This is a genomic window from Corticimicrobacter sp., from assembly GCF_040137905.1.
Taxonomy (GTDB): domain Bacteria; phylum Pseudomonadota; class Gammaproteobacteria; order Burkholderiales; family Burkholderiaceae_B; genus Corticimicrobacter.
Window position 1 is genome coordinate 1 of sequence record NZ_JBEFDG010000033.1, and the last position, 42,185, is coordinate 42,185.

Genomic DNA, 42,185 nt, shown 5'->3' on the forward strand with positions numbered 1-42,185 from the left:
ATGCTTCCATAATCCGCGTATGCGGCGCAGAATTGCCAAGATTGACCAGCAGTTTTCCGATCTTTTAGAGGCGTCCGTTTAATCGGGGTAGAACCCCATACAAAATTTCCAAAAATACGCACTTCACTTCTGATCGGTTGATCACGCAGATCAGTGATTTTCGAGCTGCTCACACAAACCTTTCTGCTCATGCGCGTCAGACGCCATATCGGCCAATCAGCATGTCGCCTCGTAACGGCCATGCAGCATATCATCCGCCACAGCGTCCTTTGTCAGCCGCCCTCGTCCGTCAGGCGGCAACTTCTTGCCGATGAAAAAAACGGCATAGGCAAGAACCCGCCCGCCCCCTTCGATTTGATCCAGATCAAATCCATAACCCATTGAATTTCCTTTTGTTTTTTTCGATCCCAATAATTTTTCTGGCACGCTATTTGCTGGATACAGGGTGGGATCCAAAAGGAGATTCACATGCAATTCTTATCCCCAGCCGAGCCGGCATCCAACAAGAAGTTCGCGATGCTGCTCTTTTCTTTCCTTATCTTCGGCATCATCATGATGCTCCCCACGCCTGCGGGCCTCTCGGGCTCCGGCCAGACGGCACTGGCCGTACTGGCCCTGGTCGTCGTCATCTGGGTCAGCGAGTGTGTCTCACCTGCCGCCAGCGCCGTCATTCTCACGGGCACGGCGGTGTTCGGGCTGATCGGCACCACCATGCCTGGTGCTGAAGCCCCCCTGTCCTCAGCCAAGGCGCTCAACCTGATGCTGTCCGGCTTCTCGTCATCAGCCGTCATCCTGGTGGCGATGGCGCTGTTCCTGGCCGTGGCGCTCAAGCACACCGGCCTGGATCGGCGCATCGCCCTGGTCATCATGAATGCAGTCGGCGTCTCGCCTGCCCGTCTGCTGCTGGGTGCCATCCTGGTCGGGTTCGTGCTGGCCCTGTTCATCCCGTCGGCGACCGCCCGCGTCGGTGCCGTCATTCCAATCATGATCGGCATCGTCACCGCGCTCGGCATGCCGATCAACAGCCGGCTGGGCGCTGCGCTGCTGATCGTCACGGCGCAGATCTGCTCGGTCTTCAACATGGGGATCAAGACAGCGGCGGCGCAAAACCTGATCAGCCTGGATTTCATGCAGCAGGCGTTCGGCCATTCGCTGTCATGGGGCGAATGGTTCATCTTTGCGCTGCCATTCACGCTGATCATGAGCGCGGTGCTGTTCGTGCTGACGCTGGTCATCCTGCGCCCCGAAGTCCCCGACCCCGAAGCCGCCCGCATCCGCATCCGCGAGCAGTTGGCCGAACTGGGACCGCTGTCGGCCGCAGAGACCCGCCTCATCATGACCGCCGTCGGCCTGCTCATCCTGTGGTCAACCGAAGGCTGGCTGCATCCGCTGGATACGGCGACCGCCACGCAGTTCGGTATCGCGCTGTTGCTGATGCCCAAGATCGGCGTCATGAACTGGGCCCAGGCCGAAAAACTCGTCCCCTGGGGCACGGTTGTACTGTTCGCTGCCGGTATTTCACTGGGCCTGCTGCTCTCGCGCAGCGGTGCTGCCGACTGGCTGGCCAGCGTCAGCCTCGGCCAACTGGGGCTGGCCGACAAGCCGATCTGGAGCATCATCCTGCTGCTGTCGATCTTCAGCGCCGTACTGCACCTGGGCTTTGCCTCGGCCACCGGCCTGGCCAGCACCCTGATCCCGATCGTCATCGCCTTTGCGCAAACCCTGCCCTATGAAACGCCCATCCTGTTCGGGATTGTCTTCATCCAGAGCATGGTAGTCTCCTTCGGGTTCATCCTGCCGCCCAATGCGCCGCAGAACATGCTCTGCATCGCCACGGGTGCCTTCAGCACGGCACAATTCGCACGAATCGGCCTGGCCACTACCGTCATCGGCCTGCTGCTCGTTACGCTTCTGTCTCTTACCTACTGGCCACTCATCGGGATACTTTGATCATGAACCACTCCATCGGCATTATCGGTTCCGGGCTGGTCGGCTCGGCCGCAGCCTACCTGTTGACACTGCTGCCGGGCGGCGGCGATGTAATCCTGGTCGACATCGACCAGGAGCGTGCCCAGGCAGAGGCCCAGGATATCGCCCATGCTGCAGCCTTCGGCATCGGCTGGCATATCCGGGCCGGCACTTTCGAGGATCTTGCCGGGGCAGATCTCGTCGTCATCACGGCGGGCGTCAGCCTCAAGCCGGGCCAGACACGCCTGGACCTGGCACGGTCCAACACACACATCGTCACATCGATCACTGAACAAATACTGCGCTACGCACCGGACACGCTGCTCCTGCTGGCGACCAACCCTGTGGATGTCATGCCCGCAGTGCTGGTCGAGCGATTCGGCCTGCCCGTCGGGCGCGTCATCGGCACCGGCTGCGCACTCGACAGCGCACGCTTTCGCGAAAGGCTGGCGCGCTACCTCAACGTGGCCGCACCATCTGTCAGTGCCTATGTGCTGGGCGAACATGGCGACTCCGAAGTGCTGCACTGGAGTGCCGTACACGTCGCCGACATTCCGCTGCTGCATTTCGCGCGGTCGATCGGTCGCCCGGTCGATGCCGAAATACGCGACACGATCACCCGCGAGGTTCGCACCGCTGCCTATCGCATCAAGGAAGGCAAGGGCGTGTCGAACTTCGGCATCGGGGGCTGCATCGCCCGACTGGCGCGAGCAATCATGGCCGACGAGCAGGTCGTATTCAGTGTGTCGACCTATCTCGACAATGTGCTGGACGTGGAACGGACCTGCATTTCCCTGCCACACGTCCTCGGTCGAAATGGTGCCTCGCGCCCCATCCTGCCCGAACTTGATGCGGACGAGCGTGCAGCCCTGCAGAGCAGCGCCCGCATCATGCAGCAGGCCATTGCCGCCAGCCTGGCATCCTGAGCCAATGTTCTCGGCCAGGCGAATACAACCTGGCCGAGAACATCAGCGTTTTATCTCATCATGCTCATCTGCGACTGTGACCTGGATGGTCTTGACGCAGTTGAGCCACGTTCTGGTCGATGCGGCCTTGGATCATGCGCAGGGTATCGCGCGTAATCAGCTGTGGATACATATCATCGGCAATGGCAGCAAACCGAAGGGCAACATCACATATATCGTCAATGACCTGGTTTGCCACATCCAGGGACACCTCGGCCTCTTCGGCCAGCCGAAGCATATGCGGGCGTGAAATCGCCAGTGCCTGCCCCACCACGTCCATCTGATGGTACCCACCTGGCCCTTCGCAAAAGGTCACATCGTAGGCAGGCGCGAGTCTCCACCGCCCCTCCTGGGACATGAGATAGGCAAAGTTCTTGGGGTGATCGTCTCGATTGTTGAAAACGACATTGAAAACGGCTCGCTCAAAGGCGACTGCCATCTCTCGCATATCATTGGTACACATCTGCGTCGCCCGCAGAAAGCTCACATAATCCAGGACGCCCGGAGACCGATAATCGGCCCCCGTAAAAGCAGCCAGACTTTGCATGGGTACGCGCAAGCCGTCCTGTCGGTCAAAGCGTTTGCTGGCAAATGCCGCCAGGCCATTGGGCAGACTGAAGTACTCCGTATCCGGCGTCTCGATGTCACACATGCGCAGGCACTGCGCATAGGCCCCTTCAATGGCACATACTTCAGCATGTTCGCCCTGGGCCGGAAACTTGACCAGCCAGGCCTCAAAGCCCGGTGTGACAGCGGTGGTGAAGGCACCACTTTGAGGATCCCGATAAACAAGCGCCTTGGGTCTGGCACCTTGAGGGGAACCACCAACCTGCAACAGCGTTTGCAGGAACTGGCCGCCTTCGCCATGAAACACTTGCTGTACATCGGCGGCCAGTTGAGCCAGCGAAATATGCACCTCAGGTGCCTGCCCTTCGGATGCGACAGGCTCGAATGTCATGGCCCCCATCGCATTGTTGCCAATATAGGCCAGCCGCTCCAATGGCCCGATGCGCGCGGTCGTAAGCCCCCTGCGCCTGAACATGCGATCCATCAGCAACATGCCCCATCCGTCCGGCAACGAATCGTAGACAGGCCCTGGCAAGTTCAACTGATGGCCTGGGAAACCCTGACGCAGTTGGGGACCCGCGAGTGGCAGCAGGTAAGAGGAGAGCTCCAGGCCGCTTTGCCTGGCATCATGGCTGTACTCGAACACGATCTGTGGGCGACCGCTCAGGGCGGTGGTAGAGACCAGCGTGCCCCAATGCCAGCGCTCGCCCCAGCCCTCGTAGTAAACATTAACCTGTTCAGGCATTGCCGGATTTCCGCGTTGACTTTCGTGCAGTACGGTGGCGATTGGCAATACTGTCGTAGCGACGAATGTCTTCGATGCTGTCCAACTTTGGCAGGAACAGACCTTCGAGTTCCTTGGTTCGCCCCAGAACCATCGCCACACGAACGATGTTTTCGAACCCGACATTGCGCCCCGCCTCCAGGTTGGACACCGTATTGGCACCGATGCCGGCACGCCCGGCCAGGTCTGCCTGGGTCATCTCCAGCGCAAGCCGTTCCATGCGCAGGCGCTCGCACAATCGCTTCACGATTTCGCCAGGTTTGCTGAAATTTAAATCCAACATAAAGGACCCTATGCTGATTTATGGCGCTTAATTCACAAAATTATAGAATTAATAAGCAGTATGAGCAAACGAATTACCTGATCAGGGCCACGCTACAATACCCCATGAGCCAGGAAAAATACGCCGTCTGGTATGCAACCGCGACCCGCCACCAGGACATCGCCAATCATTTCATCATGCGCGACGGTACCTGCCGGTTCGAAAGGGATTTTCACCTGGGAAACAGGTTCGTCGATTACGACCATGCCATCGCCATCTGGTATGGCGACCCCTCTGGCGAGCCAGGTGCCCTGCATCGGGATCAAAACAGCCATCTGGAAGCCGGTTTTGATTTTCTGACCACCCGCGTCGCCCGCTTGCTGGAGGACGAAGGCATCGACAGGATCAGCTACCTGTTTGCCCTGCCGGATTTCGACTACTCAGGCAAGGTCGTGAGCAACGGCATGCTTCACTTCGCGGGCCATGTCAGTTGTGATCGGCCCAACAGCGATTGGCTGGATGACATCCTCAACGACATGTAGCTGCCATCTGCCCCCAGGTATCGGCCAGCGGCCCTGACGAGGCCATGCAGAGTGCGTGCAACGGCCCGCCAGCTCACTTCTTTTTGGGTGCCCAGAAAGAATAGTCCTCGACATAGATTTCATTCAGTCGCGTATCCAGGGGAATGTCTTTCAGCTCATCCGCGATTTCATCATACGGATAGGGCAAGGTAAAAGACAGGCCATAATCCTCGTTCACGATCAGCGTGCAATTCAGGATGCGCTGACTGCTTGTCAGACTCACCAGCTCACCCATGCTGATACCGGGGTACAAAACACCCCGATAGCGCCCCCTGTAGCGCTCGTTGCATCCTATCGCACAGATGACGCCATCTTCCTCTGTCGTGACATACAAACTGTCTCCCAGGGAATAATAGTGGAGCACTCTGCCCGTCATTTGCGGATCGGAGACGGAGCGGGAGCGCACCCATTGCGGGTCTCTGAAAACAGGATAGTCAGCGACATTCCTGCCCATGCACAGATTCCCCATGGACTGCCCACTCAGTATTTCTGCGCTGGTATCAATCATCTAAAAAAGCCCCACTCACTTGTCGCTGCGCTCCGGCACTGCCCCCGAGGGGCCCATCGAATAAATCAGGTTGTACAGCATGATCCTCTCGCGATCCGGCACGATCAATCTATCTGCAAGCCCCATACGATCGAAGAAGCCCTCGTCCACCCCGACGCCCCTGTAGGCCAGTGCGGACAGGATGGACGAGAAAAGCGCATCATCTGCCAGATGCCGTTCAAGCGCCAGAATGCTTCTGCCATTACGGCTCAAAACATAGTGGGCATAATTCATCAGAATCATGTTTGAAACCAGCAGGTTGGCCCCCGACTGATGGCCGTCGAAACAACCCGCCAGTGCATCGAACACCGAGCTTCGCGATTGTCGGTATGCCCGCACGAAAACGGCAGGCGACATGAGGTGGCGATAGGTGTCATCCACATCGAAGCCATCGAATGCATCGCCATCCTCGAACAGGAAATCCATCACGGCCAACTGGAACAGACATGCCTCATGCCGGGCCCGACGCTCGCGCCCTGTCTGTGCCGCCTCATGGAAATCCTGGACGAAGTCACGAAAGTCGATGCAGCCCCGCCCTTCGGTCAGGAACATCAGCCGGTTGCCGGACACCTGGAATTTTTCATATGCCTCGTCATCCATGCCCAGTTCAAAGCACAGCATCCTGAAAAAATGATTGATATGAAGCTCGCTGCGATCGATCCCCCCGTTTTTCAGGAACAACAGTTGAAACACGTAGAAAAAGATATGGATATCCTTGTCCAGCCGTTGCCGGTTATCGATCTGGAACAGATGGCCAAAACGGGACAGCATCAATCTGGCCGCATAGCTGTCCGACTCGCTCAAGCCAAGCCTGCGGATCGTCCGATCCGCCATACCTTGCGGGAACAGCTCGAACCATCTCGCCAGGGACTGGAAACCACCTCGATCCTTCCCCACCGAGATCTGGAAAAGGTCCTTTTCATCTTCCCGGTAGACATAGGGAGGAAAGGACGCTTGCCGGCACCTCGGGTTGGTGAAATGTCTGACCTTGTAAAAAAAAGCATCCGCCACCATCATGTGTTCCCGTATGTCTCGCGCACCAGCTCCAGCCAGGCCTGTGCCGCCCCCGACAGGTAGCCGCCACGCCGCCAGGCCATCCCCATGCACCACTCGGTGCCGGGATCGGCCAGCAGCGGCTGGCGAATGGCCGTGCTGCGACGACGCAGCGCCATGCCTCGCGGCAGGAATGCCACGCCCAGGCCTGCCCCCACCAACTCGAGCATGAAATCGATCTGGCTGCTGCGCGCCACCACGTCCGGCTCGAAACCAGCCTGCCGGCAGCCATCCAGGATCATGCGGTGCAAGGTAAAACCACTTTCGAACAGGATGAAAGGGGTACCTTGCAGATCGGCCAGCCGTACGCTGCGCCGGCCGGCCAGCGGATGCGCCGGGGCCAGCAGGGCCACCAGCGGCTCACGACGTACCGGCGTCCACTCGAATTCCGAGCCGGCAGCCTGCAACAGACCTGCAAAATCGATTTCTCCGGCACGCAGGCTGGTCTCCAGTTCATCACTGCCATGCTCGACCAAGCGTACATCGATGCCCGGATAGCGTTGCCGGTACACGCCAAAGAGCGGCGCGAACAGGGTACTGCTGCCTACCGGCGGCAGGCCCAGCCGCAGCACGCCGCGTCGCAGCTGCCGCACTTCGTCCAGTTCAGCCTGCAGGTCGTCGCGATCGGCCAGCAACCTGACGCCGCGCCGGTACACCACCTCGCCAGCCGCCGTCAGTGACTGGCGTCGGCTGGTACGCTCCAGCAGCGGCAGGCCGATCTCGTCTTCCAGTTGGCGCACTGCCTTGCTGACCGTGGACTGGGTGGCAAACACGACCTGGGCCGCCTGCGAAAAGCTGCCCTGCCGGACCACTTCGACAAACGCGCGCAGGGTTCTCAATTCCATGGCCTATTCAGTCCAATAAAGAATATTAACTAGTCAATCAATTCACTTTGATCATACTTCAAAGCGACCTATCATGATCGCCTGCTTCCAGCCTGTCGCCACACACCATGCTTCGCCATTCGTTCCGCCTCATCCATCGCAGCGCCCCGCTACAGCTCGGCATCGTGCTGCTGTTCTGGCTGGCAGGAGAAGGCCTGGTGCGACTGGCCGGACTGCCCCTGCCCGGCGGCATCATCGGGCTGGCACTGCTGCTCCTGCTGCTGGTCACGCGCCGCCTGAGCGTCATCAGCATGCGGCGTGGTGCCGAATGGCTGCTGGCCGACATGCTGCTGTTTTTCGTCCCAGCCGTGCTGGCGGTACTCGACCACCGCGAGCTGTTCGGTCTCATCGGCCTCAAGATCCTGTTCGTGATCCTCTGCAGCACCATCATCGTCATGACCGTCACTGCCCTGGCTGTCGATGCCTGCTACCGCTGGAGCCTGCGCCATGTCCGCGCCGAGCACGATCCCGCTTGAACCCGCCCTGCACGCGCTGCTCTGGTCGGTCGTCACCATCGGTTTCTACTGGATCGCCAAGCACATCTACCGGCGCTGGCCGCGCTGGTGGCTGATGCCGCTGGCGATTACACCGATCCTGATCGCCTCGGTGGTCCTGCTGGTGCACGCCGACTATCGCGAGTACATCCAGGGCACGAAATGGCTGGTCCTGCTGTTGGGCCCCGCCACCGTCGCCTTTGCCATTCCGATCTACGAGCAACGCGCGCTGATCCGACGCCACTGGCCCATCCTGCTGGTCGGGATGGTGGCCGGCAGCATCGCCTCCATCGCTTCCAGTTGGGCGCTGGCGGCCTGGGTCGGACTCGACGACACCCTGCAACTGAGCCTGCTGCCGCGCTCGATCAGCACGCCCTTTGCCATGGAGGTATCCGGCGACATCGGCGGCATTCCTGACCTGACAGCCGTGTTCGTGGTCATGACCGGCATCGCCGGCGCAGTGCTGGGGGACCTGATCCTGGCACGCGTCCCCATCATTTCTTCGCTGGCACGCGGTGCGCTGTTCGGTGTTGGCGCGCATGGCGCAGGCACGGCCCGTGCGCACCAGATCGGCTCGACCGAAGGTGCGGTTGCAGGTCTGGTCATGGTGCTGGTGGGTGTGCTGAATGTGCTGGCGGCACCACTGGTAGCGCATCTGTTGCGCTGACGGTAAACGGCAGCAGCGAAAGACAGCACTCAGACAACATCGCCAAGGCAGCGTGCCAGCCACTGGGAAAAAACCTGTACCCGCGCCGACAATTGCCGGTTCTGCGGATACAGCACCGATACCGGCATGTCGGGCGGCGGGCAGGACGCCAGCACCTGCACCAGCCGCCCCTGATCCAGATCCTGCGCAATACGGTAGCGCGGTACCTGGACCAGCCCCAGCCCGGCCAGCGCCGCGCCTGTATACAGATCGGCCCCCGTCACTGACACCCGCGCACGCAACGGCTTGCTCGCCACGCCATCATCGGTGCAGAAATCGAGGAACATCGGCCGGCCCGTGGCGCTGGACACATAATCCACGGCAAAGTGCTGGTCGAGATCCTCCAGACTGACAGGTACGCCATGGCGAGCCAGGTAGCCGGGACTGGCAACCGTCACCTGTTCCAGACGCGCGACCTGCCTGACAATCAGGCTGGAGTCCTGCAACACACCTGCCCGCAGGACGCAATCCACGCCCTCGCGCACCAGATCGACCAGTCGGTCATCCTCATCCACATGCAGGACCACATCCGGATACCGATCCAGAAACTCACCCAGCACCGGCATCACGAAATGCCGGGCCAGCGTCCCCTGCAGATTGACGCGCAACAGCCCCCTGGGGGCAGCTTGCCGGAACGTATTTTCTGTTTCTTCGAGGTCTTCGAGCAGCCTGACACAGCGTCGATAATAGGCCTCCCCTTCATGGGTCAGTCTGACTTGCCGCGTCGTGCGCTCCAGCAGACGCGCACCGATGCGGGCCTCCAGGCGACGGATCAGGTTGGAGACCGTGGCCCTGGGGATGCGCAGGTCATCCGCAGCCTGGGAAAAGCTGCAGCGCTCGGCAACACGCACGAAGACCTGCATTTCCTGGAAGCGATCCATCCGGCTGTTCCACTATTATTAATCCAGATGGAATTGTATTGCCAAAAAATGCCAGATTATCTACACAGGAAAAACATCCAGAATAGGCGATGCTGTTTTCACATCATCCTGTCTCGCGACTACAGAGAGCCTGACCATGACACACCCTCTTTCACGCATTGCCCTGATCACCGGAGCCTCACGCGGCATCGGTGCCGAGCTTGCCCGCCGTCTGTCACGCGACGGCTTTGCCGTTGCCATCAACTATGCTACCCGCTCAACCGACGCACAGGCGCTGGTGGCTGAAATCGAACAGGCAGGCGGCACAGCCATCTCCGTCCAGGCTGATGTATCCCGCGCGGATGAGGTGACCCGACTGTTTGACGAAGTCGAAAAACGCCTGGGCAGGATTGCCATCCTGGTCAACAATGCCGGCATACTTCAGACATCGGCCCTCGCCGATACCAGCGACGCGCTGTTTGCCCGCCACTTTGCCATCAATGTGCAGGGTGTCTTCAATACCCTGCGCGAAGCCGCCCATCGTCTCGAGACAGGTGGCCGCATCATCAATCTGTCCACCACGGCCCTGGCGCTGAACCTGCCGGGCTACGGGATTTACAACGGCACCAAGGCCGCTGTCGAAGCCTTTACCCGCGTGTTCGCCAAGGAACTGCGTGGCCGCGACATCACCGTCAATGCCGTGGCACCGGGCCCGGTCGCCACCGAACTGTTCATGCAGGGCAAGACCGATGAACAGATCCAGGCCTTTGCAAAGATGCCTCCACTGGAACGCCTGGGCCAGCCCGAAGACATTGCCCACATCGTCGCGTTTCTGGCCGGCCCGGAGAGTGCCTGGGTCAATGGCCAGGTATTGCGTGCAAATGGAGGCCTGGCCTGATCGGCGGCGACCGCAACGCCTCCGGTGCCAGCAGATGCTCCAGCACCTGCCCTTCCAGGCCGGCACAGGCCGGATCACCGCGACCACGCGGACGCGCCAGGCCGACGGCCAGGTCAAGCGCAATCGCACCCTGCTCGATCAGCACGATCCGGTCGGCCAGCGCCACCGCCTCGGCGACATCGTGGGTGACCAGCACCGCCGTGAAGCGATGTTCTCGCCACAGGTTTTCGATCAGTTGCTGCATCTCGATGCGCGTCAGCGCATCCAGCGCACCCAGGGGCTCATCCAGCAGCAGCAGGCGTGGCCGATGCGCCAACGCCCGTGCCAGGGCCACGCGCTGGCGCTGCCCTCCTGACAGCACGCGCGGCCATTCGTCGGCCCGATCCGCCAGCCCCACCTGCGCCAGTGCCTCGCGCGCCTGCGCGCGCCGCTGCGTCCGTGAGCCGGGCAAGCCAAGCGCCACGTTGTCGATAACCTTCTGCCAGGGCAGCAGACGCGCATCCTGGTACATGATGCGCACATCAGGTGCCGCCAGTGCCGGAGCATGATCATCCAGCGCAATCCGACCGCCGCTGGCCTGATCCAGGCCGGACAGGAGCCGCAGCAGCGTACTCTTGCCGCAACCGCTACGCCCTACGATCGCCACGAACTGCCCCGGCGCAATGTCCAAGTCGATGCCATGCAGCACCGGGCGCTCGCCAAAACGGCGCGACACGCCTCGTACGCTCACTGCCAGGCCGTCAGAAATCGATGCCGTATCGTCATGCAACGGCACGGCGGCGGTCTGCCGCTGGGCCTCATAATTATTGGATCGTGCCATGATGTTCATCCCTATCAGGTCAGGCAGGCAGGAATCCGGTATTCCAGCGCAGCAGGCGGCGCTCCAGCCAGCGGGCGGCGGTGTCGGCCAGCTTGCCCAGCACGGCATAGAGCAGAATCGCCAGCACCACGATGTCGGTCTGCATGAACTCGCGTGCCGTCATGGCCATGTAGCCAATGCCGCTGGTCGCCGAAATGGTCTCTGCCACGATGAGCGTCAGCCACATGAAACCCAGCGCATAGCGCACTCCCACCAGGATACTCGGCATGGCCCCGGGCAGGATCACCTGCCGGAACAGTTGCCAGTTCGACAGTCCATAGGAACGCCCCATCTCGACCAGGCCCGCATCCACCGAGCGAATGCCGTGAAAAGTATTCAGGTAGATCGGAAACAACGTGCCCAGCGCCACCAGGAACAGCTTGCCGCCCTCGTCGATGCCGAACCAGAGGATCACCAGGGGAATCATCGCCAGGTGCGGCACATTGCGGATCATCTGGATCGAGGTATCGAAAAGCCGTTCAAAAATACCAAAGCCGCCGTTGAGCAGGCCGAAAGCCAGTCCGATAATGCCGCCGATCAGGAACCCGGTCAGCGCACGGACGAAACTGGCCCACAGGTGCCGGAACAATTCACCGGTCTGCACCAGCGTCCAGCCGGCTTCCAGCACGGCCGCCGGGGAGGGTGCCACACGGGTGGACAGCCAGCCCGCCGAGGCCGCGACCTGCCACAGCAGCAACAGGATGATGGGCACCAGCCAGGGCAGCAGCGTCCCCGCCGCCCGTCGCAGGACTGCCGCAGCACGCTGCCACGCGGCAGGGCCGCGACCGACACCGGCGATAACTGGATCACCGTGCCCCGGCACGGCAGTCAGGCTTTGCTCATTGGACATGACGGCTTCCTGACACTCAGGGCCGCCAGACCACGCTGGCAACATCCAGCGGGCGGGGGATCAGCTTCTGCCCGGAAAAGGCATCGGCAATGGCCTGCTGGTTCCGGATCACGGCATCATCCAGGTACTGCACGCCGTAGCCATAGTTCTGCAGGGCCGTGCGCGTGATGTCCTTGCTGAGACCGATCTGTGGTGCCAGGATCTCGGCCGCCTCATCGAAATGTGCCAGCGTCCAGTCATCGGACACCTTGACCTCCTCGATGGCCCACGTGAGCACTTCGGGGTGCGCCTTGGCATATTTGCCGGTCGACAGATAGAAGTTGTAGTTGTGCACCAGCCCCTCGCCACTTTCCAGCACATGGGCATCGACCTGTCCGATGGCGGCCTGGGCAAACGGATCCCAGATGATCCAGGCATCGATCGAACCATTCTCGAAGGCCGCCCGCGCATCGGCAGGCGGCAGGTAGATCACGTTCACATCGCTGTACTGCAGGCCTTCACGCTCCAGCAGGCGCAGCAGCAGATAATGCACGTTCGAGCCCCGGTTGAGTGCAATGCGCTTGCCCTTGAGTTCGGAGAAAGCACGGATGGGAGAATCTTTCTGAACCAGTACTTTTTCGGCCCTGGGTGCGGGCGGCTCGTTGGCCACATACACCAGGTCGGCACCGGCTGCCTGTGCAAATACAGGCGGCGTCTCGCCCACGCAGGCAAAATCGATACTGCCGACATTCAGCCCTTCCAGCATCTGAGGCCCGGCAGTGAACTCGATCCAGCGCACGGTCACACCTTCCCTGGCGAGCCGCTCGTCCAGATTGCCGCGTGCCTTGAGAATGGCCAGGTTGGAACCTTTCTGCCAGCCGACGCGAAATTCCCTGGCCTGAGTCTGCTGCGCCCAGGCCAGGGAGGCGGTGGCCGCCGTACCGCCCCAGGCGGCCAGCGCGCCGATCAGTTGTATGGATTTCCTGCGACCGGGATGAAATGTGCGGGACATGCTCAGGCTCTTTCGTCATGGATGAAGAGAACCATCCTAGCAACCGGCCCCGCACACATGCCAATACCCATTTCTGCATTGCTTATGGATTCTGGCGCTAAGGAGTCCAGATCATGAGGCCCGCACGCGGCGTCATATAGACGCCGGCACGGATGCGAGCATGCCGGCGATCAGAACTGGATCGTTGCCGACAACCAGAAACGGCGGCCTTCCTGGTTGTTGATATAACGGTTGCTGTAGCCGGTGCCGCCAGAGGCCGTGCGATAAGGCTGGTAGTCGATGAAATCCTTGTCGAACAGGTTGTAGATGCCGGCATTGAGCGTCACGTCCTTGTTGACACGATAGGCTCCACCGACATGGAACAGGGCATAGCTCTTGTAATTGCCCAGTTGATCGCGAATGGCATCGTCGGAGCGATAGCGCGAACTGCGGACCTCGGTACGCATCCAGGCGCTCCAGGTATCGTTCGGCACCCAGTCCAGCTTGGCGTTGAACATGTGGCGTGGCGTATTGGTCAATGGCGCGCCCTCGTTCGCACCGCTTTTCTGCTTGCTGCTGGTATAGGTATAGTTGCCTGACACGGCCCAGGCATCGTTCATTTGCCAGCGTGTGCTGAACTCGACACCGCGGGTCACGGCCTTGTCCACGTTGATGCTCTGTCCGTAAGTATCCTGCGCCGGAAAATAGCCGAAGTCCACGCAACCGGGACGATTGGGATCACCGGCAAAGGAGCAGTTGGGCACCCCGGGACCGGAAGCGATCTTGTCCTTGAAATCATTGTTGAACAGCGTCAGCGTGGAGGTGAACCCATCCAGGCTGTCATAGAGCACGCCCACCTCGGTGCTGAGGCTCTTCTCGGGCTTGAGCGTGGGCGTACCGATCAGCGGAAAGCGCCCCTGGCCGCCAAAGCCGATGATGCCGTCGGCCAATTGATCGAGGCGCGGCGTCTTGTAGCCAGCGCTGACCCCGCCCTTGAACGTCCAGTTCGGCGTGCTGGTCCAGACGATATAGCCACGCGGGCTGGTATGGCCGCCGAAGGCATCGTGATGGTCGTAGCGCACCCCGGCAGTCAGGGCCAGGTCATGGATCGGCCGATATTCGTTTTCCACGAACAGCGCCCACTGCTCGTACTTGAAGTCGTTGGTCGCCACGGCATCGGTCATCTTGCCGTCCTGCCACTGTCCGCCCACGGTCAGCAGATGCTCGCCCCACGAGGTATCGATCGGCAGGATCAGCTTGCTGTCGAGAATGGTGGTCTTGATCTCCAGCGTGCGGTCGGAACCGGGTGCCTTGCCCGGTACGCCCCTGGGAATGGTCCGTCCCAGCGTTTCCGTTTCGTTGCGGCTCAGGACCGACTCGATCGTGCCAAAGCCGAGTCGGCCGGTATGGGACAGGCTGTACTGGTGCCGATTGAAGCGCTGCGTATCGGTATAACCGCCATACGTGCCCAGCGCGGGATTGTCGACGGTACCGACATAGCGTGCGCTGTCGCTGTTGTCGTATTTCTGGCGTTGTGAGTCGATATCCAGCACGATGTCGTGATCCGCATTGGGCGTCAGCGAAAACTTGGCACCCACGCTGGTATTGGTATATTTGACCGGATTGGCTCCCATGACCGGAACGGCATCGGCACCCGTCGCCACCGGATAACTGATATCCGAAGCCCCACGGTGGAAAATGCTGCCGCGCAGCGCCACGCCCAATACATCCTGCTTGATGGGGCCGCTGACGTAGACATTGGCATCCTGGTTGTGACCAAAGCGGTTGTCGGTCTGCAGGGTACTGCCCAGTGTCAGGGAGCCGCCCCACTCGGGCGACACTTTCTTGGTGATGATGTTGACCACACCGCCCATGGCGTCCGAGCCATACAGTGTGGACATCGGCCCGCGGATCACTTCGATCCGCTCGATGGCGGAAAGCGGCGGGATGAAGCTGGTCGAGGTTTCGCCAAAGCCGTTCGGCGTGACATTGCCCGCCACATTCTGGCGCCGTCCATCAATCATGATCAACGTGTAATCGGCAGGCATGCCACGAATGCTGATGTTGAGGCCCCCCGTCTTGCCAGCCGAATCGCCGATATCCACCCCTTCGATATCGCCAATGGCCTCGGCAATGCTGGAGAAATCCTTGCTGGCCAGTTCCTCGTGCGTGATCACGGAAATGCTGGCCGGGGCCTGCTTGATATCCTGCTCGAAGCCAGCAGCCGAAATCACGATGGTATCAAGACTGTCTACGGCGGTTCGTGTCTGCGCCTGCGCAGGCAGGCTGCCAATCGCAAAGGCGCCGGACAATGCCAACGCCAGTCTGGTAGGTTGATGCATATGCACTCCAGAATAAGCGCGCCGCATCAGTCCTGCGGCGCTGGGTCCAGAGGCATCCTATCCAGCAAATGAAAATTGTTAGTATTGCTATTGACAAACAATAGGGAAATACAGTTTTATTAAGGATTCTTAAGTTTTGCCGATTGCATCCATGCAACGTCGCTCCATACCCCAATTCCGTACCGGCCTGCCACAAGGTGGCCTGAAGCATCATGAAATCGATTGAAGTTCTCGCCGTTGCCCACAAGGATCTGCTGGGCGAAATCACGCCCGCCATTGCCGCTGCCGGCATCACCACCCTTCACTTGGCTACCGGCATCGATTCGGCGCTGCACAAGAGCACGACCATCCAGCCCGGCCTGGCTCTCATCGATACGTCTTTTTCTGCCGATACGGTCGGGCAGGTACTGCACGTACTGTCACAGGCCTCGTCACGCTGTCCGATCATGCTGCTGGGCACGCCCCATACCGCAGCCGATGCGGCCCGGTACTATGGGCGCTACCTGCGCACCACGCAGTTGCGAGCCGTGCCCGCGCCGATCGATGCCCACTATCTCGGGCTGCAGATCATCCAGATTCTCGAACCGGGCTTGTATGGTCGGCGCCAGATCGCCGGCATGCTCGAATGCGGTGACCTGCGACTGGACATGGATGCCTCGGTGGCCATGCTGGAAGATCGCACCGCCTACCTGACCGCAGCCGAAATGAACCTGCTGGGCATGCTGATGCGCCAGTCCGGCAATCTGGTCAGTCGTGAGCAATTGCGGGCCGGATCGCTGGCAGGCGATGCTGCCCCCAAGGATCGCAGCCTGGATACGCACATGAGCAATCTGCGGCGCAAGCTGGGCCTGCCGAGCGGCCGCCATGCGGGCAAGCCGCAGATCCGGAGCTTCAGGGGCCGGGGTTATGCCCTGGTCGGATATTGCATGGCCATGCTGGGCATGCTGCCCACCTTGGCCAGCGCAATCGAGTAGCGCTGGCCGTGCCCGGGTCCGTCAGCGCATCAGCGCCCACAGCAGCACAGCCAGCCCCAGCGCCAGCACACCGGCCAGCGTGGCTGTCCAGCGGTTGCCCTGCTCCTGGGCGCGGCGCAGCCGGCGCAACTCATCCATCAACTCGGGGCCATAGTCAGGCCGCTTGAGGCGCTCATGCGCCAGACGAGGCAGTTCGGGCAGGAACTGAGCCCATTGCGAAGCCTCCTGCTTGAGCTTGCTGCGCAGGCCCGCCAGACCCATGCGCTGGTGCATCCACTTTTCCAGGAACGGCTTGGCCGTGCGCCACAGGTCCAGGTCGGGGTCGAGTTCGCGCCCCATGCCTTCGACATTGAGCAGCGTTTTTTGCAGCAGCACCAGTTGCGGCTGGATCTCGACATTGAAGCGCCGCGAAGTCTGGAACAGCCGCAACAGTACCTGTCCCAGTGAAATCTCGGACAGTGGCCGGTCGAAGTACGGTTCGCACACGGCGCGTACAGCCCCCTCCAGTTCCTCTTCGCGGGTATCGGCAGGCACCCAGCCCGACTCGATGTGCAACTGGGCCACACGCCGATAGTCACGCCGGAAAAACGCCAGGAAGTTCTGCGCCAGATAGTTCTTGTCGAACTCGGACAGCGAGCCCACGATGCCGAAGTCCAGGGCAATATAGCGCCCCAGCGTGGCGGGTTCATCCGACACATAGATATTGCCTGGGTGCATGTCAGCATGGAAAAAGCCGTCGCTGAACACCTGGGTAAAGAAAATCTCGACACCGGTCTGTGCCAGGCGGGGGATATCCACGCCGGCGGCACGCAGCCGGTCGATCTGGCTGACCTGAATGCCGCGCATGCGCTGCATCGTGAAGACATTACGCGAAGTGAATTCCCACACAACTTCCGGCACCATGAGCAGTTCGCCGCGCGCCGAACCCGGCTCGAAATTGCGCCGCAACTGGCTGCAGTTGGCAGCCTCTTTCTGGAGATCCAGCTCATCGTGCAGGTATTTGTCGAACTCATCGACCACCTCACGCGGACGCAGGCGCTTGCCATCTGGGATCCGCTCGACCAGCCGGGCCATGACGTCCATCAGCCGCAGGTCGTTTTCGATCACGTCCAGCATGCGCGGACGCAATATCTTGACGGCCACCTCGCGACCATCGTGCAACACGGCAAAGTGCACCTGGGCCACGGAGGCCGACGCCACCGGCTCGCGCTCGAAATGGGCGAACAGTACCTCCGGCGGCTGCCCGAAAGAAGCCTCGATGAAAGCCGCAGCCTGTTCTGACGGAAACGGCGGCACACGATCCTGCAGCGAAGCCAGCTCGTGGGCAATATCATGCGGCACGATATCCGGCCGGGTCGAGAGCACCTGGCCGAACTTGACGAATACCGGCCCCAGCTCTTCCAGTGCCTTGCGCAGACGCACGCCACGCGACAGCCTGGGCTTGCGCCCCAATCTGACCAGCCGCAGCAACCGGGTCGCAAGCGGGCTGCGGATACTGGAGAGAACCAACTCATCGAGCTGATAGCGGAAAACGACCAGGGCAATCTTGAGCAGGCGCCCCAGGCTGCTGAATATCCTCATGCCTGCCGCTCCAGCCGGGCAACCCGCGCCTGCGTGCGGCGCAGGTCTTCACCCAGCAGCCGGATATCCTGTTCAAAGCGTGCCTGTACGGCACGACCAGCCACCATGGGCTGCTCCTCGCTGACATATTCGGCAACGTTACTGGCCAGGCGACCGAACAAGGTGCGCAGGCCCTGCGCCGCGCCACGCGCGGTGCGGTAGATCTGCGCACCCGCTGCATCGCCAAAGCGGCGGGCCAGTTCTTCCTCGACATCCCAGCGCAGATGACGCGCCAGTTCGGCTACGACCTGCGCCAGCGCAGCTTCGCCCTCGATGCGCATGGCCTCCATGAGGGCCGCCTCCGGCTCGCCGGCCTTGCGGACATCGATCTTGGCAGGCGTGATCTGCAGCCTGACATCGGCGCTGTCCTGTGTCTCGGCGCGAGCCAGCGTTCCGCCCGCCTCGATGGACAGGGCCAGTACGATACGGCCGACCTCGACCTGCACCGTCTTGCCGTGGTGCGGAGCCAGCCGCTGCGCCGCCCAGGCCTCGCGAGCCAGCAGGGCATTGAGCGTCCTGACGATCAGGGCGGAAGGAGGAGGTGGAATGAGATGGGAAAGCATGACGGCGCCAGCCTATGTGTCTGATTGTCTAGTCAATCGGGGGTCAGACCGCAAGTTTACCGGACTACTGGATGCCAGGACGCTCGCCATCAAGTAAAAGGGCGAACCATACGGCCCGCCCTTGCGATACGACAAACTTTTTCCGGAGCCACCCATGGCAGCATCCGGCCACAGCACGATCAGTTGGACTGTTCGCCGTCCAGTTGCTGGATACCTGCCAGCAGCCAGCCCGTATCGTCACCCTTGTAGAGGTTCCAGACTTCCTCGAAGCGGAAAGCCTCGGCACCCGGTGCATCACGCAGCATGCCGGAATAGCGCACACTGGCCAGGTAGCCGTCGGGCACGTTCTCGATACCCAGCAGCTCGGCATTGAGCAGCACCACTTCGGTATGGTTGCCGCCTTCGCGCTGTTCAAGCTGGTGGCGCATTTCGGCCAGCAGATCCTCGGTCATGTAATCGCCGAGCTGTTCGATATCGCCACGATCCCACAGTGCCTGGATCTGCACGAAATGCGACTTGGCATGCTGCAGGAACTGCGGCACGTCGAAGTCGGCCGGGATATACCAATCATCCTGCCCCTGACCGACGGCAGGTTCGGCCGCCGTGCTCATGAAGGCTGGAGAGGCAGACGTCGTGACAGCCTGTGCGGGCGTTGCTGACGAGAAGGATGCAGGTGCGGACGGCTGCGCTGCCGGCATGGCAGGCTGTGCATCACGCCACATGCCCTGCTGCTGGAACTGCCCCTGGCCGAACGCGCCACCGGATGCACCGGCACCGGCTGCCGCTCCCTGCGCCGCAGGACGCTGAGCCGACGCGCCACGCAGGCGACGCCAGATAAACAGGCCGGCAAAGGCGATCAATGCGATCAGCAAGGCACTGGACAGGAACTCGGCCAACGCCCCCCCCAGCCCCAGACTGGAGAACAGCGCTGCCAACCCCAGGCCAGCGGCAATGCCGGCCAGCGGCCCCAGCCAGCGCGATGCGCCGCTGCGCGCCGCCTGCTGGCTGGCTGCACCTGCAGCGCTATTGGCAGCAGCAGGCTGCTGGCCAGCCTGGCGCTGGGTGTTGGCTGCCGGCGGCGTGGTCGCCTGGCGTTGCTGCATGACGTTGGAAGACTGGCGTCCGGCGCTGCCGCCGCGCCCCATGCGCTGTGCTTCGGCATCGAAGGACACCGACAGCATGGCGGTGCCGCTGAACGCGAGCACGGCCACGGCCAGCATGCGGGAAAAACGGTAGGAAATCTTCAAGGCACACTCCTGCAGGACAATTCTGACATTAAGCTGAATACAAGCTTAACGGAATTATCATGCAAACTGCAAGTCTGATCGCCATTCAACAACGGAAAAGACCAGATGTGCTACAAGCGTACACACTCCCGAGCTGCAAGCCTGGCGATCAAAGCGGCTGCCAAGCACAACGGGGATCTTACAAAAACAACCGCAACCCACCGTAGAACTTACGTGCAGCATGAAAATCTATTTCAAGGATCGAGTTGAATTTCCTGCCGGGATTGGCGTGGTCTATACGGAATTCATAGGAGAGATCGCCACAAGGCAAATCAACATCCTGGATGGAAAACATTTTGCATCTTCTTCATTACATGAAAAAAATGAAACCATAGGATATTTTTTATATGACGGCAAAAAAAGTGATCTGGATCTGTCCCATGCAGCTCTGATTACCCATCAGGAATTTGAGCGCATCTGGCTATTATCCCGAGAAGAAGATGAACCAAGCCACGAAATCATCTACAAGGCAGGTGATGCATCGGAGCCCGTCACTCATCCCGTCATGATTGCCCATATTGTCAACAACATGGGCAAGTGGGGAAAGGGGTTTGTTTTATCGCTCTCGAAAAAATATCCATCATGTAAAACAGGATATATGGAGTTATATGAAAGCGAGAAAAAACCTATTCTTGGACACAGCCAATTCCTCTGCGTGGATCCCAAACAGAGAGTCTATGTTGCCAACCTTTTTGCACAGGATGGTATAAAAAAGAATTCCAAGGATCAAGGAATATATATATCTTACGCCGCGCTATCCGAGTGCCTTGCCAAGGTAGCCGATTATTGCCTGGCAAACAGGATATTGTCCGTCCAGATGCCCATGATCGGCGCAGGTCTGGCGGGCGGCGACTGGAACACGATCAAGGAAATCATCAAGAATGAACTTTGCCACAAACACATTACGTGTTATGTGATTGTTCTTGATTGACTGTATCCGCAGCGCAACCCACACAGGCAGACAATCAGTCCAGGCGCACGCCTTCGTGCAGGGCCACCAATCCGGCCGTGAGATTGAAATACTGCACCCGCTCCAAGCCGGCGGTACGCAGCATCTCGGCCAGGGTATCCTGATCGGGATGCATGCGGATGGACTCGGCCAGATAGCGATAGCTTTCCGCATCACCGGCCACCTTCTCGCCCAGCCACGGCAGAATATTGAAGGAATACCAGTCGTAGGCAGGTGCCAACGGCTTGGCGATGCGCGAAAACTCCAGCACCAGCAGCTTGCCGCCCGGCTTGAGCACACGCCGCATCTCGGCCAGTGCCGCATCCTTGTGGGTCATGTTGCGCAGGCCGAAGGCCACGCTCACCCGGTCGAAATACTGGTCGGGAAACGGCAGGTGCTCGGCATCGCACACGGCCACCGGCAGTACCTGCCCCTTGTCGAGCAGACGGTCACGCCCGACGCCCAGCATGGAGGAGTTGATGTCGGTCAGCCAGACCTCGCCCTGCGGCCCCGCCCGCTTGGCGAAGGCACTGGCCAGGTCGCCCGTGCCCCCGGCGATATCCAGCACCTTCATGCCGGGCCGGATGGCGGCGCGCGTGATGGTGAAGGCTTTCCAGATACGGTGCAGCCCCCCCGACATCAGGTCGTTCATGATGTCGTAGCGGGAAGCCACGGAGTGGAACACACCCGCCACCTTGCCGGCCTTCTCCGACTCGGAGACGGTCTGGAAACCGAAGTGGGTGGTCGGGGTTTCTGTGGCAGCCCGATCCTGCCGGGAAAATTGTTCGTTCATAGGGCTATATCGTACCGTATCCACGTCTTCCCGGCGTGGTCTGGCAGGGTCTAATTTGTGCGCTGTCACATACTCGCAATATTCCGGCCATACTATGCATGCCATTGGTCAATTTCCGGATCCTTTGCCATGTCCAGTACCATTCTTGTCGTCGAAGACGAACCCGCCATCCAGGAACTGATTGCCGTCAATCTGTCCTTTGCGGGCCACAAAGTGCTGCGGGCCTATGATGCCGACCAGGCCGCCACACTCATCAATGCCGAACTGCCCGACCTGATCCTGCTCGACTGGATGCTGCCGGGAGCCTCGGGCCTGACCCTGGCGCGTCGCCTGCGCAGCGACGAGCGGACACGCGACGTGCCCGTCATCATGCTGACGGCCAAGGGTGCGGAACAGGACAAGGTCGATGGCCTGGAAGCCGGGGCCGACGACTACATCACCAAGCCGTTCTCACCCAAGGAGCTGATCGCCCGCATCAAGGCCGTGCTGCGCCGGCGCGCGCCCCAACTCACCGATGACGTGATCGATGTCGGCGGCCTGCGCCTGGACCCGGTAACGCACCGTCTGAACGGTCACGACCAACCTCTCAGCATCGGGCCGACCGAATTCAAGCTGCTGCATTTTTTCATGACGCATCCCGAGCGTGTCTTCTCGCGGGCACAGTTGCTGGACCAGGTCTGGGGTGATCATGTATTCGTGGAAGAGCGCACCGTTGACGTGCACATTCGCCGCCTGCGCAGGGCGCTCGAGCCCAGCGGCCACGATGTGCTGATTGAAACCGTGCGCGGCAGCGGGTATCGTTTCACCGCCCGCCCCAGCGCCCGCTGACTCCCGTCCGTCCCGCCCGCACGCTCATGACCCTCGCCCGTACGCTGTCCTGGATATTGTTCACCGCCATCCTTGCGACGGCACTGGGCTGGCTGCTGTCTCCCTGGGTCGCCGCTGCCACGGCGCTGCTGATCCCCGCCCTGCTGCTGATCCGGCAGGCGCGCATACTGGCGCAATTGCAGAAATGGACATTCACACCCGAGGCCACACCACCGGCGCTGGGTGATTGGGATGCCCTGACCGCCCCGCTCTACCGCTATCTCAAGGCACGCCGGCTGGAAAACGAAACCGCCCAGGACACCATGCAAAGCATGCTGGCAGCGGCACAGGCCCTGCCCGATGGCGTCGTCACCCTGGATCGGGGTTTTCATATCGACTGGTGCAACCGCACGGCACAGCGCCACCTGGGTCTGCGCATGCCCATGGATCAAAGCGCAGACCTGCGCAATCTGCTGCGCTCACCCGGTTTCATCGAATACGCAGCCCAGGATCGCTGGCCTGAACCGGTGGTGGTACGCGTCCATCTGCGCGACCGGGAACGCCGACTGCTGATGCAACTGGCGACGTTCGGACGCGACCAGCGCCTGCTGATCACCCGTGACGTCACCCAACTCGAGCGGCTCGAGACCACCCGCCGCGACTTCGTAGCCAATGTCTCGCACGAGCTGCGCACCCCCCTGACAGTACTGATCGGCTTTCTGGAAACCCTGCGCGACATGCCAGCCGATGCCCTGACACCGGAACAGCGAGCGCACTACATGACACTCATGTACGACCAGGGGCAGGTCATGCAGGCGCTGGTCGCCGACCTGCTGACGCTGTCCACGCTCGAGTCGGCTCCCAGCCAGGAAGGCCAGGCGATCCGCTGCGACAGCCTGCTGGCCACGCCACGCCAGCAGGTCGAAAGCCTGTCGGCCGGCAAGCATGTATTTTCCTGGCATATTGATCCTGACCTGCAGATTCGCGGCAGTGAAACCGAGCTGGCTTCGGCAGTCTCGAACCTGCTCACCAATGCCGTCCGCTACACCCCCGAAGGCGGCACCATCAGCGTCACCTTCGAGGCCACGCCAGACGGTGGCGCACGCTACGCCGTCACCGACACAGGCATCGGCATCGCGGCCCACCACATCGATCGCCTGACTGAACGCTTCTACCGCGTCGACCGCAGCCGGTCACGCGCGGCCGGCGGCACCGGCCTGGGGCTGGCCATCACCAAGCACATTGCCATGCGCCATGACGCAGAACTGGAAATCACCAGTGTGCTGGGCCAGGGCAGCACCTTTGCCCTGGTATTTCCGCCAGAACGCGTCGACGAGCAAAACCCTCACCCCGCCAAGTCGTAGATATCCACAGCCGCCACCTCCATTTCCAGGGTACCCAGCGCACCGAGATCCTGGCTGTAGATCACGTCATTTCCGCGTTCCGTATGGATGAAATAGCCCAGGTCGCCATCCTGGCCGATCATCAGAAAGCCGGGGCTCGCACTCTGGATGTCATAGGTCTGGTTCCTTTCGCCCAGGACATGCGCGCCATAAAAACTGGCGAATTCATCTGCACCTATCCGGACATCGCAAGCGTCCGCTTCTCCGACGTCCTCGACCAGGAACCTTCTATAATTTTCGGGCAGTTTGGCGTGAATTTCAGTTTCAAGATCAGCCACATGCTGCAGAACACTCAGCGTCATCTCCGCTCCCCAAAAGAATCACCAAAACAATGTCCACCGATCCGAAGCTGATCGCACAAACAGCCACAGAATCCATACACCAACTTTTCAAAGACCATGATTTCAGGCTGAAAGCCCCCTATCACTTCGAATCAAACGATCTTCACGGTCATACTTTTCAATACGAAATCTCAATCTCACGGCAGAAAGGGCATTTTTCCTTCAGTCTGCGTCTGAACCTATTGAGCAAAACGCTCATGACAGCCGTAAACCGCGTACTGGAACTGACGCTACGGGATAAGCGCTACATTTACCCGCCTAACTGGCGCGAAAAGGATATCAAAAGCGCCATCAAGACCCGGCTCGGCAACCACACTATTCAAGGTCTGACCGACTGGCGGATTTTCAAGGAAGAACATGAATCACTGGCAAGCTTCAGGAACAGATTCTCAATCTGGCTGTGTGCATTCGATCATATCGACGACATCAGCAATTGGCGGGAACAACTTGTCCAAAGTGTCACATATGCATTGGGCTGGTTCCCAGGGGCAGCCAGCGAATCATCCATCATTGCAAACACCCAGTATCCCGCACTGGTTGTTTTGAAAAAAAATAGTGCGAGCATGCACCAGCTTCTGGAAAAACAAGCGGAAATCCTGAACGTCACCCGGCACAAAAAAGAAGCTGAAATTTTCTTCGAGTATCTGATCGCCCAGGATTAGGCACCGCAGAAAACCCATTCATCCGGAAGCACGAAAAGCACGTCATGGCCTGGCTGCACCATCACCTGTACAGATAGCTTCCGTCTTCTCCTACAGTGATCACATGATCAGGGTAGCCGCTGTCTGCGGGTGCCACAAGAAAATCCCTCAGGTCACCCCCTTCCATGGAGCCTTGCAAAAACTCGACAAGATCCGCGCAGGCAACCTCCACCATCTCGCCCATGAAAACAGCCGTCTTGCCCTTGTACATCACCATATTGTGGGCAACGTAATAGCGTTCATGGTGCAAGGCCACCGTCAACTCCTGAAGGGTCGAAATCGGGGTCGCGCTTGCGCTGTTTTTGACCCGTGCCAGCATCCCGAAGAAAACATCGTTCTTGTCTGGTTCCGTGAAAAACGTCTTGTTTGCAAGCGCATCAAAGCGGAAGCTATTTTTCATCGCTGCACACGCCCGGATCAAACCCCGTTGGGCCAGACCCACAACAGAACGGTCGTCATGATCACATAGCGGGCGAACTTGCCGATGGCCATGTACATCACGCAGGGCCAGAACGACAACCGCAGCCAGCCGGCCACCGCGCACAGCGGGTCGCCCACGCCCGGCAGCCATGACAGCAGCAATGCCGGCGGTCCCATGCGCCGCAGCCACTGGCGAGCCCGCTGTTCCCACTTGCCACGCAAGCGCCGCGTGGGGCGGACATCGACCGTGAGATCACCGGCATCGCCGGCCCGTTCGGCCAGCATTTGCTGCTGCCGTCGACGTTTCCAGCGCAGCACGGCCAGGCGTGCCCAGAGTCCCATCGCATAGCTGATGGCACCGCCAATCGTATTGCCCGCCGTGGCGACCATCACGGCCGGCCAGAACATATCCGGTGCCAGTTTCAGGTAACCGAACACGGCGGGCTCCGACCCCAGCGGCAGCAGGGTCGCCGATACCAGGCTGACGGTAAAGATCGCACTCAACCCGATTTCCGGCAACGACAGGAAAGCCAGCACGTCATTGATGAGATTCGAGAGATAGGCTTCCACGTCGACAGTCCGGCTCAGGTTTGAAATTCAGGATCGAGTGCCGGCATCGGCAGCACAGGCGCTGCCGCCAGCAGGCTGCGGGTATATTCATGCCGCGGCTGGCCGAATACCTCGGCCGTGCGTCCCTGCTCGACCACCCTGCCGCGCCGCAGCACCAGGACGCGATCACAGAGCTGGGCCGCCACGCGCAGATCATGCGTGATGAACACGATCCCCAGGCCGAGCCGCGATTGTAAGTCACGCAGCAAAGCCACGATATGTGCCTGCGTCGTGACATCCAGTGCCGACACGGCCTCGTCGGCGATCAGCACCCTGGGCTGACAGGCCAGCGCCCGCGCAATCGCGAGGCGTTGCCGCTGTCCGCCCGAAAACTGATGCGGATAGCGATTCAGGGCATCGGGCGGCAACTGCGCCTGCTCCAGCAGCCCCCTTGCCAAACGTTGCGCCTCGGCCACTGGCATGCCACGGTTGAGCGCGCCCTCGGCCAGGGTATCACCGATCCGGCGACGCGGATTGAGGCTGCGGCCGGGGTCCTGGGAAATGATCTGCACCAGATGCCGGACATCACGCAACTGTCGTTCCGGCAAGTTTTCAACAGGCCAACCCTGCCATTCGATCTTGCCGGCATCCGGCATTTCCAGGCGCACCAGACAGCGAGCCAGGGTGGACTTGCCGGAACCGGACTCACCGACCACGCCCACGATTTCTCCCGCGCGCACGGACAGATCGACGCTGCGCAGCACCTCCTGCTCGGTCTGCCGCCAGAGGCTGCCATGACGATAGCGCTTGCGCACGCCGCGTCCTGCCAGCATCACCGGTGTCTCGGGTTCGACCCGGCTGTCCGGTGGCACCATGGAGGGTACGGCAGCCAGCAGCCGCCGGGTATAGGGGTGCTCGGGCCGCACCAGCACATCAGCCACCGCCCCCTGCTCGACGACCTGCCCTTCATGCATGACCAGCAGGTCTCCACCCATCCTGGCCGCCACACCCAGATCATGGGTAATCAGCAGTACCGTCGTCCCCTGCTCCTGCTGCAATCGAGAGATCAGCGTCAGGATCTCGGCCTGCGTCGTGACATCCAGCGCCGTCGTTGGCTCGTCGCAGATCAGCAGCGCCGGCCGCAGGATCATTGCCATGGACAGCACCACGCGCTGGCGCTGGCCGCCCGATAGCTGATGGGGGTAGCTCCGGAAAATCCGCTCGGGCGCATCAAGCTGCACGGCATCGAACACTTCCAGGATACGAGCCCGACGGGCCGCGCACGACAACCGGCCATGCAGCCGCAGCGCCTCATCGACCTGACGCCCGCAGGTCATCAGGGGGTTGAGGGCTGTCATCGGCTCCTGGAACACCATGGCCATGCGCGCGCCACGCCACTGGCGCAGTTGTCGCTCGGCGGCATAGCGCCCAGCGGCGAGCACGGTATGGCCCGCCACATCGATCGATCCCTGTTCGGGACGTATCCCCGGCGGCAGCAACCCCATGACAGCCAGGGCGAGGGCCGACTTGCCCGACCCGGACTCGCCTGCCACGCACAATGTGCCGCCTGCCGGGATCGACAGACTCAGCCTCTCGATGGCATAGGGCCTGTCACCCTGCAACGGCAGGCGCAGGCTCAGGTGATCGATTTTCAGGGCCAGGCTCATGATCGTTCCAGGCTGCGCACGCCTGCCTGGGGGTTCAACGCATCGCGCAGGCCATCACCCAGCAGATTGATCCCCAGCACCGCAGGCACCAGGAACAATGCGGGAAACAGGACATTGCCGGGATGCTGCATGAAGACGACCCGGCCATCGGCCATGATACTGCCCCATGTCGGAATGTCGGCAGGCAGACCCAGCCCCAGAAAGCCCAGGATCGCCTCGGTCATCACCGCCGAAGCCGCCACGAAGGTGCCCTGCACCAGCAAGGTGGCCCACGCGTTGGGCAGAATATGCCGGCTCAGGATCAGCGGTGCCGAGGTGCCCAGCACCTGCGCCGCCTCGACATAGGGCTCACCCCGCAGGCGCAGTGTCATTGCCCGGGTCAGTCGCGCCACGCGTGGAATCTCGGGTACGGCAATGGCCACGATCACAGTGTTCAGGCTGGCCCCCAGGGCAGCCACCAGGGCAATCGCGAACAGCACCGGCGGGATGGCCATCAGGCCATCCATGAACCGCATCAGCAACCCATCCAGCCGCCGCACATAACCCGCTGCCATGCCCAGCACGCCGCCCAGAGCCAGAGCCAGCGCAGCCACCCCGGCACCAACCAGCAGCGATACCCTCGTACCGTATACCGTCCGGCTCCATATATCCCTCCCCCAGGTATCGCTGCCCATCAGGAAGGTATGCATCACCTCGCGGCCATCCGGCAGTTGCACCAGGCCCGTCGTGCCTGCAGCCACCGAAATATAGTTGGCATCCATGGTTGCAGGATCGATGGTGCCCAGCCACGATGCAGCCAGCGCAATCAGCAGCAGCGTCAACAGCAGGACCAGCCCGACGCGGGCAGATCCCTCGCGCCAGATGGCGCGCAGCAGCGGCATGCCAGACATGTATTCTCCAGCCATGGTTTCAATAGCGAATGCGCGGATCAAGCAGCATATAGCCGATGTCCACCAGCAGGTTGAGCAGGACATAACCGGCCGCGAAGCACAGCACCAGCCCCTGCAGGACCGGAAAATCGCGGTTGAGCACGGCATCGACCGTCAGCAGCCCCAGGCCGGGAATGGCGAAAATCGTCTCGGTCACCACCACGCCCCCCAGCAGCATCGCAGCACTCACGCCGATGACCGTCAGGATGGGCACGGCCGCATTGCGCAAGGCATGCCCACAGAGCACCCGCATGGCCGACGCCCCCTTGGCACGCGCCGTGCGCACGAAATCCTCGGCCAGCGCCTCGCTGACCGCCACCCGCGTCACCCGCGCCAGCAACGCCACATACGCCACGGACAGCGTCAGGCACGGCAGGATCAGATGGCGCAGCCAGGCACCAATGCCCCCCTCCATGCGCCGGTAGCCCAGCGCAGGCAGCCAGTGCAACTGCAATGCCAGCAGGTAGATCAGGACATAGCCCAGCACGAATACGGGTATTGAAAATCCAGTTACCGAAAAGGCCATCAGGCCACGATCCAGCCAGCCGCCGCGCCAGGCGGCCAGCGCCCCCAGCGGCACGGCCACCAGCACGCTCAGCAACAGCGTGCCGACCGTCAAGGCCAGGGTCGGCTCCAGCCGCTGCAGGATCAATACCGACACGGGCCGGTTCATGAAAAAAGAATGCCCCAGATCGCCCCCCAGCACAGCACCGCCCCATTGCAGGAACTGGACCAGAATCGGCAGATCCAGACCCAGTCCTTCACGGATACGTGCCAGGTCCTCTGCCGTGGCCCCATTGCCACCAATGACGGCTGCCGGATCGCCCGGTGCCAGGCGCACGATCATGAACACGGCCACGGCCACCACCAGCAGCACTGGCAGCATGGCCAACACACGCTTGGCCAGGAATGCAAGCGCGCCTGCCAACCCATCCTGCCTCATCGGGACCACTCCACCGGCATGCTCATTCGCCCTGTGGATCCTTGCGGATATTCCAGTACACCTGGGCTCCCGCAGGCACGATACCCGTCACCCCCTTGCGCACGGCAGGCGGCACGATGTACTGGCCCAGCGGCACATGGCTGGCTGTCTCGAACGCCCGCAACTGGGCACGCTCGGCCCATTGCTTCTTGTCTGCATCAGTCGTGGCGCGGGCAAACTCCCGTTTGATACGCTCAAGCTCAGGATCATCCTGCCAGCCGAACCAGCCCTGGTCGCCCCGGGCATTCATCATCGCCATGGTCAGGGGATTGAGAATATCCTCGGCCACCCAGGCCGTCAGGAACAGGTTCCAGCCTCCCTGGGCAGGCGCGTCCTGGCGAGCCCGGCGCGACACCAGGGTCTGCCAGTCCATCGACTGCAGATCGACCTTGAAACCGGCCCGCTCAAGTTGCTGGCGCGCGACCAGCGGCAACTTGTTGATATGCGAAAGATCCGTCGGCTGCAACAGGACGACCGGTTCCCCCTGGTAGCCAGCCTTCTCCAGCAGGGCCCGTGCTGCTGCCGGATCAGCCCGCCCCGTATAGCCACCGGTCTGCTCGCTGGCAAACGGCGTACCGCAGGGGAACATGCTGGTGCAGAACCGGTAGTAATCGGCAATCCCGACCTGGGTCTTGAGAAACTGCTCCTGGCCCAATGCCAGCATGGCGGCACGCCGGATCTCCGGATTGTCGAAAGGCGGGTGCTTGAAATTGAAACGCATCGAATACTGCAGTCCAGCCGGTTGCGCATTGACGATCTCGATATCGGGATCTGCCGCCAGGACGGGGTACTGCTCGAAAGCCGGCTGTTCGAGGATATCCGCCTCGCCATTGAGCAGGGCATTGAGCTGGGTCTGCGGATCGCGGATGATCAGCCACCTGACCTGGTCCACATAGACCTGCTTGCCACCGGCCGTACCCGAAGGCGGCTCATCGCGCGGCACATAATCTTCGTTGCGGACGAACAGCACGCTTTCGCCAGGGCGGAACTCGCTCTCGACGAATCGATAAGGGCCGGAACCGATGGCCTCCCGGATCTGCTGATCACCCGGCGTGCGCGCCACCCGCTCGGGCATGATGAACGGCACGTTGGAAGAAGGCTTGCCCAGCGCCTCCAGCACCATGCCGAAAGGCTGCGCCAGTACCAGTTGGAAAGTGCGATCATCGAGAATATCGTAATGATCCAGCGATTGCTCCAGCAGCCCGCCCAGCGTATCGCGGCTGGCCCAGCGACGCAGCGACATGATCACATCGGCACTGGTGACGGGTTCGCCATCATGGAATTTCAGCCCTTCGCGCAGCGTGAACGTCCAGGTCAAGCCGTCAGCGGACACGGTCCAGTCCTGCACCATCTGCGGCTGGATGCGCCCTTCGGCATCGGTGCCGAACAGCGTGTCGTAGACCATGTAGCCGAAATTGCGGGTCAGGTAGGCGGTGGTCCAGATCGGATCCAGCATGGTGATGTTCGAGTGGGCGATCACGCGCAGCTCATTGGGCGCATCGGCGGCCCGGACCGGTTCCGCTGCATCCAGCCCCAGCGCCAGCATGCAGGCAGCCGCCAGGCCAGCCAGACGACGCCCGGACAGCCAGGCAGGGCACCTGCGACCGTGCGCTATTGCCACGACCGTCCGTGGTGCTGCAACCTGCCCCTCGACCAGGGTATCCCTCTGCATGCCTGCGTCCTCCTGCTCGGCCCCAGTGCGGGCCGTGTAACTGTCTCGATGGCCGGATTGTAGTGCAAGGGGCGCGCCTCCCCGCCGGTCAGGCCTGCATAGCTGATATAGTATTTGGAACATGCGACGTCCAGCCGGGTGGCGGACGCGCAATTTTTTTATTCTGTCGATCATGCCCACCGATTATCTGAAACGCATACTGACCGCCAAGGTCTACGATGTCGCCGTCGAAACGCCCCTGCAACCTGCCCCGCAGCTCTCTCAGCGAATCGGCAACGACATTCTGTTCAAGCGTGAGGATACCCAGCCGGTTTTCAGCTTCAAGTTGCGCGGTGCCTACAACAAGATGGCGCAGCTCACGCCCGCCGAGCGCAAGCGCGGTGTGCTGGCAGCCTCGGCCGGCAACCATGCCCAGGGCGTGGCGCTGTCGGCGCAGAAGCTGGGCTGTCGCGCCGTGATCGTCATGCCGACCACCACGCCCAGGGTCAAGATCGATGCCGTGCGACGACTGGGCGGCGAGGTCGAACTGGCCGGTGAAAGCTATTCCGATGCCTACCAGCATGCGCTGGAACTGCAGAAAAAACACAAGCTGACCTTCGTCCATCCATTTGACGATCCCGAGGTGATTGCCGGTCAGGGCACTATCGCCATGGAGATCCTGCGCCAGCATACCGGCCCCATCGACGCCATCTTCGTCCCCATCGGCGGCGGCGGCCTGATCTCCGGCATCGCCGCCTACGTCAAGGCACTGCGCCCCGAAATCAAGGTCATCGGCGTTCACACTCAGGACTCCGACGCCATGCTGCGCAGCGTCAAGGCAGGCCGTCGCATCACCCTCAACGATGTCGGGCTGTTTTCAGATGGTACGGCCGTCAAGCAGGTCGGCAGTGAAACCTTTCGCCTGGTACGCCAGTACGTCGATGATTTCGTGACGGTCGATACCGACGCCCTGTGCGCCGCCATCAAGGATGTGTTTCAGGACACGCGCCACGTGGTCGAACCGGCCGGGGCCCTGGCTGTCGCCGGGGCCAAGCGCTATGCCGCCGAGCACAGGCTCAAGGGTAAAACGCTGGTGGCGATCACCAGCGGTGCCAACATGAACTTCGACCGCCTGCGCGTGGTGGCCGATCGCGCCGAGGTGGGCGAGGCACGCGAAGCCCTGTTTGCCGTCAGCCTGCCCGAGCAGCGCGGCAGCTTCCTGCGCTTCTGCAAGCTGGTCGGCACCCGCAACGTTACCGAATTCAACTATCGCATTTCCGATGCGCAACGTGCCCACGTCTTCGTGGGCGTGCAGATCAGCTCGCACGCCGAAGCCGAGAAGATTGCCAACAATTTCCGCAAGCACGGCTTCGAGACGCTGGACCTGACGCAGGACGAAATGGCCAAGACCCACCTGCGCTACATGGTGGGCGGGCACTCGCCGCTGGCGCAGGACGAGCTACTGTACCGTTTCGAGTTTCCAGAGCGCCCGGGCGCGCTGGTGCGCTTCCTGGAAGCCATGCATCCCGACTGGAACATCAGCCTGTTCCACTACCGCAACCAGGGGGCCGATTTCGGCCGCATCCTGGTCGGCATCCAGGTACCGCCGTCGGACAAGAAGGTCTTCAAGGAGTTCCTGTCCACGCTGGGCTATCCATTCTGGAACGAAAGCGACAACCCGGCCTACAAGCTGTTCCTGTAAGCCGGTGGGGCAGGCGAGCCTACCTGCCGGCATCCCGATCAGCCCGCACGAAGCGGCCTTTCAAGGCGTTACACGCCTTGAAAGGGTCCAGCGTTCTATGCTTTCAGTACCCTCGTTCAGAATGCGATAGCGGTATTTCGCCTTGCCCTCGGAGACAACATTGCGCGTCACGACATGGGAACCTTCGCTCATGCTGTCGGATTCCGCAATCCAGGCATGGCCATCCCAAGACTCGATGACGTGTCTGATCACATTTTGCCGAGATACCGAGAAATCCCTGAAAATGAAGGTATAGAGCACGCGCGCGTCCGACGACGAAAACGGCCCGTAGATCACGGCTTCGGCATGAGGTGCCAGCACCGCATCACTTTCACAGGCATCGGCACTCGCGCAGGACGCGTACGCATGGCCCGCGCCCAGCATCCATAGCATCACAAAACAGAGAGATCGCTTCTTCAATTGCAGCCCGCTCTTTAATGAGACCTACCGCTGTACAGCCGATTGCCGCCTCCCGGCAATCAGCCTGCAGTACGTCTGCCGTCAGCCCCGCTCGGATTCCAGGAACTGGCAGATCGTAAACAGCGGGGTGCCCGTATCGCGGATCAGTTTGGAACCGCCCAGTTCGGGCAGGTCGATGATCGCGGCAGCCTCCAGCACGTTGGCGCCAAGGCGCTGCAACAGCTTGATGGCCGCCGTCATGGTGCCCCCCGTGGCGATCAGGTCATCGACCAGCAACACGCGCTGACCGGGCCGGACGGAATCCGTATGCATCTCGACCGTGGCGCTGCCGTATTCCAGCACGAACTCTTCGGAAACGGTATCGAACGGCAGCTTGCCGCGCTTGCGCACCGGCACGAAGCCCAGGTTGAGTTCATAGGCCAGCGCGCTGCCGATGATGAAGCCACGTGCATCCACACAGGCCACCAGATCCAGCCGCTGGCGCATGTAGCGGTAGACGAAGACATCGATCAGGCGACGGAAGGTGTGCGGGTCCTGCAGCACCGGCGTGATGTCCCGAAAGGTCACGCCGGGCTGGGGCCAGTCCGGTACGCTGCGGATCGTGCGCCGGATCAGGTCGGAAGTATCGGTATCATGCATGGCGTGCTGTCCTGGCAGGAGTCGTCGGTCGCCCTGCCCGGCAGGGCAGTCGGCGTCGATTGTATAAGGGTACGGAAAATACAGGGCTATCTTACGGGCACCACCCGGCTGGCGTGTGACAGGCCCGTGGCTCACCGACACACCAGCCCAGGCGATCAGGCACTGACACTGACCTTGCCGCTGGCGGCCTGGGCCTTGTCACGCGCCTGCTCGATGGTCTCGGCCGTGGCCAGCGCCACACCCATGCGACGCTTCACAAAAGACTCGGGCTTGCCGAACAGGCGAATATCCACGCCCGGTTCGGCCAGCGCCTCGGCCACCCCCGAGAAGCGTACACCGCAGGCCTCGACACCGCCATAGATAACGCTGCTGGCTCCCGGCTGGCGCAGCGCGGTATCGACCGGCAGCCCAAGCAGGGCGCGGGCATGCAGCTCGAACTCGTTCTGCACCTGCGTCGCCAGTGTCACCATGCCGGTATCGTGCGGGCGCGGGCTGACTTCCGAGAACCAGACCTGATCCCCCGCCACGAACAGCTCCACGCCGAAGATACCCAGTCCACCCAACTCGTCAGTCACGGCGGCAGCGACCCGGCGCGCCTGCGCCAGCGCCACCGGCGACATGGGATGCGGCTGCCAGCTCTCGACATAGTCACCATCAACCTGACGGTGACCGATCGGCGCACAGAAACGGGTTTCGATCTCGCCTGCAGCGTTGCGCGCACGCACGGTCAACAAGGTAATCTCGTAGTCGAAATCAATGAATCCCTCGACGATGGCCCGGCCGGCACCCACACGCCCGCCCTCCTGGGCATAACGCCAGGCTGATTCGATGTCGCTGTCGGCGCGCAGTACGGACTGGCCCTTGCCCGAGGAAGACATGACCGGCTTGATCACGCAGGGCAGGCCGATCTCAGCTACCGCCTGATACAGTTCGTCGAGCGTATCGACAAACCGGTATGGCGACGTGGGCAGGCCCAGGGTTTCGGCGGCCAGGCGACGGATGCCTTCACGATTCATGGTCAGTTGTGCCGCGCGCGCAGTCGGTGTCACACGCACCTGGCCGGCCTGTTCCAGCTCGACCAGCAGGTCGGTGGCGATGGCTTCGATTTCAGGCACGACCACATCGGGGTGCTCCTGCTCGATGATATGGCGCAGGGCTTCGCGATCCGTCATGGAGACGACATGCGCACGGTGTGCCACCTGATGGCCAGGGGCATCCGCGTAACGATCCACCGCAATGACTTCGACGCCCAGGCGCTGCAAGGCGATGATGACTTCCTTGCCCAGTTCCCCCGCCCCCAGCAACATGACCCGCGTAGCCGAAGACGACAGGGGCGTACCCAGGACCGGACTGTCCAGTTTGATCAATGTCATAACAAATAGATGGAAAAGAGAAGAAAATGCGGCGACCGCAAGCGTCAAAAGCGTCAATCATGCAGGTCGCAAGCATGCCACAGCCCGTCCGATTCAGGCAAGCACAGGCGAAATGCACACCTGACTGCACCATGCGGCCTTTAACCCTACTTATAACAAAGTTATAATCGTCTGCTACGCCGATTCAGTCCGGCATGACCCTGACAATCAAGGTTTTCACATGAGCACCACTCCCGATCAGACAGAAGACGGCGGCTTCATCAAAACGCCCAAGCAGATCTTTACCGTTACCGCATTGCTCATTGTCGGCGTGGTGGCTGTGTTCCTCGCCATCAACGTCATTGCGCCGCCGGCCTCTTCGGGCGACGCCTACAACCCTGAAGCGGTAGAAAGCCGGATCGCGCCGGTGGCCCGTCTCGCACTGGTACCGACCGAATCCGAACGTGTCCTGAAGACCGGTGAAGAAGTCTACAAGAGCACCTGTTCGTCCTGTCATGCTGCAGGCGTCTCGGGTGCGCCGATCTTCGGCAACGCCGATGCCTGGCAGCCATTCATCGCCACCGGCTTCGAAGAGATGCTGAATGTGGCGCTGCATGGCAAGAACGCCATGCCGGCCAAGGGTGGCAACCCGACACTGAGCGACTACGAAGTCGCCCGCGCCGTGGTTTATATTGCCAACAATAGCGGGGCCTCCTTCGAGGAACCTGCTGCGCCCGAGGCAGCCGCCGAATAATACGCATGCAGTAGCGGCAAGTGCGGGTGCCCATCGGTCCAACCAGGGAGCCCGCCATGTCATCCTTGCCCGCACTCATCGCCTCTGCCCGCCAGCCCGTTCCTGTACAGGACGGGCTGTCTCTTTTTCCCGCCCTGTTCGCGCCACGCGCTGCCCTGTCGCACAAGGGCAGTCACGGTTCGCTGGCTGTGCTGGGTGGCGCAGCAGGCATGAGCGGTGCCGTGCTGCTGGCGGCACGTGCTGCATTGTTCATGGGCACCGGCAAGGTCTTTGCCGGATTCTGCCAGGCCGCCTCACCTCTGCCCTGCGATCCGCAGCATCCTGAGTTGATGCTTCATGCCGCCGATGCGCTACTGGAGGCGGCCGGCTCCCTGGATATTTCTGCCTGGACAGCAGGCTGTGGCCTGGGCCGCAGCGATATGGCCGAACGGCTGCTGCACCAGCTTCTGGGTTCACAGCCGATGCAGCCCATCGTGCTGGATGCGGACGGCCTGCGCTGGCTGGCCGAGCCGGCGCATCGGCCATTCTGGCGATCATGCCTGACCCAGGCAGGTGCACCCAGGGTACTGACACCGCACCCTGGCGAGGCGGCGACCCTGCTGGATACCGATATCGCCGGAATACAGGCCGACCGCCCCCGTGCCGTAATGCATCTTGCACAGCGATATGACTGCTGGGCCGTCCTCAAGGGGGCCGGCACCCTCGTTTGCGCGCCCGATGGCCGCCTGTGGCAAAACGGCAGCGGCAATCCGGGTCTGGCCAGCGGCGGCACCGGCGATGTGCTGGCCGGCATGATCGGCAGTTTCCTGGCCCAGGGCATACCACCCGAGCAGGCCATTCCAGGTGCAGTCTGGCTGCATGGTGCAGCAGCCGACTACCTGGTGGCGCACGGCACGGGCCCCAAGGGCATGACTGCCAGCGAAGTCATCCTGGCGGCCCGCACGCTGCTCAACCGCCGGCCCGCCTAGCCTGCCTCTTCTGGCACGCAAGATCCGGGGAGATACGCCTGCCAGCCGCTCTTTTAAGTACCTTTGTGGCGGAAACACATCACAAACCCGCCAGAAATGGTGCTTATGCCACACAGGCATAAGGTTCCTGCGCATTTGTTGATCACAGCCTAGGGTTTACCCTATAATTAGGGAAAACCCTAGTACAGCATAAGCACACCAAAGCAAGGACCACCACCATGAACGCCGCTACGATTGTCCCCGATATCTCCGCCCTCAACCCGTTCCGCATGAGCGCCATGAATGGTGCCTCCTACGACGCCAGCCTGCGTCTGTCCGACTCGCTGGAGCGCCGCCTGATGAACCAGGTCTATTCCCGTCCTGTCGGCATCAATCTGGTCGATGACCTGAAAAAGGTCGGGAGCGCCATCAAGCGCGGCGTCATTGCATTCTTCGCCTTCCTGGACGAAGTCAATCGCGCCATGGACGAAGCCCATGCCCGCAACGGCAACATTTCGACCCGCGGCTACTGCTGGTAAGCAGCCGCATGCGGTTCAATGACCGCACAAATGTGTGATGGATGATAACGGCCCGCAATCAGCGGGCCGTTTTGTTTTTGCCGTCCAGCAATGCCTTGAGCATGCCCAGGCGCTCGCGCGGGCTGAGGGCCGCATGCTCATCCGCCTGCTGGGGCGCTGTGCCCTCAAGTCCCATTTCCTCGATGAAACGGGATGGCTCACGCACCAGATCCTCGCGCGCACGGCGTCGACGCCGGCACCAGCTCAGGTGCAACGAACGCTGCGCACGGGTGATCCCGACATACATCAGCCGGCGCTCTTCCTGAATCCGGGTCGACAGGGACTCCTCAGCCCGCTCCGGATCACCCTCTTCGTCATCACGCCCCTGATGCGGCAGCAAGCCTTCCTCCACGCCGACCAGATAAACATGCGGATACTCCAGCCCTTTGGAAGCATGCAACGTGGACAGTTTGACGGCGTTGGGTTCTTCTTCCTCGCCACGCTCCAGCATACTGATCAGCGCAATGTGCTGGACCAGTTCGTACAGGCTCATACCATCTTCTTCGGCCTTGCGCTTGAGCCAGGACACCAGTTCGAGTACGTTCAGCCAGCGTGTCTCGGCCGGTTTTTCCTCGAACATGTCATAGAGATAGTGCTCATAGTTGATGGCGCGCAACAGCTCATCGAGCAGCAGTCCGGCCGGCTCTGTCTGGGCCTGCCGCTCGGCATCGCGTGGCTGCCCGGCCCTGCGGCCTGCGCGTTTTTGCATATTCTGGATGAAGCGACCGAAGGTGAGCAGCGATTGCAACTGGCGCTCCGGTATGTGTTCACCGATGTCAGGCTCGAAAATGGCCATGAACAGCGACAGTTTCTTGCTGACGGCATACTCGCCCAGCGCCAGCAACGTCTGGCGCCCGATGCCCCGCTTGGGCGTGGTCACGGCACGGATGAAGGCTGGATCGTCGTTGTCGTTTGCGATCAGTCTCAGGTAGGAAAGAATGTCGCGGATCTCGGCCTTGTCAAAAAAGCTCTGTCCGCCCGAGAGACTGTACGGAATATTAAGACTGCGCAGTGCCTGCTCCAGAATGCGGGCCTGGTGGTTGCTGCGATACAGGATGGCAAAATCGCGCCACTCGGCCTGCCGCTCGAAACGACCGGCAGAAATCTGCATGCCGACCGATTCGGCCTCCGCCTCCTCGTTGTCCATGGGCTTGACGGTAATCGGTTCGCCCACGCCCAAATCCGACCAGAGCTGTTTCTCGAACAGCTTGGGATTGCGGGTGATCACATTGTTGGCCGCCTGCAGGATGCGCTGTACCGACCGGTAATTCTGCTCAAGCTTGATCACCTTGATGCCGGTATAGTCGGTCGTCAGCCTGGCCAGGTTTTCCATGGTGGCTCCGCGCCAGGCATAGATGGCCTGATCATCATCGCCCACGGCCGTGAACATGGCGCGCTCACCGGTCAGCAACTGCACCAGCCGGTACTGGCAGGCATTGGTATCCTGGTACTCATCGACCAGCAGATAGCGGATGCGATGCTGCCAGCGCAGCCGCGCCTCTTCGTTCTGCTCCAGCAATTGCGCCGGCAGCTTGACCAGGTCATCGAAATCGACAGCCTGATAGGCCTTGAGCGTTGCCTCGTAGCTGCGGTAGACGCGCGCGGCATCCAGTTCGGTCGGCGTCTGTGCGGCACGTTCGGCCTCATCCGGCCCCATCAGGGCATTCTTCCAGAGGGAAATCGTGTGCGCAGCACCACGCAGCCGCCCCTTGTCGGTCGTGGCCAGCATGTCCTGGATGATACCCAGCGCATCCTCGGCATCGAGAATCGAAAACTCGCGCTTGAGACCCAGCAGTTCAGCCTCCTCGCGCAACATGCGCACGCCCAGCGAATGAAAGGTACTGAGCGTCAACCCCTTGGTCGGCCCCTTGCCGAGCAGGGACTGGATCCGATGCGCCATCTCGCGCGCAGCCTTGTTGGTGAAAGTCAGTGCCAGCACGCCCCGCGCCGGATAGCCGCAGACCTGCAACAGATAGGCGATCTTCTGTGTAATGACCCGAGTCTTGCCACTGCCCGCGCCGGCCAGCACCAGGCAGGGGCCGTTAAGGTACAGCACGGCCTCCTTCTGCATGGGGTTGAGTCCAGCAGTGAATATCTCGGCGGTGGTCATCAAATCTCCAACGGATCGATCTCGATCTGCCAGCGCACGCGCAGCGTCTGCGCCAGTGCAGGCAAGCCGGGCAGCCAGACCTGGAGCAGGCGCTGCAGGGCCTGCCTGCTGGCGCTCTCGAGCAGCAGTTGCGCACGCTCGACATGGGCAATGCGGACAATCCGCAATGGTACCGGATCATACAGGGTGACGGCGGCCGCACCCGGCTGCGCCCGAACCTGATTCTGCGCCAGTTCCCGCGCCTGCGACAGGAAAGCCAGCGCCTGCGCCAGCTCCCGCGCCTCGGCACTGAGCAATGCCTGATACGAATACGGCGGCAGGCTCGCCGTCTTGCGTTCGGCCAGGGCATGATCGGCAAAACCGTCATAGTCATGGCGCAGCAGGGCCTGATATACCGGCTGTTCGGGATAACCCGTCTGTACCAGCACCTCGGCACCGCCCAGGTGTCGGCCAGCACGCCCGGCGACCTGCATGAGCTGGGCAAACAAACGCTCCGGGGCCCGGAAGTCATGCGAAAACAGCATCGAATCGGCATTGAGCACACCAACCAGCCCGAGCCGGGCAAAGTCATGCCCCTTGGCCACCATCTGAGTGCCGATCAGGATATCCACCTCGCCGGCATGCACCTGCCCGAACAGGGCTTCGGCGCTACCTTTGCGGCGGGTGCTGTCAGCATCGATGCGCAACACGCGGGCCCCTGGGAAAATCTCGGCCAGATGTTCCTCGAGCCGCTGGGTACCGCGCCCCATGGGCTGCAGATCCTGGTCCTTGCAATCCGGGCAGGCGCGCGGCACCGGCTGGCGCCAGCCGCAATGATGGCACTGCATGACATAGCGGCCGGCACGGGCATCACGATGCATGACCATATACGCCGTACAGCGCGGGCAATTGCCCACCCAGCCGCAGGAATGACAGTGCAGCGCAGGCGCATAGCCACGCCGATTGAGAAAGACCAGCACCTGTTCCTGGCGGGCCAGCCGCTCGCGCATGGCATTGATCAGGTGTGGGGACAGACCATGCTGCAAAGCCAGCCGCCGGGTATCGACCAGCCGGATGGTCGGCAGTTCGCCGATACGGGCACGCTCGGGCAGGCTCAGATAAAGATAGCGACCGCGCCGCGCATGATCCCAGGTTTCGAGCGCGGGCGTTGCCGACCCCAGCACCACTGGAATGCCCAGATCATGACCGCGCCAGACCGCCAGATCGCGGGCAGAATAGCGCAACCCATCCTGCTGTTTGTAGGATGCATCGTGTTCTTCATCGACAACGATCAGCCCCAGATCCTGCAAAGGCGCAAAAATCGCCAGCCGCGTCCCCAGCACCAGCCGCGCCTGTCCTCGCTGGGCTGCCAGCCAAGCCTGCAGGCGTTCACCTTCAGAGAGGCCGCTGTGCATGACAGCGATCCCCTCCGGGCCGACCAATGGTTCGAAGCGCCGGCGCAGCGCCTGCTCGAACTGCGGCGTCAGGTTGATCTCGGGCACCAGCATCAGCACCTGCCGACCTGCAGCCAGTATCTGGCGTGCGACATGCAGATAGACCTCGGTCTTGCCGCTACCCGTCACACCATGCAGCAACGCCGTGCGATAGCCCTGACCCGACAGGATGGCCTGGACCGCCTTGTTCTGGGCCTCGTTGAGCACGGTATCGGACGACGCCTCAGGCTCGACAGCAGCGACAGTGCATTCGCTGCCTGCCTCGCCCGCCGCCTTGCTGCGTTTCGCCCTTGCCCGTGCCTGACGGGCATCCAGCCGGGCAACCGGCCCGGCACCGCTGCGCTTGCCATGATAGGACGTCAGTTTGCGCAGGCTGCCCGGCAAGGCCGGCAAGGCCACTTCACCCAGGGGACGCTGGTAATACTGTGCCCCAAACGCGACCATGCGCATCCAGGCGGCCGACATGGGCGGCACGTCATCCAGGATGGTCTCGACATCACGGATCTGGCCAGGATCGAGATCGGGCCGCTCCGGTTGCGCCACGACCAGCCCGATCAGTACCCGCCGGCCAAAAGGCACGGCCACACGCACGCCGACAGGCACAGGTACGGCAGATCGGTAATCGAACACCCCCATCAGCGGCACGTCGAGCGCGACCCGCACCCAGCAGGGCTCGGGCGAGATACCTTCTTCGGACGTCGCTGTGGCAGGCACAACATCGACGTGCTTCGCTTCCGTCATACCCCGAGGCCAGTTAAAGTGATTTCTTGAAAGGGTCGGCAAGTCATTGTCGTCCAGCCACTATCATACGATACACACAGCCTGTGGATAACTTCGTGGATAAAGTTGTGGACTTTTTATTCTGCGTTGTCAATACAACGCTTCGATGGCGAAGCAGGCTACGATTGAATAAATAAATATATTCAAGCTCGATAAAAATATCGAACTCGACATTGATCGGCCCCTCGGGTTCGAGGCTTGTTTGT

Annotated in this window: 44 protein-coding genes; 15 read left to right on the forward strand and 29 right to left on the reverse strand. The window is 61.5% G+C overall.

Going from position 1 to position 42,185, the window contains the following annotated elements; translation table 11 throughout:
• The coding region (locus tag ABN482_RS05765) for a hypothetical protein (RefSeq protein ID WP_349503095.1) at positions 1-191 on the reverse strand (191 nt) is incomplete at its 3' end.
• 25 nt (positions 192-216) lie between these two features.
• The gene (locus tag ABN482_RS05770) at positions 217-468 is read right to left on the reverse strand and encodes a hypothetical protein (protein ID WP_349503096.1); all 252 of its coding nucleotides are present in this window, start codon (positions 466-468) and stop codon (positions 217-219) included.
• On the opposite strand from ABN482_RS05770, the gene ABN482_RS05775 reads away from it, so the two are divergent.
• Both ABN482_RS05775 and ABN482_RS05780 read left to right on the forward strand, forming a co-directional pair.
• The gene (locus ABN482_RS05775) at positions 469-1,950 is read left to right on the forward strand and encodes an SLC13 family permease (protein ID WP_349503097.1); all 1,482 of its coding nucleotides are present in this window, start codon (positions 469-471) and stop codon (positions 1,948-1,950) included.
• A gap of 2 nt (positions 1,951-1,952) precedes the next feature.
• The gene (locus ABN482_RS05780; protein WP_349503098.1) at positions 1,953-2,894 is read left to right on the forward strand and encodes a lactate/malate family dehydrogenase; all 942 of its coding nucleotides are present in this window, start codon (positions 1,953-1,955) and stop codon (positions 2,892-2,894) included.
• Between the two features lie 64 nt (positions 2,895-2,958).
• Here the strand turns inward: ABN482_RS05780 and ABN482_RS05785 are convergent, their stop codons facing one another.
• On the reverse strand, positions 2,959-4,245 hold the full coding sequence (locus ABN482_RS05785; protein ID WP_349503099.1) for a type II toxin-antitoxin system HipA family toxin: 1,287 nt from the start codon (positions 4,243-4,245) through the stop codon (positions 2,959-2,961).
• A complete protein-coding gene (locus tag ABN482_RS05790; RefSeq protein ID WP_502877244.1) occupies positions 4,238-4,567 on the reverse strand; it encodes a helix-turn-helix transcriptional regulator in 330 nt (109 codons plus the stop codon). The genes ABN482_RS05785 and ABN482_RS05790 overlap by 8 nt, the downstream gene beginning before the upstream one ends.
• 104 nt (positions 4,568-4,671) lie before the next feature.
• Here ABN482_RS05790 and ABN482_RS05795 point away from each other — a divergent pair, with 104 nt between their 5' ends.
• Positions 4,672-5,088 (forward strand): hypothetical protein, encoded by a 417-nt coding sequence (locus tag ABN482_RS05795; protein WP_349503100.1) that lies wholly within the window; start codon positions 4,672-4,674, stop codon positions 5,086-5,088.
• A 73-nt stretch (positions 5,089-5,161) separates the two neighbouring features.
• Here the strand turns inward: ABN482_RS05795 and ABN482_RS05800 are convergent, their stop codons facing one another.
• The 3 genes from ABN482_RS05800 to ABN482_RS05810 form a co-directional block, all read right to left on the reverse strand.
• Entirely contained in the window at positions 5,162-5,635 is a 474-nt protein-coding gene (locus ABN482_RS05800; protein ID WP_349503101.1) for a hypothetical protein, read from the reverse strand.
• Between the two features lie 15 nt (positions 5,636-5,650).
• On the reverse strand, positions 5,651-6,571 hold the full coding sequence (locus tag ABN482_RS05805) for a hypothetical protein (RefSeq protein WP_349503102.1): 921 nt from the start codon (positions 6,569-6,571) through the stop codon (positions 5,651-5,653).
• A 116-nt stretch (positions 6,572-6,687) separates the two neighbouring features.
• Complete coding sequence (locus ABN482_RS05810; protein ID WP_349503103.1) at positions 6,688-7,572, reverse strand: LysR family transcriptional regulator; 885 nt, start codon at positions 7,570-7,572, stop codon at positions 6,688-6,690.
• Between the two features lie 107 nt (positions 7,573-7,679).
• On the opposite strand from ABN482_RS05810, the gene ABN482_RS05815 reads away from it, so the two are divergent.
• Both ABN482_RS05815 and ABN482_RS05820 read left to right on the forward strand, forming a co-directional pair.
• Positions 7,680-8,087 carry a CidA/LrgA family protein gene (locus ABN482_RS05815; protein ID WP_143858939.1) on the forward strand — a complete coding sequence of 136 codons (408 nt, stop codon included), beginning with the start codon at positions 7,680-7,682 and terminating at the stop codon, positions 8,085-8,087.
• A complete protein-coding gene (locus ABN482_RS05820) occupies positions 8,059-8,772 on the forward strand; it encodes an LrgB family protein (protein WP_349503104.1) in 714 nt (237 codons plus the stop codon). Before ABN482_RS05815 ends, ABN482_RS05820 begins: the two co-directional genes overlap by 29 nt.
• A gap of 29 nt (positions 8,773-8,801) precedes the next feature.
• On the opposite strand, the gene ABN482_RS05825 is transcribed toward ABN482_RS05820, so the two are convergent.
• Entirely contained in the window at positions 8,802-9,692 is an 891-nt protein-coding gene (locus ABN482_RS05825) for a LysR family transcriptional regulator (RefSeq protein WP_349503105.1), read from the reverse strand.
• Between the two features lie 136 nt (positions 9,693-9,828).
• Between ABN482_RS05825 and ABN482_RS05830 the strand changes: the two genes are divergently transcribed.
• Positions 9,829-10,569 carry an SDR family oxidoreductase gene (locus ABN482_RS05830; protein ID WP_349503106.1) on the forward strand — a complete coding sequence of 247 codons (741 nt, stop codon included), beginning with the start codon at positions 9,829-9,831 and terminating at the stop codon, positions 10,567-10,569.
• Here ABN482_RS05830 and ABN482_RS05835 read toward each other — a convergent pair.
• From ABN482_RS05835 to ABN482_RS05850, 4 genes are all read right to left on the reverse strand, one after another.
• The gene (locus ABN482_RS05835; RefSeq protein ID WP_349503107.1) at positions 10,529-11,389 is read right to left on the reverse strand and encodes an ATP-binding cassette domain-containing protein; all 861 of its coding nucleotides are present in this window, start codon (positions 11,387-11,389) and stop codon (positions 10,529-10,531) included. The genes ABN482_RS05830 and ABN482_RS05835 overlap by 41 nt on opposite strands.
• 19 nt (positions 11,390-11,408) lie before the next feature.
• Positions 11,409-12,278 carry an aliphatic sulfonate ABC transporter permease SsuC gene (gene ssuC / locus ABN482_RS05840; RefSeq protein ID WP_349503108.1) on the reverse strand — a complete coding sequence of 290 codons (870 nt, stop codon included), beginning with the start codon at positions 12,276-12,278 and terminating at the stop codon, positions 11,409-11,411.
• Between the two features lie 16 nt (positions 12,279-12,294).
• Positions 12,295-13,269: an aliphatic sulfonate ABC transporter substrate-binding protein gene (locus tag ABN482_RS05845; protein WP_349503109.1), complete on the reverse strand. Its 975-nt coding sequence runs from the start codon at positions 13,267-13,269 to the stop codon at positions 12,295-12,297.
• Between the two features lie 170 nt (positions 13,270-13,439).
• Positions 13,440-15,590: a TonB-dependent receptor domain-containing protein gene (locus ABN482_RS05850; RefSeq protein WP_349503110.1), complete on the reverse strand. Its 2,151-nt coding sequence runs from the start codon at positions 15,588-15,590 to the stop codon at positions 13,440-13,442.
• A 212-nt stretch (positions 15,591-15,802) separates the two neighbouring features.
• On the opposite strand from ABN482_RS05850, the gene ABN482_RS05855 reads away from it, so the two are divergent.
• Positions 15,803-16,564 (forward strand): winged helix-turn-helix transcriptional regulator, encoded by a 762-nt coding sequence (locus tag ABN482_RS05855; RefSeq protein ID WP_349503111.1) that lies wholly within the window; start codon positions 15,803-15,805, stop codon positions 16,562-16,564.
• Between the two features lie 21 nt (positions 16,565-16,585).
• Here ABN482_RS05855 and ubiB read toward each other — a convergent pair whose 3' ends face one another.
• From ubiB to ABN482_RS05870, 3 genes are all read right to left on the reverse strand, one after another.
• Positions 16,586-18,145 carry a ubiquinone biosynthesis regulatory protein kinase UbiB gene (gene ubiB, locus ABN482_RS05860; RefSeq protein WP_349503112.1) on the reverse strand — a complete coding sequence of 520 codons (1,560 nt, stop codon included), beginning with the start codon at positions 18,143-18,145 and terminating at the stop codon, positions 16,586-16,588.
• Positions 18,142-18,747, reverse strand: a complete 606-nt coding sequence (locus ABN482_RS05865; RefSeq protein ID WP_349503113.1) for a ubiquinone biosynthesis accessory factor UbiJ — start codon at positions 18,745-18,747, stop codon at positions 18,142-18,144. Before ABN482_RS05865 ends, ubiB begins: the two co-directional genes overlap by 4 nt.
• A gap of 179 nt (positions 18,748-18,926) precedes the next feature.
• Positions 18,927-19,967 (reverse strand): Tim44 domain-containing protein, encoded by a 1,041-nt coding sequence (locus ABN482_RS05870; protein WP_349503134.1) that lies wholly within the window; start codon positions 19,965-19,967, stop codon positions 18,927-18,929.
• A gap of 247 nt (positions 19,968-20,214) precedes the next feature.
• On the opposite strand from ABN482_RS05870, the gene ABN482_RS05875 reads away from it, so the two are divergent.
• Positions 20,215-20,964 carry a macro domain-containing protein gene (locus tag ABN482_RS05875; protein WP_349503114.1) on the forward strand — a complete coding sequence of 250 codons (750 nt, stop codon included), beginning with the start codon at positions 20,215-20,217 and terminating at the stop codon, positions 20,962-20,964.
• Between the two features lie 34 nt (positions 20,965-20,998).
• Here the strand turns inward: ABN482_RS05875 and ubiE are convergent, their stop codons facing one another.
• Positions 20,999-21,775: a bifunctional demethylmenaquinone methyltransferase/2-methoxy-6-polyprenyl-1,4-benzoquinol methylase UbiE gene (gene ubiE / locus ABN482_RS05880; RefSeq protein ID WP_349503115.1), complete on the reverse strand. Its 777-nt coding sequence runs from the start codon at positions 21,773-21,775 to the stop codon at positions 20,999-21,001.
• Between the two features lie 129 nt (positions 21,776-21,904).
• Between ubiE and phoB the strand changes: the two genes are divergently transcribed.
• Both phoB and phoR read left to right on the forward strand, forming a co-directional pair.
• Complete coding sequence (gene phoB / locus ABN482_RS05885) at positions 21,905-22,603, forward strand: phosphate regulon transcriptional regulator PhoB (RefSeq protein WP_109061196.1); 699 nt, start codon at positions 21,905-21,907, stop codon at positions 22,601-22,603.
• Positions 22,604-22,629: 26 nt separating this feature from the next.
• Positions 22,630-23,946 carry a phosphate regulon sensor histidine kinase PhoR gene (gene phoR / locus ABN482_RS05890; protein WP_349503116.1) on the forward strand — a complete coding sequence of 439 codons (1,317 nt, stop codon included), beginning with the start codon at positions 22,630-22,632 and terminating at the stop codon, positions 23,944-23,946.
• Here phoR and ABN482_RS05895 read toward each other — a convergent pair.
• Positions 23,928-24,287 carry a hypothetical protein gene (locus ABN482_RS05895; RefSeq protein ID WP_349503117.1) on the reverse strand — a complete coding sequence of 120 codons (360 nt, stop codon included), beginning with the start codon at positions 24,285-24,287 and terminating at the stop codon, positions 23,928-23,930. The genes phoR and ABN482_RS05895 overlap by 19 nt on opposite strands.
• A 29-nt stretch (positions 24,288-24,316) precedes the next feature.
• Between ABN482_RS05895 and ABN482_RS05900 the strand changes: the two genes are divergently transcribed.
• Complete coding sequence (locus ABN482_RS05900) at positions 24,317-24,988, forward strand: hypothetical protein (protein ID WP_349503118.1); 672 nt, start codon at positions 24,317-24,319, stop codon at positions 24,986-24,988.
• 61 nt (positions 24,989-25,049) lie between these two features.
• Here ABN482_RS05900 and ABN482_RS05905 read toward each other — a convergent pair whose 3' ends face one another.
• Genes ABN482_RS05905 through ABN482_RS05930 form a run of 6 tightly spaced genes read right to left on the reverse strand, consistent with a single transcriptional unit; the run spans position 25,050 to position 31,246 of the window.
• On the reverse strand, positions 25,050-25,427 hold the full coding sequence (locus tag ABN482_RS05905; protein WP_349503119.1) for a hypothetical protein: 378 nt from the start codon (positions 25,425-25,427) through the stop codon (positions 25,050-25,052).
• A 17-nt stretch (positions 25,428-25,444) separates the two neighbouring features.
• The gene (locus ABN482_RS05910) at positions 25,445-26,017 is read right to left on the reverse strand and encodes a YqaA family protein (protein ID WP_349503120.1); all 573 of its coding nucleotides are present in this window, start codon (positions 26,015-26,017) and stop codon (positions 25,445-25,447) included.
• A gap of 14 nt (positions 26,018-26,031) precedes the next feature.
• Positions 26,032-27,663, reverse strand: coding sequence for a dipeptide ABC transporter ATP-binding protein (locus ABN482_RS05915; protein WP_349503121.1), 1,632 nt, complete (start codon positions 27,661-27,663; stop codon positions 26,032-26,034).
• Positions 27,660-28,553 (reverse strand): ABC transporter permease, encoded by an 894-nt coding sequence (locus tag ABN482_RS05920; protein ID WP_349503122.1) that lies wholly within the window; start codon positions 28,551-28,553, stop codon positions 27,660-27,662. Before ABN482_RS05920 ends, ABN482_RS05915 begins: the two co-directional genes overlap by 4 nt.
• Positions 28,554-28,572: 19 nt before the next feature.
• Positions 28,573-29,535, reverse strand: coding sequence for an ABC transporter permease (locus tag ABN482_RS05925; RefSeq protein WP_349503123.1), 963 nt, complete (start codon positions 29,533-29,535; stop codon positions 28,573-28,575).
• A gap of 22 nt (positions 29,536-29,557) precedes the next feature.
• Positions 29,558-31,246, reverse strand: a complete 1,689-nt coding sequence (locus ABN482_RS05930; protein WP_349503124.1) for an ABC transporter substrate-binding protein — start codon at positions 31,244-31,246, stop codon at positions 29,558-29,560.
• 172 nt (positions 31,247-31,418) lie between these two features.
• Here ABN482_RS05930 and ilvA point away from each other — a divergent pair, with 172 nt between their 5' ends.
• A complete protein-coding gene (ilvA, locus tag ABN482_RS05935; protein ID WP_349503125.1) occupies positions 31,419-32,927 on the forward strand; it encodes a threonine ammonia-lyase, biosynthetic in 1,509 nt (502 codons plus the stop codon).
• A 60-nt stretch (positions 32,928-32,987) separates the two neighbouring features.
• Here the strand turns inward: ilvA and ABN482_RS05940 are convergent, their stop codons facing one another.
• The 3 genes from ABN482_RS05940 to purT form a co-directional block, all read right to left on the reverse strand.
• Positions 32,988-33,386, reverse strand: coding sequence for a hypothetical protein (locus ABN482_RS05940; protein ID WP_349503126.1), 399 nt, complete (start codon positions 33,384-33,386; stop codon positions 32,988-32,990).
• 81 nt (positions 33,387-33,467) lie between these two features.
• A complete protein-coding gene (locus ABN482_RS05945) occupies positions 33,468-34,025 on the reverse strand; it encodes an adenine phosphoribosyltransferase (protein ID WP_109061186.1) in 558 nt (185 codons plus the stop codon).
• A 155-nt stretch (positions 34,026-34,180) separates the two neighbouring features.
• Positions 34,181-35,398 (reverse strand): formate-dependent phosphoribosylglycinamide formyltransferase, encoded by a 1,218-nt coding sequence (purT, locus tag ABN482_RS05950; RefSeq protein ID WP_349503127.1) that lies wholly within the window; start codon positions 35,396-35,398, stop codon positions 34,181-34,183.
• 220 nt (positions 35,399-35,618) lie between these two features.
• Here purT and ABN482_RS05955 point away from each other — a divergent pair, with 220 nt between their 5' ends.
• The 3 genes from ABN482_RS05955 (at position 35,619) to ABN482_RS05965 (ending at position 37,617) form a co-directional block, all read left to right on the forward strand.
• Positions 35,619-36,131, forward strand: a complete 513-nt coding sequence (locus tag ABN482_RS05955) for a c-type cytochrome (protein WP_349503128.1) — start codon at positions 35,619-35,621, stop codon at positions 36,129-36,131.
• Between the two features lie 56 nt (positions 36,132-36,187).
• A complete protein-coding gene (locus tag ABN482_RS05960; RefSeq protein ID WP_349503129.1) occupies positions 36,188-37,099 on the forward strand; it encodes an NAD(P)H-hydrate dehydratase in 912 nt (303 codons plus the stop codon).
• A gap of 218 nt (positions 37,100-37,317) precedes the next feature.
• Positions 37,318-37,617, forward strand: coding sequence for a hypothetical protein (locus tag ABN482_RS05965; protein ID WP_349503130.1), 300 nt, complete (start codon positions 37,318-37,320; stop codon positions 37,615-37,617).
• A gap of 58 nt (positions 37,618-37,675) precedes the next feature.
• Here ABN482_RS05965 and ABN482_RS05970 read toward each other — a convergent pair whose 3' ends face one another.
• The 3 genes from ABN482_RS05970 to ABN482_RS05980 form a co-directional block, all read right to left on the reverse strand.
• On the reverse strand, positions 37,676-39,766 hold the full coding sequence (locus tag ABN482_RS05970; protein WP_349503131.1) for a UvrD-helicase domain-containing protein: 2,091 nt from the start codon (positions 39,764-39,766) through the stop codon (positions 37,676-37,678).
• Positions 39,766-41,862 (reverse strand): primosomal protein N', encoded by a 2,097-nt coding sequence (locus tag ABN482_RS05975; protein WP_349503135.1) that lies wholly within the window; start codon positions 41,860-41,862, stop codon positions 39,766-39,768. The genes ABN482_RS05970 and ABN482_RS05975 overlap by 1 nt, the downstream gene beginning before the upstream one ends.
• A gap of 121 nt (positions 41,863-41,983) precedes the next feature.
• Positions 41,984-42,185, reverse strand: a 202-nt coding sequence (locus tag ABN482_RS05980; protein WP_349503132.1) for a hypothetical protein, incomplete at its 5' end; no start/stop codon positions are given.

Excerpts from the sequence above, each read along its gene's own strand:
- ABN482_RS05785 (WP_349503099.1), bottom strand. The coding sequence starts at position 4,245 with ATGCCTGAACAGGTTAATGTTTACTACGAGGGCTGGGGCGAGCGCTGG.
- ABN482_RS05780 (WP_349503098.1), top strand. The coding sequence starts at position 1,953 with ATGAACCACTCCATCGGCATTATCGGTTCCGGGCTGGTCGGCTCGGCC.
- ABN482_RS05775 (WP_349503097.1), top strand. The coding sequence starts at position 469 with ATGCAATTCTTATCCCCAGCCGAGCCGGCATCCAACAAGAAGTTCGCG.
- ABN482_RS05965 (WP_349503130.1), top strand. The coding sequence starts at position 37,318 with ATGAACGCCGCTACGATTGTCCCCGATATCTCCGCCCTCAACCCGTTC.
- ABN482_RS05865 (WP_349503113.1), bottom strand. The coding sequence starts at position 18,747 with ATGCTTTCCCATCTCATTCCACCTCCTCCTTCCGCCCTGATCGTCAGG.
- ABN482_RS05930 (WP_349503124.1), bottom strand. The coding sequence starts at position 31,246 with ATGCAGAGGGATACCCTGGTCGAGGGGCAGGTTGCAGCACCACGGACG.
- ABN482_RS05835 (WP_349503107.1), bottom strand. The coding sequence starts at position 11,389 with ATGGCACGATCCAATAATTATGAGGCCCAGCGGCAGACCGCCGCCGTG.
- ABN482_RS05800 (WP_349503101.1), bottom strand. The coding sequence starts at position 5,635 with ATGATTGATACCAGCGCAGAAATACTGAGTGGGCAGTCCATGGGGAAT.
- ABN482_RS05875 (WP_349503114.1), top strand. The coding sequence starts at position 20,215 with ATGAAAATCTATTTCAAGGATCGAGTTGAATTTCCTGCCGGGATTGGC.
- ABN482_RS05895 (WP_349503117.1), bottom strand. The coding sequence starts at position 24,287 with ATGACGCTGAGTGTTCTGCAGCATGTGGCTGATCTTGAAACTGAAATT.
- ABN482_RS05945 (WP_109061186.1), bottom strand. The coding sequence starts at position 34,025 with ATGCATGATACCGATACTTCCGACCTGATCCGGCGCACGATCCGCAGC.
- ubiE (WP_349503115.1), bottom strand. The coding sequence starts at position 21,775 with ATGAACGAACAATTTTCCCGGCAGGATCGGGCTGCCACAGAAACCCCG.
- ABN482_RS05900 (WP_349503118.1), top strand. The coding sequence starts at position 24,317 with ATGTCCACCGATCCGAAGCTGATCGCACAAACAGCCACAGAATCCATA.
- ABN482_RS05825 (WP_349503105.1), bottom strand. The coding sequence starts at position 9,692 with ATGGATCGCTTCCAGGAAATGCAGGTCTTCGTGCGTGTTGCCGAGCGC.
- ABN482_RS05790 (WP_502877244.1), bottom strand. The coding sequence starts at position 4,567 with ATGTTGGATTTAAATTTCAGCAAACCTGGCGAAATCGTGAAGCGATTG.
- ABN482_RS05845 (WP_349503109.1), bottom strand. The coding sequence starts at position 13,269 with ATGTCCCGCACATTTCATCCCGGTCGCAGGAAATCCATACAACTGATC.
- ABN482_RS05815 (WP_143858939.1), top strand. The coding sequence starts at position 7,680 with ATGCTTCGCCATTCGTTCCGCCTCATCCATCGCAGCGCCCCGCTACAG.
- ABN482_RS05870 (WP_349503134.1), bottom strand. The coding sequence starts at position 19,967 with ATGCTGGCCGTGGCCGTGCTCGCGTTCAGCGGCACCGCCATGCTGTCG.
- ABN482_RS05915 (WP_349503121.1), bottom strand. The coding sequence starts at position 27,663 with ATGAGCCTGGCCCTGAAAATCGATCACCTGAGCCTGCGCCTGCCGTTG.
- ilvA (WP_349503125.1), top strand. The coding sequence starts at position 31,419 with ATGCCCACCGATTATCTGAAACGCATACTGACCGCCAAGGTCTACGAT.
- phoR (WP_349503116.1), top strand. The coding sequence starts at position 22,630 with ATGACCCTCGCCCGTACGCTGTCCTGGATATTGTTCACCGCCATCCTT.
- ABN482_RS05810 (WP_349503103.1), bottom strand. The coding sequence starts at position 7,572 with ATGGAATTGAGAACCCTGCGCGCGTTTGTCGAAGTGGTCCGGCAGGGC.
- phoB (WP_109061196.1), top strand. The coding sequence starts at position 21,905 with ATGTCCAGTACCATTCTTGTCGTCGAAGACGAACCCGCCATCCAGGAA.
- ABN482_RS05960 (WP_349503129.1), top strand. The coding sequence starts at position 36,188 with ATGTCATCCTTGCCCGCACTCATCGCCTCTGCCCGCCAGCCCGTTCCT.
- ABN482_RS05855 (WP_349503111.1), top strand. The coding sequence starts at position 15,803 with ATGAAATCGATTGAAGTTCTCGCCGTTGCCCACAAGGATCTGCTGGGC.
- ABN482_RS05820 (WP_349503104.1), top strand. The coding sequence starts at position 8,059 with ATGTCCGCGCCGAGCACGATCCCGCTTGAACCCGCCCTGCACGCGCTG.
- ABN482_RS05955 (WP_349503128.1), top strand. The coding sequence starts at position 35,619 with ATGAGCACCACTCCCGATCAGACAGAAGACGGCGGCTTCATCAAAACG.
- ubiB (WP_349503112.1), bottom strand. The coding sequence starts at position 18,145 with ATGAGGATATTCAGCAGCCTGGGGCGCCTGCTCAAGATTGCCCTGGTC.
- ssuC (WP_349503108.1), bottom strand. The coding sequence starts at position 12,278 with ATGTCCAATGAGCAAAGCCTGACTGCCGTGCCGGGGCACGGTGATCCA.
- purT (WP_349503127.1), bottom strand. The coding sequence starts at position 35,398 with ATGACATTGATCAAACTGGACAGTCCGGTCCTGGGTACGCCCCTGTCG.
- ABN482_RS05905 (WP_349503119.1), bottom strand. The coding sequence starts at position 25,427 with ATGAAAAATAGCTTCCGCTTTGATGCGCTTGCAAACAAGACGTTTTTC.
- ABN482_RS05850 (WP_349503110.1), bottom strand. The coding sequence starts at position 15,590 with ATGCATCAACCTACCAGACTGGCGTTGGCATTGTCCGGCGCCTTTGCG.
- ABN482_RS05970 (WP_349503131.1), bottom strand. The coding sequence starts at position 39,766 with ATGACCACCGCCGAGATATTCACTGCTGGACTCAACCCCATGCAGAAG.
- ABN482_RS05830 (WP_349503106.1), top strand. The coding sequence starts at position 9,829 with ATGACACACCCTCTTTCACGCATTGCCCTGATCACCGGAGCCTCACGC.
- ABN482_RS05925 (WP_349503123.1), bottom strand. The coding sequence starts at position 29,535 with ATGAGGCAGGATGGGTTGGCAGGCGCGCTTGCATTCCTGGCCAAGCGT.
- ABN482_RS05795 (WP_349503100.1), top strand. The coding sequence starts at position 4,672 with ATGAGCCAGGAAAAATACGCCGTCTGGTATGCAACCGCGACCCGCCAC.
- ABN482_RS05920 (WP_349503122.1), bottom strand. The coding sequence starts at position 28,553 with ATGTCTGGCATGCCGCTGCTGCGCGCCATCTGGCGCGAGGGATCTGCC.